The sequence below is a fragment of the Rhodococcus zopfii NBRC 100606 = JCM 9919 genome, assembly GCF_001895025.1.
Lineage (GTDB): Bacteria > Actinomycetota > Actinomycetes > Mycobacteriales > Mycobacteriaceae > Rhodococcus > Rhodococcus zopfii.
Genome location: NZ_BCXI01000009.1, coordinates 1 through 56,164, shown reverse-complemented (window position 1 = coordinate 56,164; position 56,164 = coordinate 1). Strand labels below are relative to the sequence as shown.

General features: G+C 69.6%; 56 protein-coding genes (1 of these 56 cut by a window edge). 21 read left to right on the top strand and 35 right to left on the bottom strand.

Features of this window, described 5'->3' with window-relative positions; genetic code table 11:
* Positions 1–463, bottom strand: partial view of a hypothetical protein gene (locus tag RZ1_RS05960; protein WP_072810087.1) — the beginning only. 1,655 nt of this gene lie to the left of the window's left edge; the window shows 463 of its 2,118 coding nt (coding positions 1–463); the start codon lies at positions 461–463; its stop codon lies beyond the left edge, outside the window.
* Positions 464–708: 245 nt separating this feature from the next.
* On the opposite strand from RZ1_RS05960, the gene RZ1_RS05955 reads away from it, so the two are divergent.
* Entirely contained in the window at positions 709–2,001 is a 1,293-nt protein-coding gene (locus tag RZ1_RS05955; protein WP_139281774.1) for a lipase family protein, read from the top strand.
* A 12-nt stretch (positions 2,002–2,013) separates the two neighbouring features.
* On the opposite strand, the gene RZ1_RS05950 is transcribed toward RZ1_RS05955, so the two are convergent.
* Positions 2,014–2,211: a hypothetical protein gene (locus RZ1_RS05950; protein ID WP_072810085.1), complete on the bottom strand. Its 198-nt coding sequence runs from the start codon at positions 2,209–2,211 to the stop codon at positions 2,014–2,016.
* A gap of 206 nt (positions 2,212–2,417) precedes the next feature.
* On the opposite strand from RZ1_RS05950, the gene RZ1_RS05945 reads away from it, so the two are divergent.
* Both RZ1_RS05945 and RZ1_RS05940 read left to right on the top strand, forming a co-directional pair.
* A complete protein-coding gene (locus tag RZ1_RS05945) occupies positions 2,418–3,326 on the top strand; it encodes a hydroxymethylglutaryl-CoA lyase-like TIM-barrel protein (protein ID WP_072810227.1) in 909 nt (302 codons plus the stop codon).
* Between the two features lie 13 nt (positions 3,327–3,339).
* Positions 3,340–4,296 carry a glycerate kinase gene (locus RZ1_RS05940; RefSeq protein WP_072810083.1) on the top strand — a complete coding sequence of 319 codons (957 nt, stop codon included), beginning with the start codon at positions 3,340–3,342 and terminating at the stop codon, positions 4,294–4,296.
* A gap of 71 nt (positions 4,297–4,367) precedes the next feature.
* Here RZ1_RS05940 and RZ1_RS05935 read toward each other — a convergent pair whose 3' ends face one another.
* From RZ1_RS05935 to RZ1_RS05910, 6 genes are all read right to left on the bottom strand, one after another.
* Positions 4,368–5,360 carry a hypothetical protein gene (locus tag RZ1_RS05935; RefSeq protein ID WP_072810081.1) on the bottom strand — a complete coding sequence of 331 codons (993 nt, stop codon included), beginning with the start codon at positions 5,358–5,360 and terminating at the stop codon, positions 4,368–4,370.
* Positions 5,361–5,422: 62 nt separating this feature from the next.
* Positions 5,423–5,908: an LppA family lipoprotein gene (locus RZ1_RS05930; protein WP_072810079.1), complete on the bottom strand. Its 486-nt coding sequence runs from the start codon at positions 5,906–5,908 to the stop codon at positions 5,423–5,425.
* On the bottom strand, positions 5,905–7,485 hold the full coding sequence (locus RZ1_RS05925) for an alpha/beta hydrolase (RefSeq protein WP_072810078.1): 1,581 nt from the start codon (positions 7,483–7,485) through the stop codon (positions 5,905–5,907). Before RZ1_RS05925 ends, RZ1_RS05930 begins: the two co-directional genes overlap by 4 nt.
* 126 nt (positions 7,486–7,611) lie before the next feature.
* Positions 7,612–10,137, bottom strand: a complete 2,526-nt coding sequence (locus RZ1_RS05920; RefSeq protein WP_072810226.1) for an ABC transporter permease — start codon at positions 10,135–10,137, stop codon at positions 7,612–7,614.
* A gap of 13 nt (positions 10,138–10,150) precedes the next feature.
* The gene (locus tag RZ1_RS05915; protein WP_072810224.1) at positions 10,151–10,909 is read right to left on the bottom strand and encodes an ABC transporter ATP-binding protein; all 759 of its coding nucleotides are present in this window, start codon (positions 10,907–10,909) and stop codon (positions 10,151–10,153) included.
* Between the two features lie 79 nt (positions 10,910–10,988).
* Positions 10,989–11,768 carry an SDR family NAD(P)-dependent oxidoreductase gene (locus RZ1_RS05910; RefSeq protein WP_072810076.1) on the bottom strand — a complete coding sequence of 260 codons (780 nt, stop codon included), beginning with the start codon at positions 11,766–11,768 and terminating at the stop codon, positions 10,989–10,991.
* 199 nt (positions 11,769–11,967) lie between these two features.
* On the opposite strand from RZ1_RS05910, the gene RZ1_RS05905 reads away from it, so the two are divergent.
* Both RZ1_RS05905 and RZ1_RS05900 read left to right on the top strand, forming a co-directional pair.
* Positions 11,968–12,546 carry a T3SS (YopN, CesT) and YbjN peptide-binding chaperone 1 gene (locus RZ1_RS05905; protein ID WP_072810074.1) on the top strand — a complete coding sequence of 193 codons (579 nt, stop codon included), beginning with the start codon at positions 11,968–11,970 and terminating at the stop codon, positions 12,544–12,546.
* A gap of 27 nt (positions 12,547–12,573) precedes the next feature.
* Complete coding sequence (locus tag RZ1_RS05900; protein WP_072810072.1) at positions 12,574–13,344, top strand: deoxyribonuclease IV; 771 nt, start codon at positions 12,574–12,576, stop codon at positions 13,342–13,344.
* Between the two features lie 39 nt (positions 13,345–13,383).
* Here the strand turns inward: RZ1_RS05900 and RZ1_RS05895 are convergent, their stop codons facing one another.
* The 4 genes from RZ1_RS05895 to RZ1_RS05880 all read right to left on the bottom strand — a co-directional run bounded on the left by RZ1_RS05895 (position 13,384) and on the right by RZ1_RS05880 (position 16,482).
* Complete coding sequence (locus RZ1_RS05895) at positions 13,384–13,980, bottom strand: TetR/AcrR family transcriptional regulator (RefSeq protein ID WP_072810222.1); 597 nt, start codon at positions 13,978–13,980, stop codon at positions 13,384–13,386.
* Positions 13,977–14,732 (bottom strand): ABC transporter permease, encoded by a 756-nt coding sequence (locus tag RZ1_RS05890; RefSeq protein ID WP_072810070.1) that lies wholly within the window; start codon positions 14,730–14,732, stop codon positions 13,977–13,979. The genes RZ1_RS05895 and RZ1_RS05890 overlap by 4 nt, the downstream gene beginning before the upstream one ends.
* Complete coding sequence (locus tag RZ1_RS05885) at positions 14,729–15,460, bottom strand: ABC transporter ATP-binding protein (protein WP_072810069.1); 732 nt, start codon at positions 15,458–15,460, stop codon at positions 14,729–14,731. Before RZ1_RS05885 ends, RZ1_RS05890 begins: the two co-directional genes overlap by 4 nt.
* 86 nt (positions 15,461–15,546) lie before the next feature.
* The gene (locus RZ1_RS05880) at positions 15,547–16,482 is read right to left on the bottom strand and encodes an NADP-dependent oxidoreductase (RefSeq protein ID WP_072810067.1); all 936 of its coding nucleotides are present in this window, start codon (positions 16,480–16,482) and stop codon (positions 15,547–15,549) included.
* A gap of 119 nt (positions 16,483–16,601) precedes the next feature.
* Between RZ1_RS05880 and RZ1_RS05875 the strand changes: the two genes are divergently transcribed.
* Positions 16,602–17,054 carry a winged helix-turn-helix transcriptional regulator gene (locus RZ1_RS05875; RefSeq protein ID WP_072810065.1) on the top strand — a complete coding sequence of 151 codons (453 nt, stop codon included), beginning with the start codon at positions 16,602–16,604 and terminating at the stop codon, positions 17,052–17,054.
* Between the two features lie 10 nt (positions 17,055–17,064).
* Entirely contained in the window at positions 17,065–17,649 is a 585-nt protein-coding gene (locus tag RZ1_RS05870) for an AMIN-like domain-containing (lipo)protein (RefSeq protein WP_072810063.1), read from the top strand.
* Between the two features lie 19 nt (positions 17,650–17,668).
* Here the strand turns inward: RZ1_RS05870 and RZ1_RS05865 are convergent, their stop codons facing one another.
* Genes RZ1_RS05865 through RZ1_RS05840 form a run of 6 tightly spaced genes read right to left on the bottom strand, consistent with a single transcriptional unit; the run spans position 17,669 to position 23,947 of the window.
* A complete protein-coding gene (locus RZ1_RS05865) occupies positions 17,669–18,676 on the bottom strand; it encodes a zinc-binding dehydrogenase (RefSeq protein WP_072810062.1) in 1,008 nt (335 codons plus the stop codon).
* Positions 18,652–20,256, bottom strand: a complete 1,605-nt coding sequence (gene phnE / locus RZ1_RS05860) for a phosphonate ABC transporter, permease protein PhnE (protein WP_072810060.1) — start codon at positions 20,254–20,256, stop codon at positions 18,652–18,654. The genes RZ1_RS05865 and phnE overlap by 25 nt, the downstream gene beginning before the upstream one ends.
* Positions 20,253–21,071: a phosphonate ABC transporter ATP-binding protein gene (gene phnC, locus RZ1_RS05855; RefSeq protein WP_083583546.1), complete on the bottom strand. Its 819-nt coding sequence runs from the start codon at positions 21,069–21,071 to the stop codon at positions 20,253–20,255. Before phnC ends, phnE begins: the two co-directional genes overlap by 4 nt.
* Positions 21,071–22,039, bottom strand: coding sequence for a phosphate/phosphite/phosphonate ABC transporter substrate-binding protein (locus RZ1_RS05850; RefSeq protein ID WP_072810057.1), 969 nt, complete (start codon positions 22,037–22,039; stop codon positions 21,071–21,073). The genes phnC and RZ1_RS05850 overlap by 1 nt, the downstream gene beginning before the upstream one ends.
* Before the next feature lie 53 nt (positions 22,040–22,092).
* A complete protein-coding gene (locus tag RZ1_RS05845; protein ID WP_072810055.1) occupies positions 22,093–22,767 on the bottom strand; it encodes a phosphonatase-like hydrolase in 675 nt (224 codons plus the stop codon).
* Positions 22,768–22,816: 49 nt separating this feature from the next.
* Positions 22,817–23,947, bottom strand: a complete 1,131-nt coding sequence (locus RZ1_RS05840; RefSeq protein WP_072810221.1) for a TIGR03364 family FAD-dependent oxidoreductase — start codon at positions 23,945–23,947, stop codon at positions 22,817–22,819.
* A 97-nt stretch (positions 23,948–24,044) separates the two neighbouring features.
* On the opposite strand from RZ1_RS05840, the gene RZ1_RS05835 reads away from it, so the two are divergent.
* The gene (locus RZ1_RS05835; protein WP_072810053.1) at positions 24,045–24,761 is read left to right on the top strand and encodes a GntR family transcriptional regulator; all 717 of its coding nucleotides are present in this window, start codon (positions 24,045–24,047) and stop codon (positions 24,759–24,761) included.
* A 15-nt stretch (positions 24,762–24,776) separates the two neighbouring features.
* Here the strand turns inward: RZ1_RS05835 and RZ1_RS05830 are convergent, their stop codons facing one another.
* From RZ1_RS05830 to RZ1_RS05820, 3 genes are all read right to left on the bottom strand, one after another.
* Positions 24,777–25,001: a hypothetical protein gene (locus tag RZ1_RS05830; protein ID WP_139281773.1), complete on the bottom strand. Its 225-nt coding sequence runs from the start codon at positions 24,999–25,001 to the stop codon at positions 24,777–24,779.
* A 62-nt stretch (positions 25,002–25,063) separates the two neighbouring features.
* Complete coding sequence (locus RZ1_RS05825; RefSeq protein ID WP_072810050.1) at positions 25,064–25,390, bottom strand: hypothetical protein; 327 nt, start codon at positions 25,388–25,390, stop codon at positions 25,064–25,066.
* Complete coding sequence (locus RZ1_RS05820) at positions 25,387–26,655, bottom strand: hypothetical protein (protein ID WP_139281772.1); 1,269 nt, start codon at positions 26,653–26,655, stop codon at positions 25,387–25,389. Before RZ1_RS05820 ends, RZ1_RS05825 begins: the two co-directional genes overlap by 4 nt.
* A gap of 660 nt (positions 26,656–27,315) precedes the next feature.
* Here RZ1_RS05820 and RZ1_RS05815 point away from each other — a divergent pair.
* From RZ1_RS05815 to RZ1_RS05805, 3 genes are read left to right on the top strand one after another with little or no spacing between them, the layout of a single operon-like run.
* The gene (locus RZ1_RS05815) at positions 27,316–29,217 is read left to right on the top strand and encodes an ABC transporter ATP-binding protein (protein ID WP_072810047.1); all 1,902 of its coding nucleotides are present in this window, start codon (positions 27,316–27,318) and stop codon (positions 29,215–29,217) included.
* Complete coding sequence (locus RZ1_RS05810) at positions 29,214–29,732, top strand: mycothiol transferase (protein ID WP_072810045.1); 519 nt, start codon at positions 29,214–29,216, stop codon at positions 29,730–29,732. Before RZ1_RS05815 ends, RZ1_RS05810 begins: the two co-directional genes overlap by 4 nt.
* A 4-nt stretch (positions 29,733–29,736) precedes the next feature.
* Entirely contained in the window at positions 29,737–30,522 is a 786-nt protein-coding gene (locus RZ1_RS05805) for a DUF1206 domain-containing protein (RefSeq protein WP_072810043.1), read from the top strand.
* 19 nt (positions 30,523–30,541) lie between these two features.
* Here the strand turns inward: RZ1_RS05805 and RZ1_RS05800 are convergent, their stop codons facing one another.
* The 3 genes from RZ1_RS05800 to RZ1_RS05790 all read right to left on the bottom strand — a co-directional run bounded on the left by RZ1_RS05800 (position 30,542) and on the right by RZ1_RS05790 (position 34,241).
* Positions 30,542–32,542, bottom strand: coding sequence for a DEAD/DEAH box helicase (locus tag RZ1_RS05800; protein ID WP_083583545.1), 2,001 nt, complete (start codon positions 32,540–32,542; stop codon positions 30,542–30,544).
* Between the two features lie 65 nt (positions 32,543–32,607).
* Positions 32,608–33,672: an SDR family oxidoreductase gene (locus RZ1_RS05795; RefSeq protein ID WP_072810042.1), complete on the bottom strand. Its 1,065-nt coding sequence runs from the start codon at positions 33,670–33,672 to the stop codon at positions 32,608–32,610.
* On the bottom strand, positions 33,669–34,241 hold the full coding sequence (locus tag RZ1_RS05790; RefSeq protein WP_083583544.1) for a TetR/AcrR family transcriptional regulator: 573 nt from the start codon (positions 34,239–34,241) through the stop codon (positions 33,669–33,671). Before RZ1_RS05790 ends, RZ1_RS05795 begins: the two co-directional genes overlap by 4 nt.
* A gap of 117 nt (positions 34,242–34,358) precedes the next feature.
* On the opposite strand from RZ1_RS05790, the gene RZ1_RS05785 reads away from it, so the two are divergent.
* The 3 genes from RZ1_RS05785 to RZ1_RS05775 all read left to right on the top strand — a co-directional run bounded on the left by RZ1_RS05785 (position 34,359) and on the right by RZ1_RS05775 (position 38,329).
* Entirely contained in the window at positions 34,359–35,633 is a 1,275-nt protein-coding gene (locus RZ1_RS05785; RefSeq protein WP_072810217.1) for a TrpB-like pyridoxal phosphate-dependent enzyme, read from the top strand.
* 99 nt (positions 35,634–35,732) lie between these two features.
* Positions 35,733–36,362, top strand: coding sequence for a phosphoribosyltransferase (locus tag RZ1_RS05780; RefSeq protein WP_072810038.1), 630 nt, complete (start codon positions 35,733–35,735; stop codon positions 36,360–36,362).
* Positions 36,363–36,526: 164 nt separating this feature from the next.
* Positions 36,527–38,329 (top strand): AMP-dependent synthetase/ligase, encoded by a 1,803-nt coding sequence (locus RZ1_RS05775; protein ID WP_072810036.1) that lies wholly within the window; start codon positions 36,527–36,529, stop codon positions 38,327–38,329.
* Between the two features lie 48 nt (positions 38,330–38,377).
* Here the strand turns inward: RZ1_RS05775 and RZ1_RS05770 are convergent, their stop codons facing one another.
* The 3 genes from RZ1_RS05770 to RZ1_RS05760 all read right to left on the bottom strand — a co-directional run bounded on the left by RZ1_RS05770 (position 38,378) and on the right by RZ1_RS05760 (position 41,002).
* Entirely contained in the window at positions 38,378–39,007 is a 630-nt protein-coding gene (locus RZ1_RS05770) for an alpha/beta hydrolase (protein WP_072810034.1), read from the bottom strand.
* A 65-nt stretch (positions 39,008–39,072) separates the two neighbouring features.
* On the bottom strand, positions 39,073–40,251 hold the full coding sequence (locus tag RZ1_RS05765) for an amino acid deaminase/aldolase (RefSeq protein WP_072810215.1): 1,179 nt from the start codon (positions 40,249–40,251) through the stop codon (positions 39,073–39,075).
* A 106-nt stretch (positions 40,252–40,357) separates the two neighbouring features.
* Positions 40,358–41,002, bottom strand: coding sequence for a TetR/AcrR family transcriptional regulator (locus tag RZ1_RS05760; RefSeq protein ID WP_072810032.1), 645 nt, complete (start codon positions 41,000–41,002; stop codon positions 40,358–40,360).
* Positions 41,003–41,097: 95 nt separating this feature from the next.
* Between RZ1_RS05760 and RZ1_RS05755 the strand changes: the two genes are divergently transcribed.
* Positions 41,098–42,405, top strand: a complete 1,308-nt coding sequence (locus RZ1_RS05755; protein ID WP_072810031.1) for a D-arabinono-1,4-lactone oxidase — start codon at positions 41,098–41,100, stop codon at positions 42,403–42,405.
* A 53-nt stretch (positions 42,406–42,458) separates the two neighbouring features.
* On the opposite strand, the gene RZ1_RS05750 is transcribed toward RZ1_RS05755, so the two are convergent.
* Positions 42,459–43,196, bottom strand: a complete 738-nt coding sequence (locus RZ1_RS05750) for a 3-hydroxybutyrate dehydrogenase (protein WP_072810214.1) — start codon at positions 43,194–43,196, stop codon at positions 42,459–42,461.
* Between the two features lie 113 nt (positions 43,197–43,309).
* Positions 43,310–44,665, bottom strand: a complete 1,356-nt coding sequence (locus RZ1_RS05745) for an MFS transporter (RefSeq protein WP_072810029.1) — start codon at positions 44,663–44,665, stop codon at positions 43,310–43,312.
* Positions 44,666–44,785: 120 nt separating this feature from the next.
* Here RZ1_RS05745 and RZ1_RS05740 point away from each other — a divergent pair, with 120 nt between their 5' ends.
* Positions 44,786–45,721, top strand: a complete 936-nt coding sequence (locus RZ1_RS05740; RefSeq protein WP_072810027.1) for a LysR family transcriptional regulator — start codon at positions 44,786–44,788, stop codon at positions 45,719–45,721.
* Here the strand turns inward: RZ1_RS05740 and RZ1_RS05735 are convergent.
* From RZ1_RS05735 to RZ1_RS05720, 4 genes are all read right to left on the bottom strand, one after another.
* Positions 45,718–46,641 (bottom strand): adenosine deaminase, encoded by a 924-nt coding sequence (locus RZ1_RS05735; RefSeq protein ID WP_072810026.1) that lies wholly within the window; start codon positions 46,639–46,641, stop codon positions 45,718–45,720. The genes RZ1_RS05740 and RZ1_RS05735 overlap by 4 nt on opposite strands.
* A gap of 72 nt (positions 46,642–46,713) precedes the next feature.
* Entirely contained in the window at positions 46,714–47,475 is a 762-nt protein-coding gene (locus RZ1_RS05730) for a crotonase/enoyl-CoA hydratase family protein (RefSeq protein WP_072810024.1), read from the bottom strand.
* 86 nt (positions 47,476–47,561) lie between these two features.
* Positions 47,562–48,614, bottom strand: a complete 1,053-nt coding sequence (locus RZ1_RS05725; protein WP_072810213.1) for a class I adenylate-forming enzyme family protein — start codon at positions 48,612–48,614, stop codon at positions 47,562–47,564.
* A gap of 71 nt (positions 48,615–48,685) precedes the next feature.
* The gene (locus tag RZ1_RS05720) at positions 48,686–50,158 is read right to left on the bottom strand and encodes an MFS transporter (protein ID WP_072810022.1); all 1,473 of its coding nucleotides are present in this window, start codon (positions 50,156–50,158) and stop codon (positions 48,686–48,688) included.
* Positions 50,159–50,196: 38 nt separating this feature from the next.
* Here RZ1_RS05720 and RZ1_RS05715 point away from each other — a divergent pair, with 38 nt between their 5' ends.
* Positions 50,197–50,883 (top strand): GNAT family N-acetyltransferase, encoded by a 687-nt coding sequence (locus tag RZ1_RS05715; RefSeq protein ID WP_072810020.1) that lies wholly within the window; start codon positions 50,197–50,199, stop codon positions 50,881–50,883.
* A 25-nt stretch (positions 50,884–50,908) separates the two neighbouring features.
* Complete coding sequence (locus RZ1_RS05710) at positions 50,909–51,952, top strand: glutathione S-transferase family protein (protein WP_072810018.1); 1,044 nt, start codon at positions 50,909–50,911, stop codon at positions 51,950–51,952.
* Here the strand turns inward: RZ1_RS05710 and RZ1_RS05705 are convergent.
* Both RZ1_RS05705 and RZ1_RS05700 read right to left on the bottom strand, forming a co-directional pair.
* Positions 51,931–52,350 carry a VOC family protein gene (locus RZ1_RS05705; protein ID WP_072810211.1) on the bottom strand — a complete coding sequence of 140 codons (420 nt, stop codon included), beginning with the start codon at positions 52,348–52,350 and terminating at the stop codon, positions 51,931–51,933. The two genes, RZ1_RS05710 and RZ1_RS05705, sit on opposite strands and share 22 nt — an antisense overlap.
* 20 nt (positions 52,351–52,370) lie before the next feature.
* The gene (locus RZ1_RS05700) at positions 52,371–53,240 is read right to left on the bottom strand and encodes a helix-turn-helix domain-containing protein (protein WP_072810017.1); all 870 of its coding nucleotides are present in this window, start codon (positions 53,238–53,240) and stop codon (positions 52,371–52,373) included.
* A 136-nt stretch (positions 53,241–53,376) separates the two neighbouring features.
* Between RZ1_RS05700 and RZ1_RS05695 the strand changes: the two genes are divergently transcribed.
* The 3 genes from RZ1_RS05695 to RZ1_RS05685 are packed head-to-tail and all read left to right on the top strand — an operon-like array spanning position 53,377 to position 56,155.
* The gene (locus RZ1_RS05695) at positions 53,377–54,108 is read left to right on the top strand and encodes a hypothetical protein (RefSeq protein ID WP_072810015.1); all 732 of its coding nucleotides are present in this window, start codon (positions 53,377–53,379) and stop codon (positions 54,106–54,108) included.
* Position 54,109: 1 nt separating this feature from the next.
* A complete protein-coding gene (locus tag RZ1_RS05690; RefSeq protein WP_072810014.1) occupies positions 54,110–54,949 on the top strand; it encodes an alpha/beta fold hydrolase in 840 nt (279 codons plus the stop codon).
* Between the two features lie 42 nt (positions 54,950–54,991).
* The gene (locus tag RZ1_RS05685) at positions 54,992–56,155 is read left to right on the top strand and encodes an ABC transporter ATP-binding protein (protein ID WP_083583543.1); all 1,164 of its coding nucleotides are present in this window, start codon (positions 54,992–54,994) and stop codon (positions 56,153–56,155) included.
* The last annotated feature ends 9 nt before the right edge of the window (positions 56,156–56,164 follow it).

Sequence of the window (56,164 nt, the reverse complement as noted above, 5' to 3'; positions counted from 1 at the left end):
GCACGCCCGGATCGCGCAGGATCGCGACGACCAGCGCCGCGCACACGATTTCGTGCACGGTGTCGGGGTCGGCGCCGCGCACCGCGAACAGCTCGGACGGGGAGCGCTCGAACAGCGCGGCCGTGGTCGCGACCCCCGGCAGGCGGCCGACGACCGTGGCCGCGGCGGTGCCGAGATCCAGCCCGGTGACCGGCACGTCGATGCGGGCGGCGAGCCCGTGGGCGAGCGGCGTTTCGGGATGGTCGGTCACGTAGATGTGGGCCAGCGCCGCGCAGATCGCAGGAACATCGGCCGAGGCGGCCGTCTCGGCCGGCGACTGGTTCTCCCACCAGTGGTCGCCCGGAGCGAGTGCGGACAGGGCCGTAGCGCGCCCGGAACCGTACCGCTCGAGCCACGGCATCAGCTCGAGCCAGCGGCGCTCACCGAGTTCGTTGTCGGACAACGCTATGGACCACAGCGACACGACCGGGTGCTCCTCTTCGACGTTCGGCGGGATGCCACAAACCACGGACCCCCCACCGCCACGGTCGCCCGCGCGGGACACCGCCCGAACGACTCTACCGGTGCCCGCCGGGGCAGGCTTCGCGACCGGTACCGGAAAGCGCGGGCCCGCACCGACGATTTGCCCGGACCCGGCGCCGCGTGGCGGTACCGTTGACGAGGTCGGCGGGCATCCCACCGAGGTTCACCTCCAGCGAGGAGTTCCGAATGCGACGTCCACCTCGAGCGACCTCGACGCTGTCGACCGGATCGCTGTCGACAATCATTCTCGTCGCAGCGTGGGTCCTGCTGGGAGCCGGACCGGTGTCCGCGTCTCCGGTGTCCGGATTCCCCCTCCCGCTTCCGGCGCCGCCGCAGGTGACGCTCGACGACGTGCTGCCGACACCGATCCTCGACGACCCGTTCTTCGATCGGCCCGAGGGTCTCGACACCTATCCGCCGGGCACGGTGCTGCGTGAACGTCCGGTCCGGATGCGGGCGCTGCCGGCGGCGGTCGTCCCGCACACCGCACGACAGTTCGTGGTGCGCTCGACCGACTCGGCCGGGCGGCCGATCCCGGTCACGGCGACGCTCGTGCTGCCCGACAGCCCGTGGCCGGGTGGTCCGCGGCCGGTCGTCGTCTACAGCATGGCGATCGATTCGCTCGGCAGCCGCTGCACCCCGTCGTATCGCGTCGTGCACGACGCCGTCGACATCGACGTTCCGCCGATGCTGCCGGTCCTGCTCGCGCGTGGCTGGGCGGTGCTGGTCCCGGATCATCAGGGGCCGCACATGGCGTATGCCGCCGGCCGGCTCGCCGGGCACGCCGTACTGGACTCGGTGCGGGGGTTGCGCGCCATCGCACCCGAACTCGCGGACGCCCCGCTCGCGATGACCGGTTACAGCGGCGGTGCCATCGCGACGGGCTGGGCTGCCCAACTGCAACCGACGTACGCGCCCGATGTGCGGTTCACCGGTGCCGCGGCCGGCGGGTTGCCCGCCGACCTGGCGCTGCTGCGGACCACGATGAACGGGCAGCTCGGATCGGGGCTGTTCCTTGCCGCGACGGTGGGTCTGGCCCGCGAATATCCGCAGCTGCTGGTCCTGGCCAACCCGCTGGCCGCGGTGCTCGCCGCAACACCGCTGAAGGATCAGTGCACGATCGCGCTGGCCGCCACGGGCATCGCCATGGTTCCCGTCGAGGCGTTCACCACCGTGCCCGATCCGTTCGAGGATCCGGGCGTCCGGCAGGTGCTCGACGACAACCGGCTCGGCGGGCAGACACCGCAGACACCGATGTACCTGTACCACGGGTCGTCACAGGTCTTCCTCGGCGACGAGTTCATCCCGGAATCGGGAGTTCTTGCCCTGCAACAGCAATGGTGTGCCGGCGGGGCGAACGTGACCTATGTGCCGGTGTGGGGCGAGCACCTGACGGCCGCGGTTGCGGGCGCACCCGGGATGCTGGACTGGATCGCCGATCGACTCGCCGGCGTGCCGGCATCGCAGGGCTGCCCGTGACCGCGCGAACGTTCAGGACGTGGCGGGGTCCGAATCCTGGGCATCCTGTGCGGCGGGCCTGAGCCGCAACAGCACCAGACCCGCCACGAACGCCACGATCAACGACGCGACCGCACCGTTGACGTGCAGGGCGTTGACCGCGACCGCGGCCCCGACGACACCTGCAAGCAGGGCACACCACAGCAACGCCTTCGCGATGACCGCACCCATGACCACGCACCTTCCGCAAGGCCCCAATCCGACAAATCACGATAGTGTCACCTGTCACAACCGCCGCGACATCCGGTCCGGCGTGTCCGGAAATCCGTCCTCCGGCAGCTCCCCGCCTGCCGCTCCGGTCCGTAGGCTCGGGGTTCAGGCACGAGACGACGAGGCGGAGGTAAGGCGTGAACTTCGGGGACGTGCGACTGCGGGACGTGACGCTGCGGGATGTGACGCTGCGTGACGGACTGCAACTGACCGGCAAACTCCTGCCCACCGAACGCAAGGTGCGTCTCGTCCGGTCCCTGCTGGATGCGGGCGTCCCCGAACTCGAGATCGGATCGCTCGCCCGCCCGGACCTGGTCCCGCCGATGGCCAACAGTCTCGAACTGATCGCGGCGCTCACCGAGGAGGAACTCGACCGCTGCTGGGTGTGGGTCGCCACGCCCCGGCACGTGGAGAAGGCGATCGCGGCCGGCGCACGACACTTCCAGTACTGCTTCTCGGTGTCCGACGCCCACAACAACGCGAACATCGGCCGCGACACCGAGACGAGCATCGCCGCGATGCCCGCCGCCGTCGACCTGGCCCACGCCGCCGGCGGCAGCATCCAGTTGTGCCTGGCCACGTCGTTCACGTGCCCGTTCGACGGCCCCGTCGATGCCGACCGGGTCCTGGAGATCGCGTGCGATCCGCGCACCGACGGTGCCGCCGACATCGTGCTCGCCGACACCCTCGGGCAGGCCGTGCCCGGCCAGGTCGCGGAACTGGTCTCGCGTGTACGCGCCGAATCCCCCGGACGCCGGATCGTCTACCACGGCCACGACACGTGGGGGCTGGGCGTCGCCAACAGCCTCGCCGCGGTGTCGGCCGGCGCGAGCGTCGTCGACGGGGCGCTCGCCGGGCTCGGCGGCTGCCCCTTCGCACCAGGGGCGAGCGGCAACACCGCCACCGAGGACCTGCTGTTCGCGACCCGCCCGCAGTGGCTGTCGCCGGAGGTGTTTGCCGATCTGGTCCGGCTCGGCGAGGATCTCGCGGCCGAACTGGACGAGCCGAACCGGGCCCGCGCCACGCAGGGCGCGCGTTCGGAAGCTGCAGCGTTCGAATGGGTGCTGCGCTCATGACAGGATCACCGACGTGCGAATCCTGATCGCCCCGGACAGTTTCAAGGGCACCTACCGGGCCGCCGAGGTCGCGGACGCCGTCGCGGCGGGCGCCGAATCCGCGGGGCACGAGACGATCAGGCTTCCCGTCGCCGACGGCGGCGAGGGCACTCTCGAAGCGCTGACCGGGCCGATGCGCCTCGACCACATCGAGGTCGCGACCGTCAATCCATGGCGAATGCCGTGCCCGGGAGTATTCGGTCTCGCCGCGGACGGAACCGCCGTCGTCGAACTCGCCACCGCAAGCGGAATAACCACCGCGCACAACGGCTTCCGTGATCCGGTGACCGCCGACACCTACGGCACCGGCCTGGTGATGGCAGAGGCGGCGCGGCGCGGCGCGCGCCGGATCGTCGTCGCGGCCGGTGGTTCGGCGACCACCGACGGCGGTCTCGGCGCCATCGCCGCGATCGATTCGGCCGGCGGCCTGCACGGCGCGTCGGTCACGGTACTGACCGACGTCACCACCCGATACGTCGATGCGGCCCGGGTGTTCGGACCGCAGAAGGGCGCCGACCCCGCCACGGTGGACCTGCTCACACAACGGCTCGACGCGGCCGCGACGGCCCTGCCGCGCGACCCGCGGTGCGTCGACGGGACCGGAGCAGCCGGCGGCTTCTCCGGCGGCATGTGGGCCCGGTACTGCGCCGATCTACGCTCCGGAGCCGAATTCGTGCTCGACGCAGTCGAATTCGATCGGAATCTCGCGACCGCCGACCTTGTCGTCGTCGGCGAAGGACGCCTCGACGGGCAGAGCCGCGCCGGAAAGATCGTCTCCGCGATCCTCGCGCGGACCGGTTCGGTACCGGTGGTCGCCGTCGTCGGTTCGGTAGGCGACGACCTCGGCGACTACCGCGACCGGTTCGCCGATGTCATCGTCGCTACGGATGCCGACGCGATGCGCGCGGCGGGAGCGCGACTGGGCCGCTGACCGGCCCTACCCGGTGAACCTCGTAGGGCAGCGAGTTTCCGCAGCGGATCGCCGCTCGACGAATCGGCTGCCTAGGGGCACGGCTGTGGACCAGGGGTGGGAACCGGCGCGGGAATCGGGTCCGGATCCGATGCGCGGGCGGGCCAGGACGCGGGGCGGATCTGCGGTGCGTCGGGCGCACCCGAGGCGCACGGCGCCGGCGCCGGACCTCCCGTGTACGTCGGGGCGGGCGGTGCGGAAGTCGGGACGGGCCGCTCGTCGAACACGACGGTGGGTTCGGCCTCCCGCGATTCGCCGGCATCGCCGATCGCGACCGCGAGACCGGTTCCGAGGATCGCGAGCAACACCACCAGCAGCCCCACCAGCGCGGCGACCTGTCCGCGGCTGCGGGTTCCCCCGGCTACCGGCAGCGGCGCGTCCCGACGGGCCGCGACGAGTGCCGCGCCCGTCGCCCGATGCCACGGCACACCGTGCGGGGTCACGAACGGAACACCGAGCACGGTGGCCAGATCGCGGGCGGCACCGGTGTCCCCCGGACGCAGGTCGAGGAACACCAGGGCCTGCGGCGATCGGCCGGCACGAGCGATCGCCTCGTCCATCGCGTCCGGTAGCAGTTCGGCGTAACCGATGAGGTCGTCGCCGTCCGGAGTCACGGCCGCCGACACGGTCCCGGCGGCGACGTCCACGACCGCGACGGTCTCCGCTGTCCCGTTGCGGGTGTGCAGTGCCAGCACCGGGGTTTCGGCCAGTTCGGGGGCGTTGGCGAGGAACGCGAGCCGGGCCGCGTCCACGTCGACGGAGGTCACCTCCACGGACGCGGCAGCACGGATCGCGTCGGCGATGCCGGGAGCGGCCACCAGCCCGATCCGGCCGATGGTCAGCCCCGCACGTTCGGCGCGTTCGGTCATGGCGGCGACGGCACCGGCCGCCGCGTCGGCCGTCTCGTCGGATTCGGACGCGGCCCACCGCTGCGAATCGAACGGGCCGAGCACCGGAACGTCCGCGTCGACGAGCACGGCGCTGATCTCACCGTCGTCGACTGCGACACCGAGCACCGCACGCATGACATCCCCCTCGCCGGCTCGGACTGACCTGGACGGACAACCGAGCGTAACCGACGCGACCGTCAGCGCGGGTAGCAGCCGACCTCGAGTCCGAGCACCGTGGACACCCCGGCCCCGAACGTGACCGCCGAGCCGTCCGACGCGACGCGCCGTTCGTCGAAGCGGGGGGTCACCCGCGGCACCGTCACGTGCTGATGGAATCCGGCGCGGGCGGCGGCGCGGTCGAACACGTCGATGGCACGCTGCACGTCGCCCGGAACACTGTGGTCGGACACGAGCAGCGGTAGGTGCGCAACCCAGCCCGTGCTGCCGTCCTGCATCTCGCATCCCGCATTCAGTCGCGCGCGGCTGGTCCCGAAGACCAGTTCGGGGAACTCCGCCGACAACGCATCGGCGATCTCGCGCTGCACCCGCAGGTAGTGGTTGACGGCCCCGTCGATGGTGGTCGCGACCGGTTCCGGGACGGCGCGGAACTCGGGACCGGACGCGCATCCGGCAGTCGCCGCGAGCAGCACCACCATCATCGGGATCAGGTGCCGGGCCCTCATCGCACGGCCTGTCCGGCGAGACCCGCGACGACCAGCGCGACGTTGTAGGAGCTCATCGTCCCCGGATTCAGGTAGGCGCTGTGGCCGGTCGAGCCGCTGTGCGACGCACCGGAGCCGTCGATTCCGGCGTCCGACGACAGCCGGGTCAGGCCGTCGAGGAAGCTGGGGTCGCCGCCGAACGTGCCGGCATCGGCGACCGGATCACGGTCGGCCTCGACAAGGAACGCCGAGCCGGGCGGAAGACCCAGGTCGTCGACGTCGCCGGTGCCGATGCCGGGCGCACCCAGGAAGACGGCGGCATCGGCGGGGGCGCCCTGCGCCAGGGCCAGGCCCGTGACGAGCGCACCGTAGGAATGCCCGATCGCGGTCACGTTCGGATTGTCCTGGCGCGCATCGAGTCCCGACAGGAATTGGGCGAGGTGCGGTGCCGCTCCTGTCGCTGCGAGATCGGACACCGGACTGCGTTCGGTCACGGCCATCCCCCAACCCCACTGCGGGGCCTGGTAGTTCAGCCACGTCACCGCGGCGACCGAATGATCCACGCGGCCGGACGATTCCAGTCCGCGTTCGGCTTGTGTCCGCACCGCTGCCATCTGTTCGTCGTAGCCGGCGAGATTGCCCTGCACGGTCGACCCGGCACCCGGGGTGAACACCGCGACGTGATCGGCCGTGTCGACGTCGCCGACCGCGACCGCGGCCATGGCCTCGCGCCCGGACAGATCGAGGTTCAGCAGCTGCCGGTCGTCGCGCGCGAGCACGTCGCCGATGGCGTCGAGCGCGGCGAGCTTGTTGCGGGTCTGTTCGAGGCCGGCGTCGGCGTTGCTGAACACGCCCCCGAAGATGTTGCTGTCGAGCTCGGTGGCGAGCCGCTCGGCGACACGTTCGAGCCGGACGCGTTCGTCCTCGAGCAGTGCGCGGTTCGCGCGGTCCCGGTCGGCGGCGGGAATTCCGTCCAGTCCGCCGATCTCGCCCGGGCGGGTGGTGAGCAGTCGTTCGCGGGCCTGCTCCCCGAGCATGTCCCACCAGCGCGTCACCTCGCGGGAGTCGGTACCCGGTCCGGGCACCGGGACGAGCGCCGGCCCCTGGGTGTGGATTCCACCGAACGGTGTTCCGCCGGAATCGAGTTCGTTCGCGACCTCGGCGAGTGCGGCCGCGGCCTCGCGGTCGAGGGTTGCGGCGGATTCGAGGATCGCGACGATGCGGAGGCGGACCTCGTCGGCGTCGGCGGAATCGGCGGGAGCGACCGTGCCGTCCGGTCCGATCGTCAACCCCAGTTCCGCGGCCCGGCGTGCGGTCTCGTCGAGCCGGGCGCGCAGCAGCCGCAGCCTCGGAGCGCAGTCCGACGCACACCGTCCCGCCCTTCGATACGAATCCGCATGGTCGAGAATGTGTTTGCCGGTCCGCGCGATGTTCCCGGACGCGGTGTCGTAGGTTGATCCGATCCACGTCCCGCCGATCCTTCCGGCCGCGATGACGTCGACGCCGACGTTCTCGATCCGTCCGGCGAACCCCGTGAGCGTGCCGCCGAACTTCTCGAGCGCGTCCGGATCCCATTGCTGCAATTGCCGGATGTCCATCCGCTATCACCCCCGGCTCCGCACAGTAGTGGACGGCAACGACACCCGGCCCGCGACGGGTGTCGCGGGCCGGGTGTCTGTGGATGAATCGTGCGGTTGTGGAAACCCGTGTTTCCACAACGGCCGTCACATGTCGGCGATGGCCTCGAGCGGCGGCGTCTTCGCGGCGCGGACTCCCGGCCACAGGGCCGCCAGGACACCGACGACGCCGGATCCGACGAGCATGGCCAGCACCTGACCCCACGGAACGGTGGTCTCCCCGAGCCCCTGATCGGCCAGGGTGCGGACGAAGCCCCACCCGAACACCAGGCCGAGCACCAACCCGATCACGGCACCGAACACGGCGATGAGCAGCGACTCGAGGTAGATGGTGCGACGCACCTGGGCACGCTGCATACCGACCGCGCGCAGCATGCCGATCTCCCGTCGACGCTCCACCACCGACAACGCCAGCGTGTTGACGATACCGAGGATCGCGATGACCACGGCGAGGGCCAGCAACCCGTAGAGGACGGCGAGCAGCGTGTCGATCTGCGCCGCCTGCTGGCCCTTGAACTGCTCACGGTCGAGCACCTGAACCACCACGAACTGCTTGGTCGCGTCCTCGAGACCGGCGCGGACGGTCTCCGGGTCGCTGCCGTCGGCGGTGTTGAGCAGCACCACCATGGGGGCACGCGCGGCGGCCGGGACGAACCGGTCGAGCATGTCCGCGGACAGAACCCACGGCCCCACGACCTGGTTGTCCTCGAAGATGCCTGCGACCGTCGTTTCGACGGTGTCGCCGTCCCGGTTGGTGAGCGGCACCGTCGAACCCACCTGCACGCCGCGCTTGGCCGCGGTGTCCACGGAGACCAGCATTTCGTCGCCCGCGAGCTGTTCGGCGCCCGCGGTGATGTCGAGGGACAGGACGTTGCCGACCGGTCCGGACATGGCCGCGCCGAACTCGTTGTCGTCGCCGAACTTCGCCTGCACGCCGTACACGCCGACGGCTTCGGTGACCCCGGGAACACCGGCGGCAGCGGTTTCCGCGCCCGCCGGCACGCCCATCATCTGCGGGCCCATGAGCATGAACTCGGACTTGACGCCGGTGTCGACGAGGGTGTTCACGCTGGCCTTGGCCGACGCACCGAACACGGCGATGACCGACACGAGCATGAGGCCGAGGGTCAGCGCGAACGCCGTCGCCGCGGTGCGCCGCGGGTTCCGCGCGGCGTTGGTGCGTGCGAGGCGGCCGACCGCGCCGAACGGGCGGGCGAACACCGCACCGAGCGCACCGACGATCGGCTTCGACAGCGCCGGGGCGGCGAGCAGGACCGCGAGGATCAGCGCGAGTGCGCCGATCCCGACGGTCGCGGCCGCACCGCCTCCGGTGCCCTGCGCACCGATCACGACGCCGGCGACCCCGGCGACGGCCGCGACCGCACCGATGACGGTGCGCACCCGCAGCGACTCGACGGTGGCCGTGGATTCCTCGCGCATCGCGGCGACCGGCGGGACCTTGGTGGCCCGGCGGGCCGGGGCGTACGCGCTGACGACGGTGACGACGACACCGACCAGCAGCGCGATGATCACCGTGCGCGGCGCCAGCTGCAGCGACCCCGACGGCAGGCCGACGTCTGCGGCGTTGAGCGCGGCGCGCAGTCCGTATGCCAGGGCCACGCCGCCGGCGATACCGAGGGCACTGCCGACCACTCCGACGACGAGTGCCTCGAGAGTGACCGAACGCCCGACCTGCTGGCGGCTGGCGCCGATCGCGCGCAGCAGCGCCAGCTCGCGCAGCCGCTGGGCGACGATCATCGAGAAGGTGTTGTAGATGATGAACGTGCCGACGAGCAACGCGATCGCGCCGAACGCGAGCAGGAAGTAGTTGAGGAAGCTCAGCGCCTGCTCGACGTCGGACTTGACGTCCTCGGTGACCTCCGCGCCGGTCTGCACCTTCAGGTCGGGCAGGGCCGCGGCGACCTCGTCGCGCAGCTCTTCGGGCGACACGCTGCCGTCGGAGGCGACGTCCAGGTACTGCACGTGCCGGCCGTCGGTGAACAGATCGCGGGCCTGCTGTTCGGTGAAGAGCGCACCGACGTAACCGCCGGTATCGGTCTCGACGTCGTAGATGCCGCTAACGGTGACGGGCAGGATGCCGCTGGAGGCGGTGAGGACCTTCGTCGTGTCCCCGACCGCGAGGTCGCCGCGGGTGGCGGCGCTCGAGTTCAGCGCGATCTCCCCATCGGCGGCCGGCGGGCCACCGGCGACGTACGTCTGGGGGTCGCCGAGCGCGCGGTCGGGCGGTAGGTAGGCGACACCCTCCGCGGGGGCTCCACCGGTCTGGATCGCGGCGCCTTCCGAGTCGAGGACGATGACGCCCCCTCTGTACGCGGGCACGACGGCCTTCACGCCCGGAACGGCGGCGACCACATCGATGTCCTCGACCGGCACACCGCTGGCACCGGACTGTTCGGTACCGACACGCACGTCGACGCCCTTGGCGACATCGGCGAAGATGCTGTCGAACGTGCGCTGCAGGGTGTCGGTGAACACGAACGAGCCGGTGACGAACGCGGTGCCGAGCACCACGGACAGCACCGTGAGCAGCAGCCGCACCTTGTGCGCGGCGATGTTGCGCAGGGCAACCTTGGTAATGGGATTCGAACTCATCGTCACGTGTCCCCTACTCCGCCGCGGTCACGGTGGTCGTGTCGAACCGCTTCATCCGGTCGAGCACGGCGTCCGCCGTCGGATTGCGCAGTTCGTCGACGATGCTGCCGTCGGCGAGGAACACCACACGGTCCGCGTAGCTCGCCGCGGTGGGGTCGTGGGTGACGATGACGACGGTCTGCCCGAACTCGTCGACGGAGGCCCGCAGGATCGACAGGACCTCCCCCGACGACCGCGAGTCCAGGTTGCCGGTCGGTTCGTCACCGAAGATGATGTCGGGCCTGCCGGCGAGCGCCCGAGCGCACGCCACGCGCTGCTGCTGGCCGCCGGACAGTTCGCCGGGGCGGTGGTCGAGGCGATCTCCGAGGCCGAGCCGGGACACGACGGTGTCGAGCCATTCGCGATCGACCTTGCGGCCGGCGATGTCGAGCGGCAGCGTGATGTTCTCGAGCGCGGTGAGCGTCGGCACCAGGTTGAACGCCTGGAACACGAATCCGATGCGGTCGCGGCGCAGTTGCGTCATCTGCTTGTCGGACAGCGAGGTCAGGTCGGTGTCGCCGATGAGCACCGACCCCGAGGTGGCGCTGTCGAGACCGGCGAGGCAGTGCATGAGCGTCGACTTGCCCGAGCCGGAGGGGCCCATGATCGCGGTGAATTCCCCCGCCGTGAATTCGGCGGTCACACCGGCGAGCGCGTGTACGGCGGTCTCACCTGTTCCGTAGATCTTCTTGAGGTCGATGGCGCGGGCGGCTGCGGCGCTGTGGGATGACATGTGCTCCATCTTTGCCGGTCCCGCGGGCAGGCACCATCGGGGACCACCCTGATCTTGGTCTCCGGGTGCCCGGGCGCGGTCAGCTCCAGCGGGCCTGACCGCCGTCGAGCGGGACGGTCGCGCCGGTGAGATAGCGGGCACCGTCGCTCACGATCCACGCGACCGCGCGTCCGATGTCGTCCTCGCAGTCGCCGATACGACGCAGCGGAATGCTCTTGACGAACTCGGCGGCTTCCTCCGGACGGTTCTCCGTCCACCACTGCAATCCGGGGGAGAGTGCATGCGGGGCGACGGCGTTGACCCGGATGTTGTCCGGCCCCCACTCGGATGCGGCGGTGCGGGTCAGCGACCGCAGCGCTTCCTTGACGGAGGCGTATCCGCCGTAGCCGCTGGTGTCCCACCGCACCGCGGCGGAGGAGACCATGTTGACGATGTTGCCGCCGCCGCGTTCCTTCATGATCGGGTAGACGGCCTGCATCGCGTGCAGCGCGGCGATCGGGCCGGACGCGTAGGCCTTCGCCATCAACTCGGAGGTGAGGCCGAGCAGCGGCCCGAGCGGGTTGAGGCTCGCGTTGTTGACGAGGATGTCGACGCCACCGAACACCTCGACGGTCGTCTCGATCGCGGCGCTGATCCGGGCGGTGTCCGCGATATCGCACAGGATCGGCTCGGCCGTGCCCCCGATTGCCCGGATCCGGTCGACGGTGTCGACGAGTTTGGCTTCGGTGCGGCCGGTGACGGCGATGGAGGCACCCTCGCGGGCCAGCGCGAACGCCACCCCCTGCCCCACGCCCTGTCCGGCGCCGGTGACGAACGCGACCTTGCCCTCGAGTGTTCCCTTGCCCTCGGGTGTTGTCATGGACGACCTTTCCGTGCTCTCGCGTGCCGGTGGTGCTGCGTGCCGTTCGGTATGCAAACAGATCGCCGGTCCGGCGGGCAGGTGTGTCCCGGTGATCGGTAACGGGCACCCGGCCCTCGCCCGGTCGGGGCCGCGGCGATCCCCTAGGCTCGTGTGTCGAGGCCGTACCACCCGCGTCGGCGCCCACCGGGAGGACACGATGACCGAGCACGACACACACGACGGCCCGATCCGCCTCGACGGCCTGCTCGCCGTCGCGAGCGAGGAACGGCAGCAGCTGATCGACCTGAGTATCCGCGCTCTGGCGGAACTGCTCGGCAGCGCACCCGAGACCGACGAGGACGGCGACATCGCGATCCCCGTCCACGGCTTCGGGGTGTACGTCACGGTCGCCGAGGACTCGCCGGAGCTGCACGTGTGGGCGTCACTGCTCAGCGAGGTGGGCGGCCGGGACGACACGGCCGGGCTGATCGCGGAGCTGTCCGAGGAGTGGCCGCGCCTCCGATTCACCCTCCAGCAGGGGCACCTGCTGGTGTCGACGATCCTCGACGCCGATCCGTTCGCGCCGCAGCACCTGGTGAACCTGATCGGGGAGATCCACGATTTCACCCACGAGCTCGACGACGAGTTCGCGGCCCGGTTCGGCGGCGTCCTCGACTGCGACGCCGACGACTCGTACGCGGGCGGCTGCGGTGGTGGCGGCTGCGGCGGAGACTGCGCGTGCGGTCACGCCGACGATCTCGGCGCGTCCATCCCGGTCGGCGAACCCGAGGCGTAGGTCGCTTCCGGCGTTACGCTGGAGCCCATGCGGATAGGCGCACACGTCCGTCGGGACGACGATCCGATCGGCCAGGGTGAACGTCTCGGCGCGGATCTGGTGCAGGTGTTCCTGACCGACCCGCAGAAGTGGGACACGCCGGGACCGCATCCGCGCGCCGAGCAGATCCTCGCCTCCGACATCGATGTGGTGGTGCACTCGCCGTACGTCGTCAATGTCGCGAGCCTGAACAACCGGCTGCGGATGCCGTCGCGCAAGGCGGTCGCCGAGCATGCCGCCGCCGCGGCCGCGATCGGCGCGTTCGGGTTGGTCGTGCACGGTGGGCACGTCCGTGACGGCGAGAACCCAGCTGCCGGTGTGGAGAACTGGCGGAAGCTGTTCGAGCGGCAGGACGACAAGGGCGGCTTCGGGGTGCCGATCCTCGTGGAGAACACGGCCGGCGGTGACTTCGCGATGGCCCGCTACGTCGACGCGATCGGCCGGTTGTGGGATGCCATCGGCGACTACGGCGCAGGGTTCTGCCTCGACACCTGCCACGCGTGGGCGGCCGGCGAGGATCTGGCCGACGTCGTCGACCGGGTGCGTGCGGTCACCGGACGTATCGACCTGGTGCACCTGAACAATTCGCGCGACGAGTTCGATTCGGCCCGCGATCGGCACGCGAACCTCGCGGACGGGCAGATCGACCGCGCGTTGCTGGCGGAGGTCGCGGCCGCGGCCGGCGCCCCGATCATCCTGGAAACACCCGAGGGCGGAATGGCCGAGGACATCGCCTACCTGCGGGAAAAGCTGGGGTGAGGAGCCGTGCGCCTTCGTGGCGCCTGGAGGCGTGGGGCGTCAGCCCACGTCGCCCGTGAGATAGCGCTGCAGGGTCGGTCCGACGATCTCGACGAGACGGTCGGCGGGCAGCGACGCGAGCGGTTCGAGGCGCAGCAGGTATCGCGTCACCATGAGCCCGGCCATCTGCGACGCCACCAGTTCGACGCGCAGCGCTCCGGTGCCCGCCGGGTGATCCACGCGGGGAACGATCTCGTCGAAGACGATGTCCAACAGGAATGTTCGCATGAGGCCGACGTCGCCGCCCCCGCCGATCACGGTGCGGAAGACCGCGACGATCGCGTCGCGATGCGGGGACTCCCAGACACCGAGCAGCGCGGCCGCCAGGCGCGGACCGATCTCGTCGACCGGTCCCGCGCGCACGGGCGCGAGGACGTCGTCGGGGTCGACCGGCAGCGCGATCGCCGCGACGAACAGCGCGTGCTTGGTACCGAAGAAGTGGTGCACGAGCGCGGCGTCCACTTCGGCCCGCGTCGCGATCGCCCGAATGGTTGTCTCTCCGAATCCGTTGTCGGCAAACAGCTCTCGTGCCGCTTCGAGAATGCGGTCCCGACTGCCGGAGTTGCCGGGCCGCCGGCCCGGCCGTGTCACGGTCACGGCGTCCGGCGCCGCAGGGTGGCCGCGGCCAACCACAGCCCCGCCACAACGAATCCCGCGACGACGACCAGATCGCGCACCATCACCGCGGTCACCCCCGGATGGGCGGCGACCTGTTGCAGCGCCTCGACCGCGTAGCTGAGCGGCAGCACGTTGCTGATCCACCGCAGCCAGTCGGGCAGCTGGTCACGCGGCACCAGCAGCCCGCACAGCAGGAATTGGGGAATGACGAGCAGTGGCATGAACTGCACGGCCTGGAATTCGGTGCGGGCGAACGCACTGCACAACAATCCCAGGGAGACACCGAGCACGGCGTCGAGCACGGCGACGAGGATGACCCACGCGACGCTGCCCGCGGCGGTCAGGCCGAGAAATCCGAACGTGATCAGGCACGCGAGTCCGGCCTGCACCGCGGCGGCGAGGGAGAACGCGCTGCCGTACCCGGCGAGCAGATCGAACTTCGCGAGCGGTGTGGTCAGCAGCCGTTCGAGGGTGCCCGACGAACGTTCCCGCTGCATCGCGATGGACGTGACGAGGAACATCACCACGAACGGCAGGATCCCCAGCATGGTGATCGCGATGCGATCGAACAACGACGGTCCTTGCGGCGGGGCCGGCATGTTCCGGTACAGGAAGTACAGCAGCACCATGAGCAGGCTCGGGACGAGCACGAGCATCGCGACGGTGCGGCGGTCGGCCCGCAACTGCCGCAGGATCCGCGTTGTCGTCGCGGCGTAGATGGTGGCGTTCACGACTGCGCTCCTTCCCGCGTCCTGATCAGCCGCAGAAACGCGTCCTCGAGCCGCGACTCGCCGGTCTGCTCCCGCAGCCCGCCGGGGGTGAGTTGCGCGAGCACCCGTCCCTCACGCAACAGCAGCAGCCGCGCGCAGCGGTCGGCCTCGTCCATCACGTGACTCGAGATCAACAGGGTGACACCGCGATCGGCGAGCGAATGGAAGTGGTCCCACAGCTCCACGCGCAGCACCGGATCGAGCCCGACCGTCGGTTCGTCGAGCACGAGCAGTTCCGGGTCCCCGACCAGCGCGCATGCCAGCGACACCCTGCCGAGTTGCCCGCCGGACAGGTTCCCGGCGAGTTGCCGGGAATGACTACTCAGTCCGACGGCCGCGATCGTCTCGTCGACGACCGCGCCGGACCGCCCGTAGAGAGCGGCGAAGTAGGTGACGTTCTTGGCGACGGTCAGGTCGGGGTAGACGCTGGGCTCCTGGGTCACGTACCCGACTCGCCGGCGGAGGCTCGCCTCCCCCGCCGGCCGGTCCAGCACGGTGACCGTGCCGGACTCGACGATCTGGGTGCCCACGATGCATCGCATCAGCGTGGTCTTGCCGCATCCGGACGGGCCGAGCAGTCCCGTGACCGAACCCCGGGGTATCGAGACGCTCACATCCTCGAGCGCACGGTGCGGGCCGCGGCGGACGTTCAGATGGCGGATGTCGACGGCAGGAGCGGAGTCGTTCATGAGGTGCTCAATTCATCGATCGATGAAATCATCGTCTGTTGAATTGTGCGCCCGTTTCCCGATGGGCGTCAATCCCTCCGTTGCGGTCACGGCTCCAGCACGTAGCGTCCGCGCACCCCGCTCTCAGCCGTCGCGCGATACGCCTCGGTGACACGGTCCAGCGGGACGACGGCCTGCACCCTCGCGGGCAGTTCGCCGGTCGCCGTCCGGGCGAGCAGCTCGGCCAGACGGACACCGTCGGCCTGCACCGACACCGAGGCGACCGAGATTCCCCGTTCGGCGGCGGGTTCACCCCCCGGTCGCACGCCGACGAAACGCCCTCCGTCCCGGACCAGGGCGAGGCCCTGTTCCTGCAGTGTCGCGCAGTCGGCGACCGCGTCCCAGCCGGGCTCGGCGACCGTCGTGAAGTCGGCACCGAGGCCGCGAACGAACTCCTCGTCCGACGTGCGGGCAAGGCCGGTCACGCGCCAGCCGCGATCCTGCGCGAGCGACGTGACGTACCCGCCGACCGCTCCGGCCGCGCCGGTCACCAGTAGTCTGCCGCCGGCCGGCGCATCACCGAGCAGGTCGACGATCTGCGCGGCGGTGAGACCGTTGAGCGGCACCGTCGCGGCCTCGACGAGGTCCAGGTCGTCGGGCACTACGGCGAGGTCCTGTGCGAGAACGATCACGGATCCGGCGTGGGTCCCGAAGTCCCGGTCGAGACCGGTCACCAGTCCCGCGACGCGGGTGCCGACCGGCAGGCCGACGCCGGGACCGGCGGCCGCGAGCGTGCCGGCGAAATCCCAGCCCGTGCCGGTGTGCTCGGGCTGGGTGATCAGCCCCTGCTGATGGAACCATCCGGCCGCGGTCGCGAGATCGACGGGATTGACGGAGGCCGCGGCGATCCGGATGCGCGCTTCGCCGGCGCCGGGCTCGGCAAGCGGAACGTCGATGATCTCGACGGTGTCGGGACCGCCGGGCGTGCGGACGACGGCGGCCCGGAATGTGGTGGCCGTGCGGATGAACTCGGTGGTGCTCATGCCTTCTCCTGCAGGAAGTCGGGATTCGTCTGGCAACACCACTTTGGTACGGCTACTCTCCATTGGGAAGTAGGCACTCGAAAGTGCGTAACCCACTCTGCTGCGACGAGGAGTCGGCGATGGCGACAGCGACGGCGGCCCGAAAACGGGCACAGGCCAAGATCGACTACGACGCGTACCTGGCCGCGTGCCCCAGCCGCCGGTTACTCGACCGGATCTCGGACAAATGGGTCGCCCTGGTTCTTGCGGCACTCGGGGACGATTCCGGCGCGCCCCGTCCGATGCGCTATTCCGAACTGTCCCGGCACCTTGCCGGGGTCAGCCAGAAGATGCTCACCCAGACGCTGCGCAACCTCGAGCGCGACGGTCTGATCACGCGCACCGTCACCCCCACCGTGCCCGTCACCGTCACGTACGAACCGACCGATCTGGGTCTGTCCCTCCGCGCGTTGATGAAGCAGGTGAAGGCGTGGGCGGAAGCGAACATGGACGAAGTGCTCACCAATCGTGAGCGGTACGACGCACAGGCAGCGGACCCGCCAATCCCCGGTTCTCGCGGGTCACAGCCGTAACATCGATCCCATGAACCACCGCCGCATCGCCGTCGTCGCCGTTGCCGCTGCCGCGGCCCTGACCCTCGCAGGCTGCGCGGACTCGCAGAGCCCCGCACCGCCCGCGTCGGCCGGCACCATCCCCACCACCACGGAGCCCGCGGCATCGAAGAATCTGCCCGTCGACGCGACCGACAAGACGTCGCCGGCAGAGCCCGGGTCGAAGCTCACCGTGACGGACATCAGAACCGGCACCCACGACGGCTTCGACCGCGTGGTGTACGAACTCGGCGGCACCGGCGCCCCCGGCTGGCGGGTCGGCTACGTCGACCGCGCGGTCCAGGACGGCAGCGGAAACGAGGTGGAGGTCGCGGGCGGTGCGATCCTGCAGGTGCTCATCGACGGTTCGGCCTACCCGTTCGACAGCGGCGTCGACCAGTACTCGGGCCCCCAGCCGGTGCTCGCGGCACCCGGCGGCTCGGTCGTCGAGGTCAACGGAGCCGGCGTGTTCGAGGGCGTCACCCAGTCCTTCATCGGAATCGACAATCCCGGCACGCCGTTCTCGGTGTACGCGCTGACCGGTCCGGCCCGCCTCGTGATCGACGTGGCGCGCTGACGAGGCGGGACGCAGCAGGTCAGGGCGCGACGGCCGCCCGGAGCAGTCCCGCCGCGGGCGGCACCAACGCCTCGGCGAGCCCGTCGAGGCCGACCGGCTCACCGACCACCTCGTCCCACGGATAGATCCCCACGGTCTCGGCGAGGAACCGGACCGCCTGCTCGAGATGACGTGGCTCGTAGTTGTGCACGCCGGTGACGGTGAGCCAGCGCCGCACGACCGCCTCGGGATCGAGGGGCACCGCCGGCCCCGGCGTCACCGACCCGGCCAGCACCAGCACTCCCCCGACATCGAGTCGGTCGAGGCATCGCGCAACGGCGACGGACGAGCCGGAGAAGTCGATCGCAATGTCGACGGCGGCGCCGTCGTCGGGTCTGCCTCCGAACCGTTCGGCGATCCCCAGCCGGACAGGGTCGGGATCGGTGACCCACACCCGGGCACCCGCGACCGCACACGCGGCCGTGGCCGTCACCCCCAGCATGCCCGCACCGCAGATCAGCACCCGACGACCGTCGAGGTCCCCGGCCTGCTCCAGCGCGGCCATGACGGTGGCGGTCGCGCATGCCGCCGGCGCGGCGACGGTGTCCGGAACGATCTCCGGCATCGGCACGACGCAGCTTCCCGCCGGGAGCACGATGTGCTGCGCGTACCCACCCGACAGCGGCCACGCACCGTCGTAGCGTTCATGCCCGACCTTTCGGACGTTGCGGCACTTGGCGGTTCGGCCGGTCTCGCACCGGTCACACCGGCCGCACGCGACGGTGACGCCCCAGACGACGCGCTGCCCGGATCCGACAACCCGCCCGACCGCTTCGTGGCCGAGGACGGACGGGCACGGCGCGGGCCGCCGTCCCGAGACGGTGTGCAGATCGCTGCCGCAGACCGTGGCCAGGTCGACGCGGACGAGGAGCTCCCCGATGTCGAGGTCGGGCAACGCGACCTCGCGGAGTTCCACTCCGGTCCCGGTCCACACCGCGGCACGGGTGCGGCGACCGCCGCCGCTCAGATCACCGATGACCGGATCCATCCGGAAACCCTCTCGATCGTGTAGACGATGACGAAGATGACGATGACGATCGCGCCGGCGAACTCGAAGTTCAGGGTGCGGATGGCCTCGAACAGCAGGAATCCGATGCCGCCCGCACCGACTATGCCGAGGATCGTCGACGTCCGCACGTTGACGTCGAGCAGGTAGAGGCTCGATCCGAGGATCGACGGCACGGCCTGCGGGAGCACCGCCGCGAACAGGGTCTTCCACCATCCGGCGCCGACCGCCCGCACCGCCTCGACCGGGCCGTCGTCGATCTCCTCGATCGCGTCGGCCACCAGTTTGCCGAGGAACCCGATCGAGCCGAGCGCGAGGGCGAGTGCGCCGGCGAGCGGCCCGAGTCCGACCGCGGCGACGAACACGACCGCGAGAATCAGCTCCGGCACCGCACGCACGGCCAGGACGATCGCCCGCGACGTCGCATACAGCACCGGGTGCGGCGAGACGTTCCGCGCGGCGAGCACACCGAGCGGGATGGACAGTGCCGCACCGAGTGCCGTCGCGACCACACCGATCGCCAGCGTCTGCAGCACCGCATCGGCGAGCTTGCCGCCCACCGCCGAGAAGTCCGGCGGCACGAGCCGGCCGAACACCTCCAGCGCCGGGCCGACCCACGTGACCAGCTCGAGGGGATCGATGCCGAGTACCTCTACCGCGGCGACGGTCGATCCGATCACCGCCCCGGAGAACACGATCCGTGTCGTGCGTTCGCGACGCGGATCGGACCCGTCGGACGTGAGCATCAGGCGGCGCACGAAGATCGAGACGACCTCCATTGCCGCGATGATCACCAGGATCACGCACACGATCCCGAGCGCGCGCGGATAGATCAAGCCGCGCAGGGCATCCTGCAGCGCGAAGCCGATCCCCCCGGCGCCGACGAAGCCGAGCACCACCGAGGTCCGGAGGTTGATGTCGATGCGGTACACGAACGTCCCGATCCACGACGGCATCACCTGCGGCACAACCGCGTTGATCATCTCCCGCACGTATCCGGCACCGGCGCTGCGCACCGCCTCACGCGGCCCCGGATCCGTCTGTTCGATCGCATCCGCGAACAGCTTCCCGAGCATGCCGATCGAGTGCAGCGCGAGCGCGAGAACACCTGGCAGGACACCGATTCCGAGTGCCCGCACGAGGAGAACCGCGAACAGCAGATCCGGCATCGCCCGACAGAACGTGATGATTCCCCGGGCGACCGCGTGCACCGCCGGGTGCGGCGTCGTGTTGCGGGCCGCGAGGAAGGCGAGCGGAACCGAGACGGCGGTCGCCAGGACCGTGCCGAGCACCGCCATGAGCAGCGTCTCGAGTGCCAGAACCCAGATGCGTCCCGGCTCGTCCAACCGCGGTGGGAGCATCCGCTCGAGGAGTCCGGCGATGTTCCCGAGCCCGTCGAGCAGGGCGGCCGGCGCGAACTCGATGTACCACGCCGACAACGCGACCAGCACCGCACCGAGTGCCGCGAGCGAGGCGAGCGTCGTGCGGCGTCGTGCCGCGGCGGCGGAGTCGGAGGTGCGCGCCCGCGGCGGCCCGGGGCGATGCAGCAATCCGGTGCTCATGCCGGCTCCAGCGGTGACCCGGCGGTCACCGAGGGATCGACGCGCCGATAGATCTCCATCACCTCGTCCTTGGCCAGGCCGACCGCGGGCCGGTCGAGGACCTTGCGTCCGTCGCGCAGGCCGACGACGCGGTGCGCCCAGCCCAGCGCGAGATCCACCTGGTGCAGCGTGCACACGACGGTGAGCTTCTCCTCGATGCACACCCGGAACAGCAGATCCATGACGATCCCGGCGTTCTCGGGGTCGAGCGACGCGACGGGTTCGTCGGCGAGGACGACGGACGGCCGCTGCATGAGCGTGCGGGCGATCGCGACGCGCTGCTGCTGTCCGCCCGAGAGGGTGTCGGCGCGGCGTTCCGCGAAGTCGGCGAGACCGACCCGGTCGAGATGCACCAGCGCCTCCGCGCGCAGCGCCTTCGGGTACGTCGACGCGCCGTAGCGCGGCATCCGCAAGCGGCCGAGGCTGCCGATCAGGACGTTCTCGAGACAGCTGAGCCGACCGACGAGATTGAAATGCTGAAACACGAAGCCGACGTCGCGGCGCAGTGCACGCAGTTCACCCCGCGAAGCCAGGTCCACCCGGGTGCCCGCGACGTCGATACGTCCGGTGGTGACGCGGTGCAGTCCGTTGAAGCAGCGCAGGAGCGTGGACTTGCCCGAGCCGGACAGCCCGAGCAACACGAGCAACTCACTGCGGTGGACGTCGAGGCTGACGTCGTCGAGTGCGCGGGTATCGCCGAACTTCTTGGTGACATGACTCGCCGACAGGACGACGTCGTCGCCGGCGACGTGCTGGGAGACGGTGGGGTCGGTCATCAGCCCTTGCATTTCTCGGAGCCGGTCACGTCGCACACCTCGCGCACACCGTCGTAGTCGGCGTCCGTGGCCGGGACGACACCCCAGGCGCGCTCGTCGGTGATGCGGCACTCGCCCTCGCACAGACCCTCGGCGAGCAGATGATCGGCATTGACCTTCTCGGCGAAGAGCGTGCGGAGCTTGTTCACCGCGTCGGTGCCGAGGGTGTTGCTCGCGGCGAAGAGCGACCCGGCGATCATCTCCGATTTCCAGACCGTCTTCAGTTCGCCTGCAGCGAGATCGCCGCTGGCGATCATGGTTTCGTCGACCATCGTGTCGAACGCGAAACCGGCATCGCAGTCGCCGGCCGCGACCGCGAGCGCCGACGCGTCGTGGCCACCGGCGTAGACCGGGTTCAGGCCCGCGGTGAGATCCGACTCCGAGCCCGACCCGATGACACCGGCCTGGATCAGACCGGCCGACGGGTAGAGGAATCCCGAGGTGGAGCCGGGATCGACGAAGCACACGTCCTTACCCGCGAAGTCCTCGATGCCATCGATGCCGGCGTTGTCGGCCCGGGCGAGACCGTACGACTGGTAGCCAGGTTGCCCACCGGATTCCTGGACCACGGCGCCGAGCGGTGTGATGTCGGCGCCGTTGACACCCGCGACGACGTAGGCGAACGGGCCGAAGAAGGCCAGGTCGACGTTGCCGGCGATGATGCCCTCGACCACACCGGCGTAGTCGGAGGCCTGGACGAATTCGACCTCTGCACCGGTTTCCCGTTCGAGCAGGGCGATCACCGGATCGTAGCTCGCCTGCAGGTCCGCGGAGTTCTCCGCGGGGATGGCGGCGAGGGTGAGAGTGGACGGGAAGCCCTGCGCGGTAACGGAGTCGGCGTCCGATCCCCCGCATGCCGCGACGGCGAGCGTGACACCGGCGGCGAGCGAGGTGACCGCGAGCGCGCGGCGGCCGAGACGAATGGTCATGGAAGTCCTCGTGTCGTGGAAATGTTGTGGCGGTGAAGTTTTGGGAGGTCGGGTCAGGGCAACAGCAGCCCGGGCAGTTCCGCGACCGAGCCGAGCACGTGGGTGGCGCCGGCCGCGCGGAGGCTTTCCGCGTCGTGTGCGCCGGTCACCACGCCTGCGACGACGGACGCACCGGCGCGCAGGCCCGCGGTGACGTCGCTGGTGGTGTCGCCGAGCACCGCGACGTGCCGGACGTCGTCGATTTCCGCGCGCAGCAGCGCCGTCAGGATCATGTCCGGGTAGGGCCGGCCGCGTCCGGCGTCGGACGGCACGAGTGCGAGGTCGGCGAGGTCCTCCCAGCCCAGGACCCCGAGCAGCCGATCCTGGGTGGCACGGCTGAATCCTGTTGTCAGGGCGACCTTCACTCCGCTCTCACGCAGTCGCCTGATCGCGTCGACGGCGCCCGGGATCGGTTCGATGCCGCCGTCCGCGGCGAACCGCTCGTAGGCGCTTTCGAAGGCGGCGTTGGCCGCCTGGGCACGGTCCTCGTCTCCGAAGAGCGCCCGGAAGACGACGATCTTGGACTGGCCCATGGTGTCGAGGACGTAGCGGCGGGCGTCGTCGCGTTCCGGACCGTCGGCGGGCACGCCGACGCTGGTGGCCGCCTCGTCGAAGGCCCGGAGGACGAGTCCCCCGTCGGCGACGGTCGTGCCTGCCATGTCGAGGACGGCCAGCGTGATGTCTGTCATGAGTGCTCTCCGGAAGTCGTTGAAGGTGAGAGGTTTCGGGCAGGCCGGGTCAGAGGCCGAGAAGGTCGGCGGTCTGTTCACCGAGGACCGGACCGAGCGTCATCCCCCGCCCGCCGGGTCCGGCGATCACCCAGATGCCGTCGTCGGCGCGGTGCCGGTGCACGAGTTCGGTGGGATCGAGGCACTGGCTGTACACCCCGGCCCAGCGCTTGACGACCGGCGGCAGCTTCCTCCCCAGCAGCGACTCCGCGACCGTGACGAGGTGCTCGTAGGGATCCTCGTCGACGTCGAACGGGAAGGGCTCGTCGTACGCGTGGGTGTCGCCGATGGTCAGCCCGCCGTGCAGACGCTGCACACACAGCAGCTGCATGCGGTGCCGGGCCGCGGTCGGGGTCTGCGGCTCGGTGGCGACGAGGTGGCCGAGGGCTTCACCGGCGAAGCCCGGGTAGTAGCGCAGGCTGTCGCCGTCCGCGATGGAGGTGGTCAGCGGTTCGCCGAGCGGGGCCGTTTGCATCATCTGCAGGCGCACGCGGCGGAGCGGGAGTTCACCGGCCAGTTCGCGAGCCAGGCCGGTCAATGTCGCACCGGGGCACACGATGACGACATCGGCGTCGTGGACGGTGCCGTGGTCGTCGCGGACCCGGATCGTGCCGCCGGGGGTCCGGGTCACCGAGCGGGCCTCGGTGTGCGGCAGGAAACGGTAGCGGCCGGTGGCGGCGAGGTGACGGCGGATCGCGGGGAGCGCGACCCTCGATTCGACGGCCGCGTCGGTGGTGCAATGCAGGCCGGCGAGGAACTCTCCACGCAACGCCGGGTTGAGCGCCCGGACTCGGTCCGGGTCGAGCAACGCGAATCCCCGGTCGTCGGCATCCTTCCGGGCGAGTACCTCACGGGCGACCGCCACCTCGGCTTCGGTGCGCAGCAGGGTGATCGAGCCGTTGGCACGGAAACCGATCTCGGGAACCCGGGCGCCGAGGTCCGCCCACAGTTCCCGCGAGCGCAGGGTCGCGGCGAGTTCGAGGTCGGTGCGCCCCGACACCCAGACGAGACCGAAGTTACGGACGGTGGCGCCGCGCGCCTCGCTTTCGCGTTCGAGGTGGACGACGTCGTGTCCACGCCGGATCGCCGCGTCCGCGTGGGCCGTGCCGAGGATGCCGCCACCGATGAGAAGGATTCGCATGGGCATCACCGTGACCGATGGTCTAGACCAAACGGGGGTCTTCGGGTGAACGGCGGGAAAACAATTGGTATAGACCAATATCGGCTATACTCGAGACGTGAAAGCGACTGCCGCACAACCACGTGTCCTGAAGCACCAGGTGGTCCGGGCCCACGTGGCATCCTTGTTGGACACCCTCGCCGAGGGCGACCCGGTGCCGGCGGAACGCGAGCTGGCGACCCGGTTCGACGTTTCCCGCGAGACCGTGCGGGCCGCGCTCCGCGAGCTGCTCGTCGCCGGCCGGATCGAACGCCGCGGCCGCGGAACCGTCGTCGCGAGACCCAAGGTCGTGCAGCCGCTCATCATCGGCTCGTACACCGAGGCCGCGCTCGCCGCGGGACTCTCCGTCGGGCGAGAACTCGTCGGCTGGAGGAATCTGTCCGCCGACGAGGTCCTCGCCGCCGACCTCGCCCTCGAGCCCGGCGCCCCGGTTCTCGAGCTCGAACGTGTCCTGCTCGTCGACGGCGTCCGCGTCGGGCTCGAACGCACCCGACTGCCCGCGCAGCGCTTCGCCGGACTCGACGAGCGCTTCGACCACACGTCCTCGCTGTACGCCGCGATCCGGTCGCGCGGCATCGAATTCGCGCGTGCCGTCGAGCGGATCGAGGCGGCGATGCCCGACGCCCGTGAGGCCGCCCTCCTCGACGCCGACCCGCGCACCCCGATGCTGCTGCTGAGCCGCGTGTCCTACGACCGCGAGGACATTCCCATCGAGCACCGCCGCTCGCTCTATCGCGGCGATCGCATGGCATTCGTCGCGACCGTGGTGTCTTGACCGCGTCGATCGTGGTCAGTACCGCATCGCGTGCAGAATCGCGCCGGCCGCCAGGATGAAAAGCAGCGACAGCGGCAGCGCCACCGTCGATACCGCCGCCCCCACGCCGAAATGGCGCACACGGCGAGGGAAGAGACAACACCCCAGGCCGAACACGAGTGGAAATGCCAGCGCGGTCCAACCGAATTCGCGTGGAACCCAGACCGGCACGGTCATCTGCACAACGAGCCCGGCGACCACACCGAGCAGACTCGCCGGGCCGAACACTCGTCCGGGCGCAACCCGGGCCTCGTCGGCTACCACTACCGCACCACCAAGATCACACCGCCGTACACCGCGACCAGCAATCCCACAGCGATCCCCAGCGCGATCCCCGCGCGGATCCGCGACGCGGTCCGCCCCAGCACCGCCAAGGCGAGCGGCATCAGAACTGCCGCGAGAACCACCAATGCCGCAAGCAGCTCGGGTTCATCCGCGTCGTCCATCCGGAACGCCTCGAAGACGGCGATGGCGAAGGCGCTCGCGAACGCGAGCGTGATCGGCACCATCACCGTTGCCACGCCCCAGAACAGCCCGTCGGTGGCAACGCGGGGTTTCAACACCGGCCGAGTCGCGGTGATCTGCTTCACGAACCACCCCCGCGTGCCGATGGGAAGTTCGATTCTTGGAGCGCCATGGACGGCACAGCATCGAAACGTTTTGTGGCCGAGCGGTAATCACCGAGTGTGTGATCGAACGGTAGGTTGCCCGCTGGGCCCCACTTCGAGCCGCTGTCGGCCGGGTCGATGTAGATCTGTCGTGTACCGCCCGATCCTGAATCCTGATAGATCTCCAAAGACGGATAGTCTCCGATCTGCGCGGCAACCCCGACGCCCTCTGGGCCAGGAGCGAGAACGATGTCTCCATTCACGGTATGAAAAGTCGTCAGCGTTTCCAGACCGAGAGGCGGCAGCGCATTCCTTGCTTCGTACACAAGTCGTACCGACCCATCAGGAAGTTGCTGTACGCTCACCGCCGGAGCACCGACTGCCACTTCACCTGTCACCCCTACGGACGGGTTCTGGCGCGCGATCACGACTCCGTTCTCGTAATCCACATACATCGAAGCCCTTGTGCGTTCCGGATCGAATGCTGAATCCTCGTCGCGATCATCACCAAGATCGTTGTGAATGAAGTTGACGACTTCACCCGCCGGAATATAGAGCCCCATCCTGACAAGCCCTTGTCCCGGGACCGGTTCGATACGACCGACCACCACCTCGGCGCGCACGCCCTGGTTCTTGTCCAGATAGCTGGTGGTGTCGAGGGCCATCGCGGTTCGCCAGTCGACCACACCCACCGGGCGCCGCCCGAACATCGCCTCGAACGCGACCGAGGCAGCGGTCAATCGTCCCGGCGTCGAAACAGCCGCTTCTCGCAACTCCGGAGGCACGCCCTGCGGGCTGTTCGACGACAGTTCACCACCGAGCGCCTCCAGCGCAGCCGCGAGATTTCCGTCGATCGCCCGGATCCCTGCGACGGCATTCCGAATCCGTTCCGCGAAGTAGTCTGCGAGCTCATCCTGGCGAGCCCTGAGTTCGTCGTCGACGGCCGGCTTCCGGGTCAGTGCCCAGTCTTCACCGACGACGAAAAGTTCCTCCGCCTCGGTCACCACTGCTCGCAGAAACCCCAGCATCGAGTCGAGTTCACGGGCACCCCCGTCGTAGGTATCGACGATCGCCTGCATCGTTCCGGCGATTCGTCGAACCTCGTCGCACTCGACGTCTGCCCGGTGCGCCGCCGCGTCGAACGCAATTCCGGACCATTCCGGAGCCATTGCGTGAACGTCGCTACGCATGGTTTCGGCCAAGTCGACGAACGACCTGCGAATCCCGTCCAGATTCGAGGCCATCACGGTCAGATCCGACGACGTCCACAATTCGATCGCAGACCGGCTGGGGGTCACCGAAGGTCGCCCACGGCAGCAAGTTGCGCTGCGAATGTACCGTCTGCGACACGGTAATCCCCTGCCGATCCTCTCGCGACACCCGACATGTACGCGATCCGGTCTGCCGTGGCAACTGTGGCTGCATTCAGCGCCTGAGCCACCGCCGTACTGGCCTGCGCGAAGCGACATCCAGGGAATCGCAGAACCGCGTCTCCGCGTCCGAGGCCCTCCGAAAGCTCCTCGAGCGCTTCTACTGTCGAATCGAGCAATCCGGACAATCTCTCGAGTTCTTCCGGATTCACCTGGAAGAGGTCGACGCCGCTCGGCGCCCCCGGGTTCACGGCGCCCGGCGAGGCGCCTGCCGGCGGCGCGCCCAACATCGCTTCCACGTAGGCATCGACGAATACAGCAGACTCGCTCGGGACAGCACTTGTCACAATTCGAAATCCCCCCACTCAGCGGACGACATGCCTCGCGTCCTTCCGGCTCCCCTCCGGCGGGCTGACACTACCAGCGCTGTAAGGCACTCGAGCGAGACTGTGAGGCAGGAGTGTCGCCGACTACCCTTGACCTCGAGCCCGCTCGAGGTTCTACGGTCGGGGCAACGAGAGAGGGAGGCTCCGCGAGATGAGCATGGAAGTCACTGCGTGGAACGCGATGTACAACGCGATGCACGCGAGCAACGATCGGCGGCCGTTCTCACGCGAAAGCCTGCGCCGGATCGGAGCGTTCGCCCGGCCGCATCGCCGCAACATTTCGTTCTACCTGGTGCTCAGCGTCGTCATCGCGGCACTCGGTGTGGCGACGCCGGTGCTCGCGGGCCGGGTCGTCAACGCCATTGTCGACCACGCCGCGCTGTCCGTCATCGTCGGGTTGGCGGTGCTCATCGCGGGTATCGCGATCGTCGAGGCCGGACTTGCGATCGCGAATCGATGGTTGTCGGCGAGCATCGGCGAGGACCTGATCCTGGACCTGCGCACGACCGTGTTCGACCACGTCCAGCGCATGCCCATCGCGTTCTTCACCCGCACCCGCACCGGCGCGCTGGTCAGCCGGCTGAACAACGACGTCATCGGCGCGCAGCGCGCCTTCAGCGACACCCTCTCCGGCGTCGTCGGAAACATCGTCACACTCGCCATCACCCTCGTCGTGATGGTCGGGATCTCCTGGCAAATCACGCTTCTCGCACTGTTGCTGTTGCCGATCTTCGTGATTCCGGCGCGGCACATGGGAACTCGGCTCGCACGCTTGAGCAGGGAAGCCGCCAACCACAATTCGGTGATGAGCACCCAGATGACCGAGCGGTTCTCCGCCCCCGGTGCCACACTCGTCAAGCTGTTCGGCCGGCCCGAGCGCGAATCCGCCGAGTTCGCGGTCCGCGCCCGCCGGGTCCGCGACATCGGGGTCCGCACGGCGATGCTGCAATCCGTCTTCGTCACCGCACTGACCCTCGTCTCGGCACTCGCGCTCGCCCTCGTCTACGGTCTCGGCGGCTTCTACGCGCTGCGCGGGCAACTCGACGCCGGATCGGTGGTCGCGATGGCAATGCTGCTGACCCGCCTGTACTCGCCGCTCACCGCCCTGGCCAGCGCCCGGATGGATGTCATGAGCGCGATGGTCAGCTTCGAGCGGGTCTTCGAGGTCCTCGACCTGAAGCCGCTGATCGCCGAGGCTCCCGAGGCGCGCGACGTGCCGCCGGGACCGGTGTCGGTGGAGTTGCGCGACGTGAGCTTCGGCTATCCCTCCGCCGACAAGGTGTCGTTGGCGTCGCTCGAGGAGGTCGCGGTCCTGGACACCCGCGGCGGCGAAACCGTGCTGCACGACCTCGATTTCCGCGTCGAACCGGGACAGATGGTCGCGCTGGTCGGCTCGTCGGGAGCCGGTAAATCCACGGTGGCGCAGCTCATTCCCCGTCTCTACGACGTGGATGCCGGGCACGTGCTGCTGAACGGGGTCGACGTGCGGGAGCTGACGGCCGCGTCGATCCGCGGCACGGTCGGCCTGGTCACGCAGGACGGGCACCTGTTCCACGAGTCGGTGCGGGCGAATCTGCTGCTGGCCCGGCCGGAGGCCGGCGAGGGCGAGCTGTGGGATGCGCTGCGCAAGGCCCGCCTCGACGGTCTCATCGCGTCGCTGCCGGACGGACTGGACACCGTCGTCGGCGAGCGCGGATACCGGCTCTCCGGCGGTGAACGCCAGCGGCTGACGATCGCGCGACTGCTGCTCGCGCAGCCCCGCGTCGTGATTCTCGACGAGGCGACCGCGCACCTGGATTCGACGTCCGAGGCCGCGGTGCAGGAGGCGTTGACCGAAGCGCTGGCCGGACGCACCTCGGTGGTCATCGCGCACCGGTTGTCGACGATCCGGGCGGCCGATCAGATCCTGGTCGTGGAGGCCGGACGCATCGTCGAACGGGGCACGCACACCGAACTGCTCGCGGCCGGCGGCAGGTACGAACAGCTCTATCGCACCCAGTTCGCCGATTCCGGACCGAGACCGCCCGCGATGGCGCCGATACTCGAAGCATGAGCATCCCCACCGAATCCGACCTGCTCCTCCAGATCCTCGGCAACCAGCACAATGCATTCCGCAACGCGGTCTCCGGGCTCACCGACGAACAGGCGCGCTCGGTGCCGAGCGCGTCGTCGATGAGCCTGGCGTCGCTGCTCGCGCACGTCGTCGACGGCGAGGTCGCCGCCGCCGACCGCGTCGCCGGAACCAACACCCGTGCCGCCGACCCGGTCGCGGCGTGGACGTCGGGCTGGCTCGTGGCCGACGACGAGACCGTCGCCGACCAGATCACGAGACTCGAAGCGGCCGCGGTGCGGTTCGCGCAGGCGATCCGCGAGGAACCGGACCTCGACCGCGTCATCGACCTGCCGGACGACGTGGCTCGGTACCTGGATCAGGGCGTGCCGTTCACGGTGCGGTTCCTGCTGATCCACCAGATCGAGGAGTGGGCGCGGCACGCCGGCCACGCCGACATCATCCGTGAGTCGATCGACGGTGCGACCGCCGACGCTCTCGCCGGTCGCACCTGGTAGCCCCATGGCAACCGGAGCAGCCGACGCCGCACAGAACACGCCCCTCGAACGGGTCGCCCGTGTGGGCCAGGCGACCAGCGGTGTCGTCCACGCACTGATCGGGTACATCGTCGTGCGGCTCGCCTTCGGCGAGTCCGGTGCCGCCGACCAGTCCGGCGCGCTGGCCACGATGGCCGCGGCACCCGGGGGCACCGCCGTCCTGTGGGTGACGGCGGTGACGCTCGCGGCCCTCGCGGTGTGGCGGCTGACCGAAGCGGTGATGGGCAAACGGTGCGACGTCGAGGATCCGTCGGCGCTGGACCGGATGAAGTCCGCGGGCGTCGCGGTCGCCTATGCGGCGCTCGCGTTCACCGCCCTGCAGTTCGCGCTGGGCACCGGAAAGTCCAGCGGTGAACAGAGCGCCGGGTTGAGCGCACGACTGATGCAGTCCGGCGCAGGCAAGACGGTGCTCGTCGTCGCCGGACTCGTGACCGTGGGGATCGGCGCGTACCACGTGTACAAGGGTGTGAGCCGAAAGTTCCTCGACGACCTGCACCGCCCGGTACCGGGCGTGGCCACGGTCCTCGGTGTCGTCGGATACACCGCGAAGGGACTGGCGATCGCGGGTGCCGGAATCCTGGTCGTCGTCGCGACCGTCACGTCCGACCCGGCCAAGGCGACCGGGCTGGACGGTGCCCTCAAGACGCTGGGCACCGCCCCGTTCGGGCAGGTCCTACTGTGCGCGGCCGGACTCGGCATCGTCACCTATGGTGCCTACTGCTTCGTCCTGGCGCGCTACGGAAGGATGTGACCGGGCCGGTCGTGACGGATCAGTCGCGACCGCGGAAGCCGCCGCTGCGACCGCCGTGCCCGTGACCGCCACGGTCACCCCGGTCGCTGCGCTGCGAGAAGCCGCCGCGGTCCTTGTGGTCGCCGCGATCCTTGAAATCACCGCGGTCCTTGAAATCACCGCGCTCCTTGAAGCCACGGTTCGGCTTGTCGCCGAAGTCCTTCCGGCCACCCCGGTCGCCCCAGTCCTTCTTGTGGCCCCCGTACTCCTTGTGGCCCCCGTACTCGCGGCGGTCGCCGCCACGACGCTCGCCGTGGTCGTCACGGGACCGGTACGAGCCGGGCCGTCCCGACGGGGTGCCCGAGTCGGGCTGCAACTGGATGAGCACCCCGGAGATCCGGGTTGCGCGCAACGCCTCGAGGGTCTGCGGCGAAAGGTCCTTGGGCAGCTCGACGAGGCTGTGATCGGCACGGATGCTGATGTGCCCGAAGTCGCTGCGACGCAGCCCGCCCTCGTTGGCGATGGCACCGACGATCGCGCCCGGCTGCACCCGGTGCCGCTTACCGACGGCGATTCGGTAGGTGGTCAGTTCCTGGCCGTCGCGACCGACGCGGGAGGCTCCGTCGTCGTCGAACCGGCGCGGCGGACGCTCGCGCGGCTCCCGCTCGCGGCGCGGCGCGGCGACCGGTTCGGGCTCGGACTCCATGAGGAACGAATCGCCGTCGCGGGACAGCACGGCCAGCGCGGCCGCGATGTCGGCGAGCGGAACGTCGTGCTCGCGCTCGTAGTCCTCGACGAACGTGCGGAACAACTGCAGGTGGTCCGAGGCGAGCGCCTCGGTGATCCCGTCGTTGAACTTGGAGACCCGCTGCGCGTTGACGTCCTCGACGGTGGGCAGCTGCATCTCGGCGAGCGGCTGCCGGGTGGCACGCTCGATGGCCTTGAGCAGATGCCGCTCGCGGGGTGCGACGAACAGCAGCGCGTCGCCGGTGCGGCCGGCGCGGCCGGTGCGGCCGATCCGGTGCACATACGACTCGGTGTCGTGCGGGATGTCGTAGTTCACGACGTGGCTGATGCGCTCGACGTCGAGACCGCGCGCGGCGACGTCGGTCGCGACGAGGATGTCGAGGGCACCGCTCTTGAGCTGGCCGATCGTGCGCTCGCGCTGGGCCTGCACGATGTCGCCGTTGATCGCGGCGGCCGAGAAACCACGGGCGCGCAGACGTTCGGCGAGGTCCTCGGTGGCCTGCTTGGTCCGCACGAAGATGATCATCGCCTCGAACGATTCGACCTCGAGGATGCGGGTCAGCGCGTCGAGCTTCCGCTGGTGCGACACCAGCACCCAGCGCTGGGCGATGTTGGAGGAGGTCGTGGTCTTCGACTTGACCGTGATCTCTTCCGGGTCGTTGAGGTACTGCTTCGACAACCGGCGGATCGCGCCGGGCATCGTCGCGGAGAACAGGGCGACCTGCTTGGTTTCGGGGGTGTCGGCGAGGATCCGCTCGACGTCCTCCTGGAAGCCCATCGTGAGCATCTCGTCGGCCTCGTCGAGCACGAGGAATTCGAGCTCCGAGATGTCGAGGGTGCCCTTGGAAAGGTGATCGATCACACGTCCGGGGGTGCCGACGATGACCTGGGCGCCGCGACGCAGCCCGGACAGCTGCACACCGTACGCCTGACCGCCGTAGATGGGCAGCACGTGCAGCCCGGGGATGTGCGCGGAGTACTTGCCGAAAGCCTCTGCGACCTGCAGCGCAAGCTCGCGGGTGGGGGCAAGGATCAGCGCCTGCGGCCGCTTCTTCGAGGTGTCGATACGGGAGAGGATCGGCACCGCGAACGCGGCGGTCTTGCCGGTGCCGGTCTGAGCGAGACCGACGACGTCCCGTCCCTCCAGCAGCGGTGGGATGGTCGCCGCCTGGATCGGCGACGGGGTCTCGTAGCCCACGTCCGAAAGCGCTTGCAGCACACGGGCATCGATGTCGAGATCGGCGAACGTGGGGGTGGCGTTTTCGGCGTCGGGGTCTTGCACAATATCACTCATTTGACATGAAGTTTATCGGATGAGCGTCGATGACCTCGCATCATCGGTGCCGCGACCGCCCGCCGTCACTCCCGGGTCGCCGCACCGGGGGCCGTCGCGGCGAGGAATCGCGCCCAGCGCTGCAACGCGGGTCGCACCGGCGGATGGTCGAACCCGTGCCTGCGTGTGAGCGCGGTGGCCGAGGCAGTCGGATAGGCGTCGGCACTGATGAAACTCAATGTCTCCTTCTGAGCCCCGGTCAGCCACTCCGGCAGGATCCGCAGCGCGACGACGGGAACGCGCCGCCGCGGCGCGGGCACCCCCAACTCGTCCGCCACCAGGGCGACGAGGTCGGGCAGCACGGGCGTCGCGTCGTCGAGTACCCAGTACGCCTGGCCCGCCGCCTGCGGGTCCCGCGGGACCAGCGCCAGGAACCGCGCGAGGTGGTCGACGGTGACGACGGGCACCACGGTGTTCCGGGTTCCGGGAATCGCCCGCAACTGCCCGCGGGACAGCTGCAGCACGAGGTCCGCCAGACCCAGGTACTGGTCCGCCTCCCCCGTGCGGGAGTCACCGATCACGGTGCCGGGGTTGACGACGGTGAGAGCAACGTCCAGGCGGGCAGCGAGCGCGCGTACCACGGCGTCGGCTTCGATCTTGGACGCTTCGTAGGCGCCGAGCCGCCCATAGATCCGGCGGCGGTGACGCGGCGACCACGGCACCGGCATCGTGGGGTGCGCACCGACCCGGTACCCGCTGACGTGAACCAGCCGGCGCGCTCGCGTCGCCGCAGCAAAGCGGGTGATCTTCTCGGCCAGAACGACATTCACCGCGCGTGCCGTCTCCGCTGTCATCCCGAAGGCGAACGCGGCAGCGAGGTTGTGGACGTCGCGCACATCCGGCACCGCCGGTTCGAGGACGATTTCCCCCGCGCCGGGATCGAAGAGATGAATCGAGAGCCGGTCGAGCGGCACGCCGGCGCTCCCGAGCCGGTCCCGCAGCCGGGCCCCGGATTCGGCCGAGCGTACGACCGCGACGACCCGGCTGTCCTCCGCCGGATCGGTGAGCAGTTCGCGCAGCAGGCCGCGGCCGATGAAGCCCGTGGCACCGAACACCACGATCGACCCGTCGTTCCTCCGGGCCCCGCTCATCGGGTGGCCCGGATGAGCTCGAGCGCGACGACCCGCGCCTCGTCCAGCGGGGCGGTGTCGCGGCGCGCCCGGGCGACGACGGTCGCGCCTTCGACGAGACTGACAATCGCCCCTGCGAGCCCGCCCGCGTTCGGAACCCCGTCGCGGACGAGGATCTGCGCGACGACGACCCGCCACGATTCGTACACCCGGGCGCAGCTCTCCTGCAGCACGGGGTTCTCGGCGGCGGCGTCGACCGCGACGGACGCGACCGCGCAGCCGGCCGCGAAACCGGAACGTTCGAGCCGCGCGGCGAGGTCGTCGAAGACGGCGGCGACGACATCACCGGCGTCCTTGCCCTCGGCGATCAGCGACTCGAGCAGGCCGGTGAACTCCGCGCCGACACGGTCGAGGGCGGCGACGACGAGTTCGTCCTTGCCGCCGGGGAAATGAAAGTAGAGCGAGCCGCGGGGTGCCGCGGCGCCGGCGGTGACGTGCGCGAGGCCGGTGCCGTGGTAGCCGCGAGTTTGGATGAGCTCGAGGGTCGTGTCGATCATGCGCGTTCTGGTCCGCGCTCCCTTGGTGGTCACAGCTACATAATAGACCGATCTACATATTATTGGGTTGCGGTCCCGCCGCCGATACGTCCCCGACACGTGTTGGGCACACTGAACGGGTTCTCGCTGCAAAACCGAAAGGACGACCCGGTGTCGGAGCCCGTCAAAATTCCCACCCACTGGTACAACATCGTCGGCGACCTGCCCGTCGCTCCGCCGCCGCACCTGCATCCGGGCACCAAGGAACCGATCACCGCGGACGACCTTGCCCCGCTGTTCGCAAAGGGCCTGATCGAGCAGGAGCTGTCCACCGAGACGAACATCGAGATTCCCGAACCGATCCGCGATGTGTACCGCAACTACCGCACCACCCCGCTGATCCGGGCACACGCGTTCGAGAAGGCGCTCGGCACCCCGGCCCGCATCTACGTCAAGTACGAGGGCGTCAGCCCGGTGGGCAGCCACAAGGTCAACTCCGCGGTCGCGCAGGCGTACTACAACTCGATCGACGGCGTCAAGCGGCTCACCACCGAGACCGGCGCCGGCCAGTGGGGTTCGGCGCTGTCGTTCGCGTGCGCGAAGTTCGGCATCGACCTCGAGGTGTGGCAGGTGCGCGCGTCGTACGAGTCCAAGCCGTACCGACGGTTCCTCATCGAGACGTACGGCGGCACCGTACACGCGAGCCCGTCCGAGCTGACCGACGCCGGCCGCCAGGTCCTCGCCGACTATCCGGACACGCCGGGCTCCCTCGGCATCGCCGTGTCCGAAGCCGTCGAGGTCGCGGTGAAGGACCCGGCCGCGCGCTACACCCTGGGCAGCGTGCTCAACCACGTCGTGCTGCACCAGACCGTGATCGGCCTCGAGGCGGTCGCACAGCTCCGCGCGGCCGGCGAGGAGAACGCCGACGTCGTGTTCGGCTGCGCGGGCGGCGGCTCGAACCTCGCCGGTCTGGCGTTCCCGTTCATCCGGGAGGTGCTGCACGAACGCGCCGCGACGCGCGTGGTCGCCGTCGAACCTGCCGCGTGCCCGTCCATCACCCAGGGCGAGTACCGCTACGACCACGGTGACATCGCGGGCCTGACCCCACTGCTCAAGATGCACACCCTCGGCCAGGACTTCATCCCCGACCCGATCCACGCCGGTGGCCTGCGCTACCACGGCATGGCCCCGCTGCTCAGCCACACCGTCGAACTCGGCTACGTCGAAGGCAAGGCCGTTCCCCAGACCGACGCGTTCGCCGCGGCCGTGCAGTTCGCGCGCACGGAGGGCATCGTGCCCGCCCCCGAGTCGGCGCACGCGATCGCCGCGGCCGCCGAGTACGCGAAGGGCCTGACCGAACCCGAGGTCGTCGTGATCGGGCTCTCCGGGCACGGACAGCTCGACCTGCCCGCGTACCACGCGTACCTGTCGGGCGACCTCGACTAGGCCGCAGGCGTCGGAGACAGCCGCGCGGCGACGGGTCGCGCGGCTGTCCGAGGTCGCGGACGCGGACGACACGGACGCCGGCCGGGCCATACTGGAGTCATGCGCTATTCCGGCCGCGAGGAGGCCGGGCGACGACTGGCCCGCTCGGTCGGGCACCTGCGCGACGCACAGCCGGTGGTCCTGGCACTGCCGCGTGGCGGTATCCCGGTGGCGCGGGAGGTCGCGCGGGAACTCGATGCTCCGCTCGACGTGCTCGTCGTCCGAAAACTCGGGGTGCCCTGGCACCCCGAACTCGCGATGGGGGCGATCGCGGAGGGCGGCGCCCGCATCCTCAACGAGGAGGTTCTGCGACGCGGCCGGATCGGCGCGGACTCCCTCGCCCGGGTCGAGGACCGCGAACGCACCGAACTCGAACGGAGGGCGCGCCTGCTGCGCGGCGACCGCGCCCGAATCCCGATCGCGGGGCGCACCGTCGTCCTCGTCGACGACGGCCTCGCCACCGGCGCGACCGCCGCGGCGGCCTGCCTGGCCGCCCGCGCCGCAGGTGCCGAGCGGGTCGTCGTGGCGATTCCGGTCGCCGCTCCCGAGGCGATGCAGCGGCTACGGACGGTCGCGGACGAGGTCGTCTGCCCGGTGCAGCCGACCGACCAGGACAGCGTCGGGGCGGCTTACGTCGATTTTCACCAATTGACCGATTCAGAAGCCGCCGAGCTGCTGAAACCGCTGTGACCAGCACCATTGCCTACCGGCGGGTAACTCGCGCGATGGCACAAACCGGAAATCCTCGACAACTCACCCTTGAACAGCGCATAACGGGCAGCCCCGGCAGGTGCAAAACACCTCGACCTGTGATGCAATGCACATCCCAAAGCAAAACGATGGAGGGGTCAGCAGTGAGTGAGATTTCCGTGCCACAGTCGTTCTCGATTCCCGAGGACGCATCGATGGCGGATTCCGTCTTCCGGCACGAAAAGGAGTCGCCCAATTTCGTGCCGTTCGAGCGACTCGTAGACGGCACCTGGACCAAGGTCACCGCGAAGGAGTTCGCCGCGCAGGTCCGCGCCGTCGCCAAGGGCCTGATCGCCTCCGGCATCGAGCTCGGCGACCGGGTCGCCATCCTGTCGTCCACCCGCTACGAGTGGGTCCTGCTCGACTACGCCATCTGGACGGCCGGTGGCGCCACCGTCGCGATCTACGAGACGTCCTCCGCGGACCAGTCCCAGTGGATCCTCGAGGATTCCGGCACCTCGCTGCTCATCGTCGAGAACGACGAGCTCGCCGAGGTCGTCAAGGAGGTCGCCGAGGGGGCGCCGACCGTCCGCGAGGTGCTGCGCATCGCCGCCGGCGACGGCGGCAAGGGCGCGGTCGAGGAACTGATCGCCCGCGGCACCGCCGTCACCGACGAGCAGGTCGAGGAACGCCGCGCGCAGGTGAACGCCGAGTCCGCCGCCACGCTCATCTACACCTCCGGCACCACGGGCCGCCCGAAGGGTGTGCAGCTCAAGCACCGCAACCTGTACGCCGAGTCGGCCGCGGCGGCGATCCAGCTGCCGGACTCGATGGTGCCGGGCAACCGCACCCTGCTGTTCCTGCCGCTCGCGCACGTGTTCGCCCGGCTCATCTCGTTCGCGGCGTTCGACAACAAGGTGACCGTCGCGCACACCTCGGACCTGACCACGCTGCTCGACCAGTTCGCCGAGTTCAAGCCGAACTTCATCCTCTCCGTGCCCCGCGTGTTCGAGAAGGTGTACAACTCCGCGAAGCAGAAGGCCTACGACGGCGGCAAGGGCGGGATCTTCGAGAAGGCCTCGGACACCGCCATCGAATACAGCCAGGCGCTCGAGAACGGCGGACCGGGCCTGGTCCTCAAGCTCAAGCACGCCCTGTTCGACAAGCTCGTCTACGGCAAGCTGCGGGCCGCGCTCGGCGGACAGGCCTCGCAGGCGGTGTCCGGCGGTGCCGCGCTCGGCGCCCGCCTCGGGCATTTCTTCCGCGGCGTCGGCATCAACGTCCTCGAAGGCTACGGCCTCACCGAGACCACCGGCGGCATCATCATGAACACGCCGGGCAACCAGAAGGTCGGCACGGTCGGCCGCCCGTTCGACGGCCATGCCGCGAAGATCGCCGAGGACGGTGAGCTCCTGCTCAAGGGCCCGGTCGTGTTCGAGGGCTACTGGCAGAACGATCAGGCCACCAAGGACTCGATCGTCGACGGCTGGTTCCACACCGGCGACATCGGCACCATCGACGCCGACGGCTTCATCGCGATCACGGGCCGCAAGAAGGAACTCATCGTCACCGCGGGCGGCAAGAACGTAGCCCCGGCGATCCTCGAGGACTCGCTGCGGGCGCATCCGCTGATCAGCCAGGTCATCGTCGTCGGCGACGCCAAGCCGTTCATCGGCGCCCTCATCACCCTCGACCCGGAGGCCCTGCCCGGCTGGAAGGAACGCAACAACGTTCCCGCCGAGACCGCCGTTGCGGACCTGCTCAAGAACCCGGATCTGATCGCCGAGATCGACGCCGCGGTCGCCGAGACCAACAAGAAGGTGTCCAAGGCCGAGGCGATCAAGAAGTACCGCCTCCTCGATGTCGACTTCAGCGTCGAATCCGGTGAGCTGACCCCGACGCTCAAGCTCAAGCGCAACGTCATCCACGAGGCGCACGGCGCCGAGATCGCCGCGATCTACAACTGATCGTCCTCCGTCGGTGAGCGAAGGTGCCCCCGGAGGGGGTGCCTCCGCTCACCGGCGTCCCGGGGCGGTCACCGCGAGCACGAAGTCCGCGACGTCCCGGGTCACCGTGCGCTGCACCGGCTCGTGCAGCAGATCGTGCCCCGCGTCGGGATACTCGCGCAGCACGAGCTCCGGAACGGTCGCGGCCCAGTCGCGCACGGGCTCGACCGGGGCCAGGCGGTCGTCGACACCGTGCACCGCCAGCACCGGGAGCCCCGCGGCCTGCAGAACCTGCGCGGTCGCCGGGAGGGTCGCGGTGCGCGGCGTCCCGCACAGCACGGCACCGCGGAACCGGCCCGCGTCGGAGCGCAGCAGCGCCAGCACTGTCGCGGCGCCCAGCGAATGCCCCATGACCACCAGCGGCGTGCCGCTTCGTTCGGCCAGGCCGGCGATCTCGGCGAGATCGGCCGCGTGCCCCGCGACGTCGCCCGGCTCCCCCGGCTGCCCCTCCGACAAACCGTGTCCGGCCAGGTCGATCCCCCACAGCGCGATGCCGGCCGCGGCCAGGCCCGCGGCGAACCGGTGGTAGTGGCCGCTGTGCTGTCCCATCCCGTGCGCGAAGACGACGGCGGCGTGCGCGGCGTCCGTGTTCCAGGATCGGTAGTGGATTCGGCCCGTGGCCCCGACGATGAACGGCATGACGCTCACCCTATGGTGCGTGGTTTCGGTAGCTCCCGCTACCAAAGCGCGCACGGGGGACGGGGTCACCAGCAGTGGCCCTCGCCGCGATAGGTCGGGACGGTGTGGCGTGAGCCGTCCTCGTCGATCAGGTGCAGGTGCGTGAACCGTTCACACAGTTCACCGGCCTTGGCGTGCCGGAACCACACGCGCCCGCCGATCGGGATGTCCGACGCGGCGCGCCCGGTGACCGGTGTCTGCACTTCCCCCGCACCCTCGTTGCGCAGCAACCGCAGTCCCGCCGGATGCACCGGCTTCGGCACCCGCGCGGGTCCGGCCGGCCCGGACGCGATGTAGCCACCACCGAACAGGGTGGTGATCGTGGGGGTCGGTTTGCGCACCGCCGGCAGCGCGAAGAACAGCGCGGGATGCGGGGTGAAGGCGCGGTAGCGATCGAACAGGGTCGGCACGTACAGTCCGGATCCGGCGGTCACCTCGGTGACGACCGGATCGGCGGAACTCACCTCGAGAGAGCCGGTCCCACCGCTGTTGACGATCTCGAGATCCCCGACCGTGGCCCGCACGGCGTCGACCACGAGGCCCCGACGGGTCGCGAGTTCCTGCGCCGACGCCCGTTTGACCAGCCGCACGGGCAGCGACGAGTCGGGTAGCCCGGCGATCTGCGCCTCGTAGAACATCACCCCGACGACGGTGAATCCGGCGGTGGTCGCGCACCGGGCGAGCTGCGCGGCGTCGTCCGGAGCCCGCAGCGGGGATCGACGCACCCCCAGGTGCACCGGGCCGATCCGCAGCGAGGCGTCGACGTCGAAGCAGACCCGCGGGCGCACGGTGCCGGTGCCGAAGGCGTCGCGGACGAGGCCGAGTTGGGCGGGGGAATCGACCATCAGGGTGATGGCGTCGAGGGCATCGGGTCGTGCGGCCAGCTCGGCGAGGGCGCCACGGTCGACCGTCGGGTAGCCGAGGAGAACGTCGCGGGCACCGAGGTCGACCAGCCACAGCGCTTCCCGCAGTGAGTACGACATGATGCCCCGGAACTTGCCGTTCGAACCGGTCAGATCTGCACCCAGCACCTCCTCGAGGACCGCGCGGCAGCGGACCGATTTGCTCGCCACCCGAACGGGCGTGCCACCTGAGCGCCGCGCCAGGTCGGCGGCATTGCGGCGCAACGTGGCCAGGTCGACGGCGGCGAAGGGCGGATCGAGGTCGGCGGTCGCGGTGTCGAGCCGGTCGAGGGTCGAGGTCACGGCGGGTCCAATCGTCGAGTCGTGGAGCAACAAGTCGATCACCCGAATGGACGGTTGTCCAGATCCATGACTCTCGACGGCCACGTTCACCCCAGCGGGCGACCGCTCAGGGCTGGTCCACCGCGCGGGCAGCGATGATCCCGGCCACGTCGTCGAGTTCGGCGACGATGAAGTCGCCGTTGCGATCGACGAGCCAGCGCAGCACGAGACCGTCGATCATCGCCAGCGCCATCCGGGCGATGTCCTCGACCGGTTCGGTCCACGTCGTCCCGGTGCGTTCGGCGCAGTCGGTGAGAAACCGGCACGCCTCCACGTCCATGAACCGGTACTGCTCGGTGGCGATCCGGCCGCCGCGTTCGGACTCCGAGGCCCGCTGCCGCAGCGAATAGGTGGTGATCTCGTAGGTGAGGATCTGACGGTTCGCCGTTGTCTCGATCGTTGGCCACATCGCATTGAGCCCGGCGTACAGAAGCTGACGAAGGCCGCGGACCCCCTGCGGATCCGCACCGTCGTGCGGCAGGTCGAACGCGACGTGCAGGGCCTCGCTGAGCTGCCGGACGAGCGTCTCCCCCATCGCGACGACAAGCGCTTCCTTGCTCTCGAAGCAGTAGTGCACCACGCCGAGGGACACACCGGCGTTCTCCGCGACCGCCCGCACCGTGACCGCGCCGACTCCCCCGCGCTCGGCGAGGTCGAGAGCGGATTCGATGAGCTGGGCGCGACGCTCGTCCGCGGGCATCCGGTTCAGCATCCCCCGATCGTAGAGGCTCGGGGCCGACCCCGGGTCGAACGCGACAACCCTGCAACCCTTGACCTGGACGGTCGTCCAAGAGGACGATGCTCGTCATGGGAACCTGGCGCAACTGGGCACGCACCGAACACGCGACACCCCGCGCATTCGACACCCCCGCCGGCGCCGAGGAGGTCGCGGCCCTCGTCACCCGTGCCGCCGAACGCGGCGACCGGGTCAAGGCGGTCGGCGCCGGCCATTCGTTCACCGGTGCGGCGGTCACCGACGGCGTCCTCGTCTCCCTCGACCGCATCGCCGGGATCGAACGGGTCGAGCCGACCGCGACCGGCGCTCTCGTCACCGTCGGCGCCGGCACACGGCTGCACGATCTCAACCGTCTGCTGTGGTCGCACGGCCTGGCGCTGGCCAATCTCGGCGACATCGACGTCCAGTCGATCGCCGGTGCCGTCTCCACCGGAACCCACGGCACCGGAGCAGGATTCGGCGGGCTGGCCACCCAGGTGCGCGCGGTCACGGTCGTGCTCGCGGACGGCCGTACCGTGCACTGCTCCGCCACCGCCGAGCCCGAACTGTTCGAGGCGGCCCGACTCGGCGTCGGCTCGATCGGCATCCTCACCTCCATGACCCTCGACTGCATTCCCGCGTTCCGGTTGCACGCGGCCGAGGCACCCGCGACCCTCACCGAAACGCTCGCGGTGCTCGACGACGACCGGCTCGGGGTGGACCATTTCGAGTTCTACTGGTTCCCGCACACCGACCGGGTCCTGACCAAACGCAACACCCGGATCGAGGGTGCCGAACCGACCGAACCCGTCGGCCGGGTACGCGGTTTCGTCGACGACGAGTTGCTCTCCAACGGTGTGTTCGGCGCACTGCAGCATCTCGGGACGCGGGCGCCGGGCCTGATTCCGCGGATCAACGAAGTGGCCGGACGGGCCCTGTCCCCCCGCGAGTTCACCGACCGCAGCTACGCGGTGTTCGCCTCCCCGCGGCGCGTCCGGTTCCGGGAGATGGAGTACGCGATCCCGGTGGACGCGCTACCCGGCGTGCTCACGGACATCGCCCGCGGACTCGAACGCACCGGCCGGCAGGTCGCGTTTCCCGTCGAGGTGCGATTCGCGGCCGCCGACGACGTGTGGCTGTCCACCGCGCACGGTCGCGACACCGCCTACGTCGCGGTGCACGAGTTCCATCGGCGCGACCACCGCGACTACTTCGCGACCGTCGAGGAGATCGTGCGCGCTGTCGACGGCCGGCCGCATTGGGGCAAGCTACACGGGCGGACCGCGGACGATCTGCGGCCCGCCTATCCGAGGTTCGACGACTTCCTGGCCGTGCGCGACCGCGTCGACCCGGACAGGATGTTCGCCAACCCCTATCTCGAGCGGGTGTTCGGTCTCTAGAACGGCACAGCGGCCGAGGCGCCACCGCGATGTGGCACGCTCGGCCGCCGGTTTCAGGCTGCGGTCCACCCTCCGTCCATCGTGTATGCGGCTCCGGTCACCATCGCCGCTGCATCCGAGGCCAGGAACGCCACCAGTTCCGCGACCTCGGCCGGCTCGATCAGCCTCTTGATGGCCGTGCGCGCCAGGAGCACCTCTTCGGTCACCTGCTCCTGCGAAATCCCATGTGCCCGAGCTTGTTCGGCGATCTGTGCGGAGACCAGTGCGGTACGGACGTAGCCGGGATTGACGCAGTTGCTCGTCACGCCGTGTTCGCCACCTTCGAGCGCGGTCACCTTCGACAGGCCCTCGACACCGTGCTTGGCGGCCACGTACGCCGCCTTGTACTTGGAAGCACGCAGTCCGTGCACCGACGAAATGTGCACGATCCGCCCGAAGCCACGCTCGTACATCCCCGAAAGCGCAGCCCGGGTGAGCAGGAACGGCGCTTCGAGCATCAGGGTGGTGATGCGGCGGAAGTGGGCCGGATCGAAGCTCTCGATCGGGCTCACGTGCTGCACCCCGGCGTTGCTGACCAGGACATCGACATCCAAAGTCAGCTCGGCCAGCGCGCCGGTGTCGGTCAGGTCCACTTGCCAGGGCCGGCCGCCGATGCGATCGGCCACTGCGGCCGCGGCCTTGCCGTCGAGATCGGCGACAGTCACCTCCGCACCTGCACCGGCCAGGCGTTCGGCCACCGCGGCGCCGATACCGCCTCCGGCCCCGGTGACCAGCACCTGCCGACCGGTCATCGGTCCGACGCTGCGCCCGGTGAGGCCGGCGACCACCGCCCGCACGGCCCCTTCGACGTTCGGCGGCCGCGTTGCCGCCGGCGCGGTTTCCACGGCGGAGCTCCGGTCGCTTGTCATCGTGTCACCGCGACGAGTTGATCGCGGCGGTCGACGTCGTCGACGGTGGCAAGGCTGATCCCCCGGGTTTCCCGAACGAACAGCACCGCCACGAAGCTCACCGTGCACGCGATCGCCAGATACACCGCGATCGGTGTCGCGGAGTGGTAGGTCGCGAGCAATTTGGTGGCGATGATCGGGGCGAGGGAACCGGCCGCAATCGAGGTCACCTGTGCTGCGAGCGAGACACCGGAGTAGCGCATACGCGTCGGAAACGACTCAGCCATGATCGCAGGCTGTGGCGCATACATCATCGCGTGGAACACCAGTCCCAACGTGACGGCGAGTACCACGTACGCGGCGCTGCCGGTGTCGAACATGGAGAAGGCGAAGAATCCCCACGTGGCGCTGAGTGCGGCACCGGCGAAGTACACCGGCCGCCGACCCACCCGATCGGCCAACGCACCGAACACCGGCATCACCGCCAGGTGCGTCACGTGTGCGATCAGCAGCCAGGTCAGAATGGACGACGTGTCCATCTCCACCACCGTCTTCAGATAGGTGATCGAGAACGTGACGACCAAGTAGTACATGATGTTCTCGCCGAACCGCAGACCCATCGCCGAGAACACCCCGCGCGGGTACCGCTTGAGCACCTCGACGACGCCGTACGACATCTCCTGCTCCCGCTCGATCTCCTGCTGGGCTTCGACGAACAGCGGAGACTCGTCGACCTGCGTCCGGATGTAGTAGCCCACGAGCACGATCACCGCGGAGAGGAAGAATGCGATCCGCCACCCCCAGCTGAGGAAGGCCGCTTCGGACAGGGTGTTGGTCAGGATCAACAGAACGACGGTGGCTGCGAGGTTGCCGCCGGGCACCCCGGCCTGCGGCCACGACGCCCAGAACCCGCGGGAGCGGTCCGGGCATTGCTCGGCCACGAGCAGTACCGCACCGCCCCACTCGCCACCGACGGCGAACCCCTGGACGAAACGCAACATCACGAGAAGTGCGGGAGCCCAGTAGCCGATCTGGTCGAACGTGGGCAGGCAGCCCATGAGGAAGGTGGCCGCGCCGATCATCACGATCGAGATCTGCAACAGGTGTTTGCGGCCGATCCGGTCACCGAAGTGGCCGAACACGATCCCACCGATCGGGCGTGCGGCGAATCCGACCGCGTACGTGACGAACGCCGCGATGATCGCGTCGAACTGACTCGCGCCGGCCGGGAAGAAGATCTTGTTGAAGACGACGGTGGCGGCGATCCCGTAGAGAAAGAACTCGTACCATTCGACGACCGTTCCCGCCATCGAGGCGGCGACGATCTTGCGCAGTCCCGTCCGACTCGCATCGACTTCGCCCTGCTTGACCATGTGTGCACTCCTGTCGGTCAGAGCGCACCACCGCTTCAGTGATGCGCACCACACTCACGGAAGTCTCACTAACTAAGAAGGCACACGCAATGACCAAAGTCGCCCATAGAATCTGCGTTCATGCACATCGACGGTCTCGACGCCAACGCGCTGATCACCCTGCTCGCCGTGGCCCGGACCGGCCGCTACACGACCGCCGCCGGCCTCCTGGAGATCAACCACACCACCGTCTCCCGACGGATAGCTGCGCTCGAGCATGCACTGGGAGGACCGCTACTCGCGCGTGGGGCCGGTGGTTGGGAACCGACCGACCTGGGCAAAACCGCCCTCCGGGCCGCCGAGCAGATCGAGTCGACGCTCGTCGGTCTGCGCAGCGAATCCAGCGATGCCCTCCACGGCACCGTGCGAATCGCCGCGACCGACGGCTTCAGCGCCCGGATCGTCGTCCCGGTCGTAGCCCAACTCGGGCGCGAAAACCCTTTGCTGTCGGTCGATCTCATCACGGTCACCCGGCGTGCTCCATCGACGTACTCGGGAATCGACATCGAGGTGGTGGTGGGCAGGCCGACCACCTTCCGCGTCGAGCCGGTACTGCTCGGAACCTACCGGCTGGGCCTGTACGGCTCGGCGGACTACCTCGAGGCAGCTGGGACGCCGGCCGATCGGAAGGACCTCGCAGGCCGGCCCCTCGTGTATTTCATCGAGTCGATGCTCACCGTCGACGACCTCGACCAAGCGAGGTTCCACCTGCCTCACATGGCGAGCCGGCTCAATTCGACCAACGTTCTGGTGCACGTCGAAGCCACCCGCGCGGGAGCAGGTTTGGGGCTGCTCCCGTGTTTCCTCGCCGCCGACTGTCCGGATCTCGTTCGGGTGCTCGCCGACCAGGTGTGGATAGATCTCGAGTACTGGATGGTGGTACGCCCGGAAGCGGCACGCCGGCGAGAGGTGATGGCCGTCGCGGCCGCGTTGCGCGAGCGGGTACGGAATATGCGTGACCAGCTCCTCGGCGAAGTCTTCCCTCCGGGTGCGCTCGGGCATGCTCCGGGAGACTAGATGAACGCCGCTTCGAGCGAATTCCGCACCAGTGTCTCGTGTTCGGTGTCCGTCAGGCCGAGCCCGGTGTGCAGCGCAGCGAAGTTGTCGTCGACGTAACCGCCGAAATAGGCGGGGTCGTCGGAGTTGACGGTGACCAGCAGACCCGCGTCGAGCATGCGACGTAACGGGTGGTGTTCGATCGAATCCGCCACGCCCAGAAGCACATTCGACAGCGGGCACACGGTGAGCGGGACCTGTTCGTCGACGAGCCGCGCCACCAGGTCAGGATCCTCCAGGGACCGGATGCCGTGGTCGATGCGTTCGGCGCCGAGCAGATCCAGGGCCTGATGCACGTAGTCCGGGGGTCCCTCCTCACCTGCGTGCGCGACGACGTGCAGACCTTCGGCGCGGGCACGGGCGAACACGTCCTCGAACAACGACGGCGGGTAACCGACCTCGGCGGAGTCGAGGCCGAGACCGATGATCGGGGCGCGCAGCCGCAGCAGCTCACCGAACACCTCACCGGCCTCGTGCACCGGACGGTCCCGCACGATCGAGGCGATCATCGCGGCGTCGACACCGAACTCGCGGCCGCTGCCAGCGACGGCGTCGGCGAGCCCGTCGACGACTTCACTCAGCGGAACGCCGCGGCTGGTGTGCGCCTGCGGGTCGAAGAAGAACTCGGCGCGGGTCACGCCCGCATCGGCCGCGCGCGACAGGTACCCGCGGGCCAGGTCGGCGAAGTCCTGCGCCGTGCGCAGCACCTGCATGTTCGCGTAGTACAGCTCCAGGAACGATCCGAGATCGGTGAATTCGTACCGGGAACGCAGATCGGCGAGGTCGCGGTAGGGCAGGGTGACCCCGTTGCGCTCGGCGAGCGCGAAGATCAGCTCGGGTTCGAGAGTGCCCTCGATGTGCACGTGCAGTTCGGCGCTCATGCGGTCTGCTCCTCCCGGAACCGTTCTACGAGCGCGGTGCCCGTCCGCAGTCCGGGCGGGCACCGCGAGCTGTCAGCGTCCCTTCCAGACCGGGGCGCGCTTCTCCGCGAACGCCGTCGCGCCTTCGCGGGCGTCCTCCGACACGAACACCGGAGCGGCGATCTCCATCTGCTTCGCGAACGCTTCGTCGGACGACCAGTCCGAGGCGGACGCGACGATCTGCTTGGTCACTGCGACCGCGAGCGGGCCGTTGGCGGTGATCCGCTCGGCGAGCGCGAGGGCACCGTCGAGCGCGCCGCCCGGTTCGGTGAGCGTGTTGACGAACCCGAAGCCGTGAGCCTCCTCGGCGGTGAACGCGTCGCCGGTCAGGGCGAGTTCGAGTGCCTTCTGGTACGGGATGCGCGTGGGCAGGCGCAGCAGCCCGCCACCGGCGGCGACAAGTCCGCGCTTGACCTCCGGGATGCCGAACTTGGCGTCCTTGGCGGCGACGACCAGGTCGGTCGCGAGCACCAGTTCGGTGCCGCCGGCAAGCGCGAAACCCTCGACCGCGGAGATCAAAGGCTTGCGCGGCGGCGCCTCGGTGAAGCCCAGTCCCTTGCCGGGGACCACGACGTTCTCGCCGGCAACGAATGCCTTCAGATCCATGCCCGCGCAGAAGTTTCCGCCGGCGCCGGTGAGGACACCGACCGACAGGTCGTCGTCCTCGTCGAGCAGGTCGACCGCGTCGGCCAGGCCGCGGCTCACGGCAGCATTGACGGCGTTGCGGGCGTCGGGCCGGTTGATGGTGATGACCAGTACTCGACCGCGACGCTCGAGCAAAACCACATCGGACATGTGCGTATACCTCCACTGGGCGGATCGGATGCGCCGACCCGGCATGGGCCACGGCACATCAGCTGTATACCGGAGTCCGCATCACATCACGACACCCGTACCGCTAGCTGGGTGACGAACCCGTCGTCGTCGATCTGCACCTGATCGCCGGTGCGGAACCAGCCGTCACCGAACGTCTCGGCGGTGGATTGCGGATCGTTCCAGTACCGCCGGGCCACACTCGGGCCGCGGCACAGCAGTTCACCGACGCCGCGTTCGGCGTCGGGTCCGAGCAGCGCGACCTCCATTCCGCCGAACGGAATCCCGATGCTGCGGGGATGCCGTTGCCGGAACTCGGTGGGCAGCACCAGCCCGATCCCGCCGGTCTCGGCGACACCCCAGCCGCGCACGCAACGGGCCGTGGGGAACGAGGCACGCAGGTGCCGCCACGGCACCCGGATGCCGCGCGCCCCGGCCGCGACGACGGTGCCGCCGACCGACAGGGTGGGCAACAGTTGCACACCGCATCCGACGGCGGTGGACAGCGGCGCGGTGATCACGGTGCGCACCCCGCCGACGCCGAGATCCATCGCGTGGACGACCGCTTCGATGGTGGACAGGATGTTCTCGTTGCTCAGTTCGACGCCGTGCAGTCCCCCGCCGCATTTGCGCACGTAGTAGAGCAGTGCCAGCTCGTCGGGTGAGGCACCGCCGTCGAGGAACGCGACCCCGTCGGGCAGGTCCCCGTCGAGCAGAACGATCGCGCCGCTGTCGGCGACGATCCATTCGAGCTCGGCGTCGCTGCACGTCGGATCCGGCAGAACCGGCACACCACCGGCCAGGACGACACCGAGAAACGCGTGGAGCCAGTCGAATCCGTTGCGGAAGTGCACGACGACACGGTCGGCGGGGCCGACACCCTGGTCCAGCAGGCCGCCGGCAACGCGGGCGGCCGCGGCCCACAGTCCGCGGTAGGTGATGCCGTGACCGGACCGGTCGACGGCAGCGACGCGCTGCGAGTACCGCAGCGCGCTGCGGTCGAGGAGCTCGGCCAGGCACGGCTCGAGACCCTCGTACCGGAAAACGCCCGCGTGCCGGGTGACGCGTTCGTCGCGCAGCCATTCGGCACCACCGGAAAACTGCACCAACGCCGGCGACATCGCCACCTCCGATCGTCTGCGTGACTCGCACTATATGGCGTGCATCACATTTCGGGGTGGGTTCGGTCGCCTCAGCCGTGTGTGGCGTCCGCAGTGTCCGGATCGGTGTCCGCGGGCTTCTTCAACTGACTGTGCGGCCGGGCGAAGAACAGCGACGCGACGAGCCCGACGACGAGTACCGCGGCGGGCAGCCACATCGATTGGGCCATCGCCGTCGAGAACGGTTCGTGCAGCTGCTCCGGCAGCACGGCCGCATTCATCTCGGAAGCGCCCCCGCCCATCCCCTCGGCTGCAAGCCGCGAGGTCATCAGAGCGCCGATCGCGGCGCTGCCCAGTACCGCGCCGATCTGCCGGATGGTGTTGTAGACACCGGAACCGGCCCCGGCCTGCCGCGGTGCCAGGTGGTTCGTCGCGGTCGCCGACAACGGCGACCAGATTCCGGTCATCGCGATACCCATCAGGGCGGACGGCAGCAGCAGCGACCACGTCGGCGAATCCGGCGTCATCACCACCGCCAGCCACAGCAGCGCGATCGCCAGCAGTGCGAATCCGGTGCCCGCGATGTAGCGCGGATGCACCCGGTCCACGAGACGGCCGACGAACGGCGCGAGAATGCCGGTGAACAACGCCATCGGCACCATCAGCAGCGCCGAACCGGTCGGGCTGAGCCCGCGCACCGCCTGCGCATAGAACATCAGCGGCAACGTCATCGCGGTGACCGCGAAACCGATCGACACGATCCCGACGTTCGCGAGTGAGAAGTTGCGGTCGCGGAAGAGGTCGAGCGGCACGAGCGGCTCACCCCGCATCCGCGCCTGGTACAGGACGAACACCACGAGCAGCACCACGCCGGCCACGATGAAGCCCCATACCTTCGCGGACCAGTCGTACGAGTTGCCTTCCTGGATGCCGAACACCAGCAGGAACATGCCCGCGCCGCTGAGCGCAACACCCAGCAGATCGAACGTGTGCGAGTGCGTCTCCAGGTTCGGCACCAGCCGCACCGCCATCACGAACGCGAGGATGCCGACGGGAACGTTGACGAAGAAGATCCACTCCCAGCCCAGCCCGTCGACGAGGGCGCCGCCGGCGAGCGGACCGACGAGGGTCGCGACACCGGCCACCGCACCCCACATGCCCATGGCGGCGCCGCGCCGTTCCGGCGGGAAGATGCGGGTGATGACCGCCATCGTCTGCGGCGACATCAGCGCCGCTCCCAATCCCTGGAACACCCGCGCCACGATGAGGACCTCGATGGTGCCGGACAGGCCGCACCACAGCGACGCGGCGGTGAACAGCACCAGGCCCGCCAGGTAGACGCGCTTGGGGCCGAAGCGGTCGCCGAGGCGACCGGTGACCAGCAGCGGCACCGCGTATGCCAGCAGATACGCGCTCGTCACCCACACGACGGAGTTGATGTCGGAATCCAGCTCCCGCATGATCACCGGATTGGCGACGGCCACGATCGTGCCGTCCACCATGATCATGAAGAACCCGAGACACAGCGCCCACAGCGCCGGCCACGGTTCGGGCTTGGTGTTCACGCACTCTCCTTCCGCTTACGCGGGTCTACGGTAGCCGCGTGGAACGACATCTCCTGGACATCGTGCAGCTCGCCTGGTGCCGTGAACTCGCTCTCGACGACGACGCGCTCACCGCGGGTGGGCGTGTGACGCGCGTGGACGATACCGCCGACCGGCTGCAAGTGCTGCGTCTGGGTGAGACGACCGCCGTGGTCGGACCCGGCGACGCCGTCGCCGCACTCGCGCACATCCCCGACACCGCGCTCGACGCGTCGACGGTGCGGACGGCGACGGGCGGTCACGGTGCCCGGACCCACGTGCTGCACTACTGCGCGGACTGGGTCGACGCGAGCCGGGTACGTGATCCGCTGATCTCGCACGACGCCCGCGACCTCGCCGAACTGCGGCGCCGCTGCCCGCCGGACGACACGATCGACGCCACGCCCGCCGACGGCGACCGCGTGTTCGTGCTCCTCGACGACGACCACCACCCGCTCTCCGCGGCCGGATACGGCGAAATCCACGCGATCCTCGCCGACGTGGTGGCGCTGACCGTCCCCGAGCATCGGCGGCTGGGCCTGGCCGCGACCGTCGCGACCCTGGCGACGCACGACGCGCTGGATGCGGGGCTGGTTCCGCAGTGGCGGGTCCGTCGGGACAATCTCGCCGGGCGCGGTCTGGCCGCCACCCTGGGATACGAGGAGTGCGGAAGCCACCTGACGGTGCAACTGCGAGATAGCGTGTAGTCAACTCCGCACGGAAGGAGATCCCGTGACCGAACGGTCCGATTCCGGTGACACGGAATCCGGCAGCTATGTCGAGGCCGGCGAATTCGACCGCGACACCCGTTACCTGACGACCCGGATCACCGCGGACGGCCGCGACGGATATCCGGTCGAGTCCGGTCGTTATCGGCTGGTTGCCGCGCGGGCCTGCCCGTGGGCGAATCGCGCGCTGATCGTGCGCCGGCTGCTGGGACTCGAGGACGCGCTGTCGCTGGGGTTGTGCGGTCCTACCCACGATCGCCGCAGTTGGACGTTCGATCTCGATCCCGGACGTGTCGACCCGGTGCTCGGCATCGAACGGCTGCAGGAGGCGTACTTCGCGCGGGATCCCGGCTACGCGCGCGGCATCACCGTCCCGGCGATCGTGGAGGTCGGCAGCGACCGGGTCGTCACCAACGACTTCGCGCAGATGACGCTCGACCTGTCCACCGAGTGGACCCGGTTCCACCGCCCGGGTGCCCCCGACCTGTATCCGGAGGCGCTGCGCGCCGAGATCGACGAGGTCGCCGATCTGGTGTACCGGGACGTGAACAACGGCGTCTACCGGTGCGGTTTCGCCGGGTCACAGGACGCCTACGACGCGGCGTTCGACAGCCTGTTCGCGCGGCTCGATTGGCTCGAGGAGCGGCTCGCCACGCGTCGCTACCTGGTCGGTGACACCATCACCGAGGCGGACGTCCGGCTGTTCACGACCCTGGCCCGGTTCGACGCGGTCTACCACGGGCACTTCAAGTGCAACCGCGGGCTGCTCACCTCGTTTCCCGCCCTGTGGGGGTATGCGCGAGACCTGTTCACCACGCCCGGTTTCGGCGACACGATCGACTTTGTGCAGATCAAGCAGCACTACTACCTCGTGCACACCGACATCAACCCGACCCGGATCGTGCCGAAGGGGCCGGACCTGTCCGGCTGGCTCACCCCGCACGGACGGGACGCGCTCGGTGGCCGGCCGTTCGGGGACGGCACTCCACCGCCCCCTCCCCATGCGACCGAACAGGTCCCGAGCGCTCACACGCCGCTGGCGGCCTGACCCCGGTAGGTGCCGAAACTCCAGTGGACGCCCTGCGGGTCGCGGCACGTGAACCCGTGCGATCCGTAGTCCTCGTCGCGGATGCCGCGCGTGACCGTCGCGCCGTGGGCGACGGCCCGGTCGTACAGGGCGTCGACGGTCGCGGCGTCGGGCACCACGAGATAGGCGGAACCGGTGCCGGCCGGCATCTCGACCGGGCTGTCGTCGCGACCGCCCGAACCGAGCATCACGGCGCCTCCGTACGGCCAAGCCAGTTCGGCGTGGTCGACGCGGTCGCCCTCGCCGTAGACGGCCGCCTCGACGAACCCGAACGCCTCGACCAGGAAGCGGATTGCGCCGCGCGCATCGTCGTAGGTGAAACACGGAAACAGTGCTGTGGTGGTTGCTGTCGTGGTCATGTCGTTGGTGGTCATGTCACCTAGCCTGCGCCCGGAGGACCGCCCTCGTCTTGGACGATTGGGAACACCTCTTGGACGATTGGGAACACCTCGTCGTCCATCCACTGCGACGGCGGCACCCCGGCGAGGTCGCGCCAGTCGCGGGCCAGGTGCGCCTGGTCGTAGTAGCCGGCGCGCGCCGCGACGTCCGCGAGGCGGCGCCGGCCGGGCGTGCGCAGCAGTTCGCGGGAGCGGTCGAACCGGGCCAGCCGTGCCGCGTCCTTCGGGCCGATCCCGTATTCGGCGGTGAATCGGCCGGTGAGATGACGACGGCTCCAGCCGATGTCGTCGGCGACGGCCCGCACCCCCGGACCATCGGTGGAGGTGAGCTGCTGCCACGCTCGCGCGAGACGCGTGTCGATACCGCCCGGATGACCCGCACGGCGTGCGAGGCGGCCGAGCACGTCGTCGAGCACCGCGAACCGCTCCGGCCATTCGTCGGTCGCGGCGACACGGTCCTGCAGTTCCCGGGCGCCGGCGCCGAGCACATCCTCGAGCTCGACGACCCACGCTCCGAGCGCCCCCGCCGGTATGCCGAGCAGGACGCGGGCACCGGCCGGGGTCATCGCCAGCTGGATGCCGTGCTGGTTGCCGTCGTGCGCGATCGTCACCGGTGCGGTCGTCAGGCCGCTCGCGAGTGCCCCGAAGGTGCCGGGCCGTTGTCCGGGCGCCGCCGCACGGGCCAGCTCGAGGGGCGCACCGATCGTCAGCACGATCGTCAGGTCCTGCGAGGGCAGTCCCAGATGCTCACCCGCAGGGAAGTCGGTGAGGCGGTAGCCGTCGTACCAGCGCACGTACCGGCGCAGCGGCGGCGGCGGCCGTCGTCGCGCTCCGTCGGAGAGTCCCGGCACAATCGCCAGCGTAGACGCGGTGCGGTGGCATTCCTACCGGCTTGTCACCGGAAATATCTATAGTCGGCCGTGCACACCCGCGACGGGAAGCGCAGGGCCGCGACACACGAAAGTCCGCGACACGAAAGGCACAGCGATGAGCGAGAGAGTCGGGGCAATCGAGAAGTTCATCATCACGCTGCTCGACAACGGCAGCCGGCTGCAGGGCCCCGCGGTCGCGAAGTACGTCGACCGGGTCCGCCAGGCGCATCCCGACGAGTCGCCCGCACAGATCATCGAACGGCTCGAGAAGATGTTCCTGACCGGTGTCACGGGCAGCGGTTCCGCGGTCGGCGCGGCCGCGGCGTTCCCCGGTGTCGGAACCCTCACCGCGGTCGGTGCCGTCGGCGCCGAGACGGTGTTCTTCCTCGAGGCGTCGGCGCTGCTGACGCTCGCCGTCGCGTCGGTGCACGGCATCCACCCGCACGACCACGAACAGCGCCGAGCGCTGGTCCTCGCCGTGGCGCTCGGCGAGGCCGGCATGGAGGTCGTGAGCAAGGCGACCGGCGCGACGATGAAGAACTGGTCGTCGGCGGTCACCGGGAAGATCCCCGGCGCACAACTGCGGATGGTCAACAATTCGCTGGTCAAGAAGTTCATCCGCAAGTACTTCGCCAAGCGCAGCGCACTGATTCTCGGCAAGCTGGTGCCCGCCGGGATCGGCGCGGTCATCGGTGGTGCCGGTAACCGCGCCCTCGGAAAGCGCACGATCGGCAACGCCCGGACCGCATTCGGTCCGCCCCCCGCGCAGTGGCCGGAGGCGCACGCCACGCTCCCGCCGGGCGCCACAGGGACCCTGCCGAGCGCCGCGGCGGCCGGCGGTTCCTGACATGTCCGCGCCGGCGGTGTACGTCCGCGAGTCGGGAACCGGCTCGCGGACCGTCGTGCTGCTGCACGGCTACTCCGATCACGGCGGCACATGGTGCAAGGTCGAACCGGAGCTCGCCGAGCGATATCGGGTGCTCACCGTGGATCTGCCCGGTTTCGGTCGCAGTTCCGGGCAGTGGCGGACCCCGGTGATCGACCACTATGTCGACACCGTTGCGGATCTCGTCGCAGACAGCACCGAACCGGTCGCGGTGATCGGCAACTCGCTCGGTGCCGTCACCGCGCTCGCATTCGCGTCGGCGCACCCGAGGCGCACCGACCGGGTGGTGCTGTCGGACATGCCGGGCCTCGCCGGAATTCCCCGAGCCTGGAGGGAGAGCGCACGGCTTCCCCTGGACCGGGTGTCGCGGATGCTGTCGTGGCCGGTTCCGGCGCCGGTGATGCAACGGGCGATCGGCGAGTTCTACACCCGTGCGGCGCTGCACCGGCCGGAGCGGATGGATGCGGCGACGCTGACCGCGTTCACCGCCAACTTCGCCGACCGGCGTCAGGTGGACACGATGCTGCAGGTCGGCCGGGTCGCGGTGCGCGAACTCGGGAAGCTCCCGATACCGCAGATGGTGCACGCGCTGACGATGCCGACACTGCTGCTGTGGGGTGCGCACGACCGGGTCACGCCGGCGCGGGCGTCGCGCCGCGTCGTCAGCGGGCCGGACCGGCGAGTGGTGATCATTCCCGACGCCGGGCACTGCCCCCAGCTCGAGTCGCCCGCCGAGTTCCTGGGCGCGGTGCTTCCGTTCCTCGAGCATCAGGCGTCCGCAGCCGAGGATGCGGGCACGTAGGCTCGCGACGACCACGTGCACCGGCAGAGACGGGGGAACTTCTTGACCGCACAGTTCGCGCAGGCACCGGACGCGTTCCCAGTGTCCGGCCCGCCGCCGGGAATCTCCGTGCAGGGGCTGACCAAGACGTACAAGAACATCCCCGCGGTATCGAACCTCTCGTTCGCGGTGCCGCCGGGATCGATCACCGGATTCCTCGGACCCAACGGGTCCGGCAAGACGACGACGCTGCGGATGCTGCTCGGCCTGGTACGCCCCACGGCGGGACTCGCGCTGATCGACGGCGTCCCGCACGCGTCTCTGCAGCAGCCGGGGCAGGTCGTCGGTGCCGTCCTCGACGCGCAGGGCGCCCACCCGAAGCACACGGCGCTCACCCATCTCGAGGTGTACTGCGCGGCGATGCGGGTGCCGCTCACCCAGGCACGGGCGATGCTCGACCTGGTCGGTCTGGGTTCGGTCGCGACCCGCCGCACCGGCGAATTCTCTCTCGGCATGCGCCAGCGGCTGGCGCTGGCAACCGCACTGCTCGGGCAACCTCGCTACCTGGTGCTCGACGAACCCGCCAACGGCCTCGATCCGGAGGGCATGGCGTGGCTGCGCGAATTCCTGCTGTCGTATGCCCGCTCGGGCGGCACGGTGCTGGTTTCCAGCCACATCCTGCGGGAGGTCGAGCAGATGGCCGACCATCTCGTGATCGTCAGCAACGGGACGCTCGTGCATCAGGGCACCACCGCGGATCTGCGCAACGCATACCGCGCACGTGTCCTGGTCGCCTGCTCGGACCCGGCCCGTCTCGCGGCGGCGCTCGCCGCCGCCGGCATTACGGACGCGCAGATTCAGGGCGACGGCCGGCTCGCGGTCGCCGGGGCCGAACCCGAGCGGATCGCGGCGCTGGCGACCGAGCAGAAGGTGACGGTCTTCGGCACGCACGTCGAACACGTCGACCTCGAGCAGGTGTTCCTGTCCATGACCAGCGGTCGCTATGCCGCGACGACCGGATATCCGCAGCAGGGACCGCCCCCGCCGGGTTTCGTCCAGCCCGGGTATGCGCCGCAGCAGCAGTACCCGCCGCAGCACCAGTACCCGCCGCAGCAGTACCCGCAGTCGCAGCAGTACCAGCAGGCCGGGTATGCGCCGCAGCAGTACCCACCGGGGGCGCCTGCACCCCACCAGCCGCCGTTCGGACCGGGAGGATTCCAACGTTGACCGCGCTTC

What these genes read in the sequence shown, in the direction of transcription:
- RZ1_RS05955 (WP_139281774.1), top strand. Translation starts at nt 709, where the DNA reads ATGCGACGTCCACCTCGAGCGACCTCGACGCTGTCGACCGGATCGCTG.
- RZ1_RS05950 (WP_072810085.1), bottom strand. Translation starts at nt 2,211, where the DNA reads ATGGGTGCGGTCATCGCGAAGGCGTTGCTGTGGTGTGCCCTGCTTGCA.
- RZ1_RS05935 (WP_072810081.1), bottom strand. Translation starts at nt 5,360, where the DNA reads ATGCGTGCGGTGCTCGGTGTCGCAGTCGACGACGGTGAGATCAGCGCC.
- RZ1_RS05930 (WP_072810079.1), bottom strand. Translation starts at nt 5,908, where the DNA reads ATGAGGGCCCGGCACCTGATCCCGATGATGGTGGTGCTGCTCGCGGCG.
- RZ1_RS05925 (WP_072810078.1), bottom strand. Translation starts at nt 7,485, where the DNA reads ATGGACATCCGGCAATTGCAGCAATGGGATCCGGACGCGCTCGAGAAG.
- RZ1_RS05920 (WP_072810226.1), bottom strand. Translation starts at nt 10,137, where the DNA reads ATGAGTTCGAATCCCATTACCAAGGTTGCCCTGCGCAACATCGCCGCG.
- RZ1_RS05915 (WP_072810224.1), bottom strand. Translation starts at nt 10,909, where the DNA reads ATGTCATCCCACAGCGCCGCAGCCGCCCGCGCCATCGACCTCAAGAAG.
- RZ1_RS05910 (WP_072810076.1), bottom strand. Translation starts at nt 11,768, where the DNA reads ATGACAACACCCGAGGGCAAGGGAACACTCGAGGGCAAGGTCGCGTTC.
- RZ1_RS05905 (WP_072810074.1), top strand. Translation starts at nt 11,968, where the DNA reads ATGACCGAGCACGACACACACGACGGCCCGATCCGCCTCGACGGCCTG.
- RZ1_RS05900 (WP_072810072.1), top strand. Translation starts at nt 12,574, where the DNA reads ATGCGGATAGGCGCACACGTCCGTCGGGACGACGATCCGATCGGCCAG.
- RZ1_RS05885 (WP_072810069.1), bottom strand. Translation starts at nt 15,460, where the DNA reads ATGAACGACTCCGCTCCTGCCGTCGACATCCGCCATCTGAACGTCCGC.
- RZ1_RS05880 (WP_072810067.1), bottom strand. Translation starts at nt 16,482, where the DNA reads ATGAGCACCACCGAGTTCATCCGCACGGCCACCACATTCCGGGCCGCC.
- RZ1_RS05875 (WP_072810065.1), top strand. Translation starts at nt 16,602, where the DNA reads ATGGCGACAGCGACGGCGGCCCGAAAACGGGCACAGGCCAAGATCGAC.
- RZ1_RS05870 (WP_072810063.1), top strand. Translation starts at nt 17,065, where the DNA reads ATGAACCACCGCCGCATCGCCGTCGTCGCCGTTGCCGCTGCCGCGGCC.
- RZ1_RS05865 (WP_072810062.1), bottom strand. Translation starts at nt 18,676, where the DNA reads ATGGATCCGGTCATCGGTGATCTGAGCGGCGGCGGTCGCCGCACCCGT.
- phnE (WP_072810060.1), bottom strand. Translation starts at nt 20,256, where the DNA reads ATGAGCACCGGATTGCTGCATCGCCCCGGGCCGCCGCGGGCGCGCACC.
- phnC (WP_083583546.1), bottom strand. Translation starts at nt 21,071, where the DNA reads ATGACCGACCCCACCGTCTCCCAGCACGTCGCCGGCGACGACGTCGTC.
- RZ1_RS05850 (WP_072810057.1), bottom strand. Translation starts at nt 22,039, where the DNA reads ATGACCATTCGTCTCGGCCGCCGCGCGCTCGCGGTCACCTCGCTCGCC.
- RZ1_RS05845 (WP_072810055.1), bottom strand. Translation starts at nt 22,767, where the DNA reads ATGACAGACATCACGCTGGCCGTCCTCGACATGGCAGGCACGACCGTC.
- RZ1_RS05840 (WP_072810221.1), bottom strand. Translation starts at nt 23,947, where the DNA reads ATGCGAATCCTTCTCATCGGTGGCGGCATCCTCGGCACGGCCCACGCG.
- RZ1_RS05815 (WP_072810047.1), top strand. Translation starts at nt 27,316, where the DNA reads ATGAGCATGGAAGTCACTGCGTGGAACGCGATGTACAACGCGATGCAC.
- RZ1_RS05810 (WP_072810045.1), top strand. Translation starts at nt 29,214, where the DNA reads ATGAGCATCCCCACCGAATCCGACCTGCTCCTCCAGATCCTCGGCAAC.
- RZ1_RS05805 (WP_072810043.1), top strand. Translation starts at nt 29,737, where the DNA reads ATGGCAACCGGAGCAGCCGACGCCGCACAGAACACGCCCCTCGAACGG.
- RZ1_RS05800 (WP_083583545.1), bottom strand. Translation starts at nt 32,542, where the DNA reads ATGAGTGATATTGTGCAAGACCCCGACGCCGAAAACGCCACCCCCACG.
- RZ1_RS05795 (WP_072810042.1), bottom strand. Translation starts at nt 33,672, where the DNA reads ATGAGCGGGGCCCGGAGGAACGACGGGTCGATCGTGGTGTTCGGTGCC.
- RZ1_RS05780 (WP_072810038.1), top strand. Translation starts at nt 35,733, where the DNA reads ATGCGCTATTCCGGCCGCGAGGAGGCCGGGCGACGACTGGCCCGCTCG.
- RZ1_RS05770 (WP_072810034.1), bottom strand. Translation starts at nt 39,007, where the DNA reads ATGCCGTTCATCGTCGGGGCCACGGGCCGAATCCACTACCGATCCTGG.
- RZ1_RS05760 (WP_072810032.1), bottom strand. Translation starts at nt 41,002, where the DNA reads ATGCTGAACCGGATGCCCGCGGACGAGCGTCGCGCCCAGCTCATCGAA.
- RZ1_RS05755 (WP_072810031.1), top strand. Translation starts at nt 41,098, where the DNA reads ATGGGAACCTGGCGCAACTGGGCACGCACCGAACACGCGACACCCCGC.
- RZ1_RS05750 (WP_072810214.1), bottom strand. Translation starts at nt 43,196, where the DNA reads ATGACCGGTCGGCAGGTGCTGGTCACCGGGGCCGGAGGCGGTATCGGC.
- RZ1_RS05745 (WP_072810029.1), bottom strand. Translation starts at nt 44,665, where the DNA reads ATGGTCAAGCAGGGCGAAGTCGATGCGAGTCGGACGGGACTGCGCAAG.
- RZ1_RS05740 (WP_072810027.1), top strand. Translation starts at nt 44,786, where the DNA reads ATGCACATCGACGGTCTCGACGCCAACGCGCTGATCACCCTGCTCGCC.
- RZ1_RS05735 (WP_072810026.1), bottom strand. Translation starts at nt 46,641, where the DNA reads ATGAGCGCCGAACTGCACGTGCACATCGAGGGCACTCTCGAACCCGAG.
- RZ1_RS05730 (WP_072810024.1), bottom strand. Translation starts at nt 47,475, where the DNA reads ATGTCCGATGTGGTTTTGCTCGAGCGTCGCGGTCGAGTACTGGTCATC.
- RZ1_RS05725 (WP_072810213.1), bottom strand. Translation starts at nt 48,614, where the DNA reads ATGTCGCCGGCGTTGGTGCAGTTTTCCGGTGGTGCCGAATGGCTGCGC.
- RZ1_RS05705 (WP_072810211.1), bottom strand. Translation starts at nt 52,350, where the DNA reads ATGACCACGACAGCAACCACCACAGCACTGTTTCCGTGTTTCACCTAC.
- RZ1_RS05695 (WP_072810015.1), top strand. Translation starts at nt 53,377, where the DNA reads ATGAGCGAGAGAGTCGGGGCAATCGAGAAGTTCATCATCACGCTGCTC.
- RZ1_RS05690 (WP_072810014.1), top strand. Translation starts at nt 54,110, where the DNA reads ATGTCCGCGCCGGCGGTGTACGTCCGCGAGTCGGGAACCGGCTCGCGG.